General features: G+C 72.9%; 50 protein-coding genes (1 of these 50 cut by a window edge). 25 read left to right on the forward strand and 25 right to left on the reverse strand.

Translation table 11 applies throughout. The features are described from left to right. The 5 genes from AC5L35_RS05255 to AC5L35_RS05275 form a co-directional block, all read left to right on the forward strand. Positions 1–252: the final stretch of a thioesterase II family protein gene (locus tag AC5L35_RS05255; protein WP_495058392.1), read on the forward strand. 522 nt of this gene lie to the left of the window's left edge; only the last 252 of its 774 coding nucleotides appear in the window; the start codon falls outside the window, past its left edge; its stop codon occupies positions 250–252. Positions 253–314: 62 nt separating this feature from the next. Beyond that, on the forward strand, positions 315–1520 hold the full coding sequence (locus AC5L35_RS05260; protein WP_495058393.1) for a cytochrome P450: 1206 nt from the start codon (positions 315–317) through the stop codon (positions 1518–1520). A gap of 31 nt (positions 1521–1551) precedes the next feature. Further along, positions 1552–1746, forward strand: coding sequence for a ferredoxin (locus AC5L35_RS05265; RefSeq protein WP_495058394.1), 195 nt, complete (start codon positions 1552–1554; stop codon positions 1744–1746). 38 nt (positions 1747–1784) lie between these two features. Beyond that, complete coding sequence (locus AC5L35_RS05270) at positions 1785–2384, forward strand: TetR/AcrR family transcriptional regulator (RefSeq protein WP_495058395.1); 600 nt, start codon at positions 1785–1787, stop codon at positions 2382–2384. A gap of 56 nt (positions 2385–2440) precedes the next feature. Then, positions 2441–3256 (forward strand): MBL fold metallo-hydrolase, encoded by an 816-nt coding sequence (locus AC5L35_RS05275; RefSeq protein ID WP_495058396.1) that lies wholly within the window; start codon positions 2441–2443, stop codon positions 3254–3256. 151 nt (positions 3257–3407) lie between these two features. On the opposite strand, the gene AC5L35_RS05280 is transcribed toward AC5L35_RS05275, so the two are convergent. Continuing rightward, positions 3408–4022, reverse strand: coding sequence for a Fic/DOC family protein (locus AC5L35_RS05280; protein ID WP_495058397.1), 615 nt, complete (start codon positions 4020–4022; stop codon positions 3408–3410). Continuing rightward, entirely contained in the window at positions 4019–4342 is a 324-nt protein-coding gene (locus AC5L35_RS05285) for an antitoxin VbhA family protein (RefSeq protein WP_495058398.1), read from the reverse strand. Before AC5L35_RS05285 ends, AC5L35_RS05280 begins: the two co-directional genes overlap by 4 nt. 268 nt (positions 4343–4610) lie before the next feature. On the opposite strand from AC5L35_RS05285, the gene AC5L35_RS05290 reads away from it, so the two are divergent. Genes AC5L35_RS05290 through AC5L35_RS05300 form a run of 3 tightly spaced genes read left to right on the forward strand, consistent with a single transcriptional unit; the run spans position 4611 to position 7654 of the window. Next, positions 4611–5480, forward strand: coding sequence for a carbohydrate ABC transporter permease (locus tag AC5L35_RS05290; RefSeq protein WP_495058399.1), 870 nt, complete (start codon positions 4611–4613; stop codon positions 5478–5480). Between the two features lie 7 nt (positions 5481–5487). Then, positions 5488–6318: a carbohydrate ABC transporter permease gene (locus AC5L35_RS05295; protein ID WP_495058400.1), complete on the forward strand. Its 831-nt coding sequence runs from the start codon at positions 5488–5490 to the stop codon at positions 6316–6318. A gap of 19 nt (positions 6319–6337) precedes the next feature. Next, positions 6338–7654 carry an ABC transporter substrate-binding protein gene (locus AC5L35_RS05300; protein ID WP_495058401.1) on the forward strand — a complete coding sequence of 439 codons (1317 nt, stop codon included), beginning with the start codon at positions 6338–6340 and terminating at the stop codon, positions 7652–7654. 55 nt (positions 7655–7709) lie between these two features. Here AC5L35_RS05300 and AC5L35_RS05305 read toward each other — a convergent pair whose 3' ends face one another. Continuing rightward, a complete protein-coding gene (locus AC5L35_RS05305; protein WP_495058402.1) occupies positions 7710–8219 on the reverse strand; it encodes a MarR family winged helix-turn-helix transcriptional regulator in 510 nt (169 codons plus the stop codon). A gap of 278 nt (positions 8220–8497) precedes the next feature. Here AC5L35_RS05305 and AC5L35_RS05310 point away from each other — a divergent pair, with 278 nt between their 5' ends. The 4 genes from AC5L35_RS05310 to AC5L35_RS05325 all read left to right on the forward strand — a co-directional run bounded on the left by AC5L35_RS05310 (position 8498) and on the right by AC5L35_RS05325 (position 12980). Continuing rightward, positions 8498–9106, forward strand: coding sequence for a TetR/AcrR family transcriptional regulator (locus AC5L35_RS05310; RefSeq protein WP_495058403.1), 609 nt, complete (start codon positions 8498–8500; stop codon positions 9104–9106). Positions 9107–9272: 166 nt separating this feature from the next. Next, positions 9273–10895 (forward strand): AMP-binding protein, encoded by a 1623-nt coding sequence (locus AC5L35_RS05315; protein ID WP_495058404.1) that lies wholly within the window; start codon positions 9273–9275, stop codon positions 10893–10895. Positions 10896–10946: 51 nt separating this feature from the next. Further along, on the forward strand, positions 10947–11906 hold the full coding sequence (locus AC5L35_RS05320; RefSeq protein ID WP_495058405.1) for a LysR family transcriptional regulator: 960 nt from the start codon (positions 10947–10949) through the stop codon (positions 11904–11906). Positions 11907–11972: 66 nt separating this feature from the next. After that, positions 11973–12980, forward strand: coding sequence for a DUF2278 family protein (locus AC5L35_RS05325; protein ID WP_495058406.1), 1008 nt, complete (start codon positions 11973–11975; stop codon positions 12978–12980). 12 nt (positions 12981–12992) lie between these two features. Here AC5L35_RS05325 and AC5L35_RS05330 read toward each other — a convergent pair whose 3' ends face one another. Next, positions 12993–14156, reverse strand: coding sequence for an NAD(P)/FAD-dependent oxidoreductase (locus AC5L35_RS05330; protein ID WP_495058407.1), 1164 nt, complete (start codon positions 14154–14156; stop codon positions 12993–12995). 47 nt (positions 14157–14203) lie between these two features. Next, on the reverse strand, positions 14204–15481 hold the full coding sequence (locus tag AC5L35_RS05335) for a wax ester/triacylglycerol synthase domain-containing protein (protein ID WP_495058408.1): 1278 nt from the start codon (positions 15479–15481) through the stop codon (positions 14204–14206). A 134-nt stretch (positions 15482–15615) separates the two neighbouring features. Between AC5L35_RS05335 and AC5L35_RS05340 the strand changes: the two genes are divergently transcribed. Both AC5L35_RS05340 and AC5L35_RS05345 read left to right on the forward strand, forming a co-directional pair. Next, complete coding sequence (locus AC5L35_RS05340) at positions 15616–15957, forward strand: TFIIB-type zinc ribbon-containing protein (protein ID WP_169398663.1); 342 nt, start codon at positions 15616–15618, stop codon at positions 15955–15957. A 17-nt stretch (positions 15958–15974) separates the two neighbouring features. Continuing rightward, positions 15975–16616 carry an AAA family ATPase gene (locus AC5L35_RS05345; protein WP_495058409.1) on the forward strand — a complete coding sequence of 214 codons (642 nt, stop codon included), beginning with the start codon at positions 15975–15977 and terminating at the stop codon, positions 16614–16616. Here AC5L35_RS05345 and AC5L35_RS05350 read toward each other — a convergent pair. The 8 genes from AC5L35_RS05350 to AC5L35_RS05385 all read right to left on the reverse strand — a co-directional run bounded on the left by AC5L35_RS05350 (position 16613) and on the right by AC5L35_RS05385 (position 25565). Continuing rightward, positions 16613–17854, reverse strand: a complete 1242-nt coding sequence (locus tag AC5L35_RS05350) for a glycosyltransferase (RefSeq protein ID WP_495058410.1) — start codon at positions 17852–17854, stop codon at positions 16613–16615. The two genes, AC5L35_RS05345 and AC5L35_RS05350, sit on opposite strands and share 4 nt — an antisense overlap. 26 nt (positions 17855–17880) lie before the next feature. Further along, positions 17881–19497 carry an LLM class flavin-dependent oxidoreductase gene (locus AC5L35_RS05355; protein ID WP_495058411.1) on the reverse strand — a complete coding sequence of 539 codons (1617 nt, stop codon included), beginning with the start codon at positions 19495–19497 and terminating at the stop codon, positions 17881–17883. Between the two features lie 124 nt (positions 19498–19621). Further along, a complete protein-coding gene (locus AC5L35_RS05360; RefSeq protein ID WP_495058412.1) occupies positions 19622–20482 on the reverse strand; it encodes a dioxygenase family protein in 861 nt (286 codons plus the stop codon). A gap of 1 nt (position 20483) precedes the next feature. After that, positions 20484–21527 carry a 5-methyltetrahydropteroyltriglutamate--homocysteine methyltransferase gene (locus AC5L35_RS05365; protein WP_495058413.1) on the reverse strand — a complete coding sequence of 348 codons (1044 nt, stop codon included), beginning with the start codon at positions 21525–21527 and terminating at the stop codon, positions 20484–20486. A gap of 82 nt (positions 21528–21609) precedes the next feature. Continuing rightward, entirely contained in the window at positions 21610–22599 is a 990-nt protein-coding gene (locus AC5L35_RS05370; RefSeq protein WP_495058414.1) for a zinc-binding dehydrogenase, read from the reverse strand. Then, on the reverse strand, positions 22596–23411 hold the full coding sequence (locus tag AC5L35_RS05375) for a citryl-CoA lyase (RefSeq protein ID WP_495058415.1): 816 nt from the start codon (positions 23409–23411) through the stop codon (positions 22596–22598). The genes AC5L35_RS05370 and AC5L35_RS05375 overlap by 4 nt, the downstream gene beginning before the upstream one ends. After that, the gene (locus AC5L35_RS05380) at positions 23404–24627 is read right to left on the reverse strand and encodes a CaiB/BaiF CoA transferase family protein (RefSeq protein ID WP_495058416.1); all 1224 of its coding nucleotides are present in this window, start codon (positions 24625–24627) and stop codon (positions 23404–23406) included. The genes AC5L35_RS05375 and AC5L35_RS05380 overlap by 8 nt, the downstream gene beginning before the upstream one ends. A gap of 128 nt (positions 24628–24755) precedes the next feature. Then, a complete protein-coding gene (locus AC5L35_RS05385) occupies positions 24756–25565 on the reverse strand; it encodes an IclR family transcriptional regulator domain-containing protein (protein ID WP_495058417.1) in 810 nt (269 codons plus the stop codon). Between the two features lie 193 nt (positions 25566–25758). Between AC5L35_RS05385 and AC5L35_RS05390 the strand changes: the two genes are divergently transcribed. Next, positions 25759–27210, forward strand: coding sequence for an amidohydrolase family protein (locus tag AC5L35_RS05390; RefSeq protein ID WP_495058418.1), 1452 nt, complete (start codon positions 25759–25761; stop codon positions 27208–27210). A gap of 69 nt (positions 27211–27279) precedes the next feature. Then, positions 27280–27486 carry an FDXHR family putative zinc-binding protein gene (locus AC5L35_RS05395; protein WP_495058419.1) on the forward strand — a complete coding sequence of 69 codons (207 nt, stop codon included), beginning with the start codon at positions 27280–27282 and terminating at the stop codon, positions 27484–27486. A 55-nt stretch (positions 27487–27541) separates the two neighbouring features. Here the strand turns inward: AC5L35_RS05395 and AC5L35_RS05400 are convergent, their stop codons facing one another. Then, entirely contained in the window at positions 27542–29029 is a 1488-nt protein-coding gene (locus AC5L35_RS05400; protein WP_495058420.1) for a DHA2 family efflux MFS transporter permease subunit, read from the reverse strand. A 568-nt stretch (positions 29030–29597) separates the two neighbouring features. Here AC5L35_RS05400 and AC5L35_RS05405 point away from each other — a divergent pair. Further along, positions 29598–29960, forward strand: a complete 363-nt coding sequence (locus tag AC5L35_RS05405; protein ID WP_495058421.1) for a MarR family winged helix-turn-helix transcriptional regulator — start codon at positions 29598–29600, stop codon at positions 29958–29960. On the opposite strand, the gene AC5L35_RS05410 is transcribed toward AC5L35_RS05405, so the two are convergent. The 3 genes from AC5L35_RS05410 to AC5L35_RS05420 all read right to left on the reverse strand — a co-directional run bounded on the left by AC5L35_RS05410 (position 29893) and on the right by AC5L35_RS05420 (position 32975). Beyond that, on the reverse strand, positions 29893–31101 hold the full coding sequence (locus AC5L35_RS05410; protein WP_495058422.1) for a hypothetical protein: 1209 nt from the start codon (positions 31099–31101) through the stop codon (positions 29893–29895). The genes AC5L35_RS05405 and AC5L35_RS05410 overlap by 68 nt on opposite strands. A gap of 81 nt (positions 31102–31182) precedes the next feature. Next, the gene (locus AC5L35_RS05415; protein WP_495058423.1) at positions 31183–32664 is read right to left on the reverse strand and encodes a chloride channel protein; all 1482 of its coding nucleotides are present in this window, start codon (positions 32662–32664) and stop codon (positions 31183–31185) included. A 101-nt stretch (positions 32665–32765) separates the two neighbouring features. Beyond that, on the reverse strand, positions 32766–32975 hold the full coding sequence (locus AC5L35_RS05420; RefSeq protein WP_495058424.1) for a DUF8691 family protein: 210 nt from the start codon (positions 32973–32975) through the stop codon (positions 32766–32768). A 547-nt stretch (positions 32976–33522) separates the two neighbouring features. On the opposite strand from AC5L35_RS05420, the gene AC5L35_RS05425 reads away from it, so the two are divergent. The 3 genes from AC5L35_RS05425 (at position 33523) to AC5L35_RS05435 (ending at position 39118) form a co-directional block, all read left to right on the forward strand. Beyond that, positions 33523–36114 carry a helix-turn-helix transcriptional regulator gene (locus AC5L35_RS05425; RefSeq protein WP_495058425.1) on the forward strand — a complete coding sequence of 864 codons (2592 nt, stop codon included), beginning with the start codon at positions 33523–33525 and terminating at the stop codon, positions 36112–36114. After that, positions 36111–38780 (forward strand): winged helix-turn-helix domain-containing protein, encoded by a 2670-nt coding sequence (locus tag AC5L35_RS05430; protein WP_495058426.1) that lies wholly within the window; start codon positions 36111–36113, stop codon positions 38778–38780. The genes AC5L35_RS05425 and AC5L35_RS05430 overlap by 4 nt, the downstream gene beginning before the upstream one ends. Positions 38781–38881: 101 nt before the next feature. Beyond that, a complete protein-coding gene (locus AC5L35_RS05435) occupies positions 38882–39118 on the forward strand; it encodes a DUF8691 family protein (RefSeq protein WP_495058427.1) in 237 nt (78 codons plus the stop codon). 11 nt (positions 39119–39129) lie between these two features. Here the strand turns inward: AC5L35_RS05435 and AC5L35_RS05440 are convergent, their stop codons facing one another. Next, positions 39130–40308 (reverse strand): AI-2E family transporter, encoded by a 1179-nt coding sequence (locus AC5L35_RS05440; RefSeq protein ID WP_495058428.1) that lies wholly within the window; start codon positions 40306–40308, stop codon positions 39130–39132. Between the two features lie 205 nt (positions 40309–40513). Here AC5L35_RS05440 and AC5L35_RS05445 point away from each other — a divergent pair, with 205 nt between their 5' ends. The 3 genes from AC5L35_RS05445 to AC5L35_RS05455 all read left to right on the forward strand — a co-directional run bounded on the left by AC5L35_RS05445 (position 40514) and on the right by AC5L35_RS05455 (position 41828). Further along, the gene (locus AC5L35_RS05445) at positions 40514–40996 is read left to right on the forward strand and encodes a DUF7144 family membrane protein (RefSeq protein WP_495058429.1); all 483 of its coding nucleotides are present in this window, start codon (positions 40514–40516) and stop codon (positions 40994–40996) included. A gap of 67 nt (positions 40997–41063) precedes the next feature. Beyond that, positions 41064–41237, forward strand: coding sequence for a hypothetical protein (locus AC5L35_RS05450; RefSeq protein ID WP_495058430.1), 174 nt, complete (start codon positions 41064–41066; stop codon positions 41235–41237). 15 nt (positions 41238–41252) lie between these two features. Continuing rightward, positions 41253–41828: a potassium channel family protein gene (locus AC5L35_RS05455; RefSeq protein WP_495058431.1), complete on the forward strand. Its 576-nt coding sequence runs from the start codon at positions 41253–41255 to the stop codon at positions 41826–41828. Positions 41829–41840: 12 nt separating this feature from the next. On the opposite strand, the gene AC5L35_RS05460 is transcribed toward AC5L35_RS05455, so the two are convergent. The 3 genes from AC5L35_RS05460 to AC5L35_RS05470 are packed head-to-tail and all read right to left on the reverse strand — an operon-like array spanning position 41841 to position 47852. Then, entirely contained in the window at positions 41841–43097 is a 1257-nt protein-coding gene (locus tag AC5L35_RS05460; protein ID WP_495058432.1) for a cytochrome P450, read from the reverse strand. Next, the gene (locus AC5L35_RS05465) at positions 43094–44698 is read right to left on the reverse strand and encodes an FAD-dependent monooxygenase (RefSeq protein ID WP_495058433.1); all 1605 of its coding nucleotides are present in this window, start codon (positions 44696–44698) and stop codon (positions 43094–43096) included. Before AC5L35_RS05465 ends, AC5L35_RS05460 begins: the two co-directional genes overlap by 4 nt. After that, positions 44688–47852 (reverse strand): ferritin-like domain-containing protein, encoded by a 3165-nt coding sequence (locus AC5L35_RS05470; protein ID WP_495058434.1) that lies wholly within the window; start codon positions 47850–47852, stop codon positions 44688–44690. The genes AC5L35_RS05465 and AC5L35_RS05470 overlap by 11 nt, the downstream gene beginning before the upstream one ends. A gap of 540 nt (positions 47853–48392) precedes the next feature. Here AC5L35_RS05470 and AC5L35_RS05475 point away from each other — a divergent pair. Further along, on the forward strand, positions 48393–49826 hold the full coding sequence (locus tag AC5L35_RS05475; RefSeq protein ID WP_495058435.1) for a flavin monoamine oxidase family protein: 1434 nt from the start codon (positions 48393–48395) through the stop codon (positions 49824–49826). Between the two features lie 18 nt (positions 49827–49844). Here the strand turns inward: AC5L35_RS05475 and AC5L35_RS05480 are convergent, their stop codons facing one another. From AC5L35_RS05480 to AC5L35_RS05495, 4 genes are all read right to left on the reverse strand, one after another. Beyond that, positions 49845–52436 carry a LuxR C-terminal-related transcriptional regulator gene (locus tag AC5L35_RS05480; protein WP_495058436.1) on the reverse strand — a complete coding sequence of 864 codons (2592 nt, stop codon included), beginning with the start codon at positions 52434–52436 and terminating at the stop codon, positions 49845–49847. 450 nt (positions 52437–52886) lie between these two features. After that, positions 52887–53597, reverse strand: coding sequence for an anti-sigma factor (locus AC5L35_RS05485; RefSeq protein WP_495058437.1), 711 nt, complete (start codon positions 53595–53597; stop codon positions 52887–52889). Then, positions 53597–54145, reverse strand: a complete 549-nt coding sequence (locus AC5L35_RS05490; protein ID WP_495058438.1) for a sigma-70 family RNA polymerase sigma factor — start codon at positions 54143–54145, stop codon at positions 53597–53599. Before AC5L35_RS05490 ends, AC5L35_RS05485 begins: the two co-directional genes overlap by 1 nt. Positions 54146–54655: 510 nt before the next feature. Then, positions 54656–55648, reverse strand: a complete 993-nt coding sequence (locus AC5L35_RS05495; RefSeq protein ID WP_495058439.1) for a DUF1996 domain-containing protein — start codon at positions 55646–55648, stop codon at positions 54656–54658. Positions 55649–55887: 239 nt separating this feature from the next. On the opposite strand from AC5L35_RS05495, the gene AC5L35_RS05500 reads away from it, so the two are divergent. After that, positions 55888–56889 (forward strand): zinc-binding dehydrogenase, encoded by a 1002-nt coding sequence (locus AC5L35_RS05500; protein ID WP_495058440.1) that lies wholly within the window; start codon positions 55888–55890, stop codon positions 56887–56889. The last annotated feature ends 55 nt before the right edge of the window (positions 56890–56944 follow it).

Below are 56944 nucleotides of genomic sequence, written 5' to 3' on the forward strand. Positions count from 1 at the left end.
ATCAGCGAGACCTACTCCTACGTCCCCGAGCCGCCACTGCCGTGCCCGATCACCGCGTTCTCCGGGGTGTCCGACCCGCACGTCACGAGGGCGGAGGCCGCCGGGTGGGCGGAGCACACCAGCGGCGGTTTCGCGCTGCGCATGCTGCCGGGCGACCACTTCTTCCTCACCACGGCACAGGGGCAGCTGCTCGCCGAGATCTGCGATCTGCTCACCGAGCTGGGGCCCGGGCACGGGCCGGCAATCCGATAGCCCACTTCCACTTGAGTGCTAGCATCGAATCGTCCGTCAGTCAGGAGAGGGTGAGCAGGCGAATGACCGAAGCACCGGTGTTGCCCCTGCACATGCAGCGCGATCAGTTCGACCCGGTCGACGAGCTCGGCGAGACCAGGGACTCCGGGGGCATCACCATGGTGCCGTCGCTGTTCGGTGGGCCGCCCGCCTACCTCGTCACCAAGTACGAGGACGTCCGCGCCGTCCTCTCCGACGCCGAGCACTTCAGCAACGCACGCACGCGGTCCTTCGAGACGGAGGACGGCCCTCAGTTCACCGAGGCCGAGCTCAAGCAGATGCGTGCCGGGCAGATGCTCGCGTTCGACCCGCCGGAGCACACCCGCCTGCGCCGGATGCTCACGCCCGAGTTCACCGTGCGCCGCATGCGCCGGCTGGAGCCCCGGATCATCGAGATCGTCGACTCGGCCCTCGACGACATGGAGCGGGCCGGCAAGCCGGTCGACCTGGTGTCGACCTTCGCGCTGCCGATCCCGTCGCTGGTGATCTGCGAGCTGCTGGGCGTGCCCTACGCCGACCGCGCCGAGTTCCAGCAGCGCACCGGGCGGCTGCTCGACGTGTCGTTGCCGATGAAGGATCGGATCGCGGTCAGCCGCGAGAACCGCAAGTACATGGCCCGTCTCGTCGAGGGGGCCAAGGCCGCACCCGGCGAGGACATGCTCGGCATGCTCATCCGCGAGCACGGCGACGACCTGAGCAACGACGAGCTCATCGGCGTCGCCTCCCTGCTCCTGATCGCCGGGCACGAGACCACCTCGAACATGCTCGGCCTGGGCACCCTCGCCCTCCTGCGCCACCCCGACCAGCTCAAGCGGGTGCGCGACGAGCCGGATGCGGTGGGCCCCGCCGTCGAGGAGTTGCTGCGGTGGATCTCGATCGTGCACTCCGGGGTGCCGCGCACCACCACCACCGAGGTGGAGATCGCCGGCCAGACCATCCCGGCAGGGGAACTGGTGGTCCTGGCGCTCCCCGCCGCCAACCGCGACCCGTCGTTCATCGAGGACCCGGACCGGCTGGACATCGGCCGCGGCGCGCCCGGTCACGTCGCGTTCGGCCACGGTGTGCACCACTGCCTCGGCGCTCCGCTGGCCCGGATGGAGATGCACGTCGCGTTCCCGGCACTGCTGCGGCGCTTCCCGGACCTCGCACTGGCCGTACCCGACGACCAGGTCGACTTCCACACCTTCAACGCGATCTACGGGCTGCGCTCGCTTCCCGTCACGTGGTGAGCGACGCAACCGACTGAACAGGAGTGACGGAATGAAGATCGCCGCGGACCGCGGTACGTGCATCGGGGCCGGGATGTGCGTCCTCACCGCTCCCACCGTCTACGACCAGGACGACGACGGCATCGTCGAGCTCCTCGTCGAGGACGTACCGCCGCAGGACGCCGACGCGGCCCGGCAGGCCGTCGCCCTGTGCCCGTCCGGTGCGCTACGCGCGCTGGACGACTGAGGCCACGCGCCGGGCGGCGCGGTTGTTAACGTGCGCAGATGACGGCAACGCACGGGCAGGGCCTGCGCGCCGACGCTGCGCGGAACTACGAACGCATCGTCGTGGCGGCAGGCCGCGCCTTCGAGGAGGCCGGGCCGGCCGTCACGCTCGAGGAGGTGGCCCGCCGCGCCGGTGTCGGGGTGGCCACGGTCTACCGGCGCTTCCGTAACCGCGACCAGCTCGTCCGCGCCGTCTTCCGGCACCTCGTCACCGAGATCGAGCCCGCCACGGCGGTGGAGACCGACGACCCGTGGCGGGACCTCGTCTCCTCGCTCGAGGCCACCGTCGACGTGCTCGCCGGGCGGCAGGTCGTGCTCGCCCTCGCTCGCGAGACCGACGCGGTGGACGTGGAGAGCCTCCACCGCTTCGTCCACCTGATGGACCGGCCCCTGCGTCGTGCCGCCGACGCCGGTCTCGTCCGGCCGGAGCTGAAACCCCGTGACCTGGCCGCTGTCACCGTGATGGCACTGGCCACGGTGCATCCCGGCGACCCCGACGGCGCCGACCGCAGGCGCTACCTCGCTCTGCTGATCGACGGGTTGCGCCCGTCCCCCACCACGCTCCCGCCCCCGTCCACCCCGCGGGAGCGCAGCGGCTGACACGGACCAGACTGGTCCACGGGCCAGGACGGTTTCGGAGACGAGGAGGGACACCCGTGGGCTTCGTGATCTGCCGGACATGCGCGGTCGAGCACACCGAGGCGGTCGACGTCTGCCGGATCTGCGCCGACGAACGGCAGTACGTGCCCGCCGCCGGACAGCTGTGGACCACGCTGGAGGAGCTGGCGGCGGCCGGTCACCGGGTCGAGGTCACCGAGCTGGAGCCGGATCTCCACTCCCTCACGAGCGCCCCCACCGTCGGCATCGGTCAGCACTCCAAGCTGGTCCGCACCCCGGCGGGCAACCTCCTGTGGGACCCCCTCGGCTACCTCGACGACGACGCCGTGCGACGGGTGCGTGAGCTGGGCGAGGTCGTCGCGATCGTGGCGAGCCACCCGCACATGTTCGGCGTGCAGGTGGAGTGGAGCCGGGCGCTGGGCGGGCCCCCGGTGCTCGTCGCGGAGCGCGACATGGAGTGGGTCGCCCGGCCCGACCCCGCGATCCGCGCATGGTCGGGAAAGCTCGAGATCCTGCCCGGGGTGTCGCTCACCCAGCCGGGCGGCCACTTCCCCGGCAGCGCGGTCGCGCACTGGGCGGCCGGGGCCGACGGCACGGGGGTGCTGCTCAGCGGCGACACGATCATGCCCAACCCGGACCGCACGTCCGTCAGCTTCATGCGCAGCTACCCGAACCGGATCCCGCTGTCGGGTGCCGTGGTCGAGCGGGTCACCCAGCACGTCGAGAGCTTCGAGTTCGAGCGGCTCTACGGCAACTTCGGTGCCCTGATCGACGCGGACGCCCGCGCCATCGTGCGGCGCTCCGCCGACCGGCACATCGGCTGGGTCCGGGGCGACTTCGACCACCTCACCTGACGGCGCGGGGCGACTCGCGCACGCGAAGCAGGCGACTCGCGGAGCCAAAGCGGGCGACTCACGGGGCTGAAGCGGGCGACTCGCGGGGGCCCCGCGAGTCGCCCGGAAACTGCGCGCGAGTCGCCCGGGATCAGTCCGCGAGTCGCCCGTCTCACGGGAAGGGCGGTGGGGGTGGGTCCGTGACCGGGCCGTCGGGGCCGACCACCAGCTGGTCGAGCAGCTCGCGCAGGGGCGCGGTGTCCCCGCGGAACGCGGCCGCCGACGCCGCCACGTTGGCCGCCGGGTCCATCAGCACCCAGCGGGTGCGGTACCCGGCGTCGCGGGCGAGCTGGGCGACGAAGGCGCGTTGCGTGCGACCGTTGCCCTCGCGGAACGGGTGCAGGAAGTTGATCTCGGCCAGCAGCTCCGCGAGGCGGCCGACGAAGGTGCTCCGGTCCAGACCGCGCAGGTGGTGGTCGCGGGCGAGCCGGCCGAACACCTCGTCCGCGAACGGGACGAGCTGGTGCGGCAGGCAGAACAGCCCGCCCCGGCCGATCGAGACGGTGCGCAGCTCGCCCGCCCAGTCGTACACGTCGCCGAAGATCACGCGGTGGAAGGACCGCAGGTGCTCGAGGTCGTAGCGACCCGGCAGGTGACCGCGTTGCAGGTCGTAGAGCCGCGACGCCGTCAGGGCCGCCTCGGCCCGCGCCAGCTCCTCATGGTGGCCGATCCCGAGGCGGTTGCGCAGGACCCCGGTGTCCAGATCGAGGTACGGGTCCCAGCTCACTGCGGATAGCGCGCCAACACCTGCTCGCGGAGCTCATCGGTACTCATGGCGCCCGCCGCCACCGCGGTGAACATCCGCAGCACCTCGGGGCCGGGCTCGAGGCCCTCCGCCCGGACCGATGCCAGCGCCTCGGCCACGCCCTCCCGCCGCTCGGCGGCCGCGACCAGCTCCTCGTACTGCGAGACGGACATGACCACCGCCTCCGGCCTGCGGTGGGCTCCCACGAAGACGGGCCCGTTGCCCGGGCTCTGGACACGCTTGAGGGTGGCGGCGAGGCCGGCCCGGAACTCCCGGAACGACAGGACTTCCGGCGGTCGCATAGCCAGAAGGTACACGAATGCGTACGCACTCCGGGTGGAGCGGCGCCCTCCGACGGATTGCAGCAAAGCCACTTTGCTGCAATCCGCTTGCGGCAACGTGGCTTTGCTGCAACGGGGTGGGGGCTGTTCTTGACATCCGAGGTGGGACGATCTTGACTCCGGGGATCCGGCTCCGGTGACGACTCAGCTCGGGGGACCACAGTGACGGCAGGACAGGGCGGGCCGGCGGGACGGGCGCACGGGGACTCCGGCTGATCGGACCGTCGTCATGAGATCCCGCGACACCCGCACGGCCTACCTGCTGCTCGCACCGAGCCTGTTCGGCGTGGCGGCGTTCCTGGTGCTGCCGATCCTGGTCGTGGTGTGGCTGGCACTGCAGCGCTGGGACCTGATCGGTCCCCGCACGTTCGTCGGCCTCGACAACGTCGTCGCCGTGGCGCAGGACGGCCGGTTCGCCCGGTCGCTGCTGGTCACCGCCGCGTTCGTGGCGATCGTGATCCCGGCGCAGACCGTGCTGGGGCTCGTCGCGGCCCTGCTGCTCAACCGGGGCCTGCGCGGCTCGGCGGTCTTCCGCGTGCTGTACGTGCTGCCGTGGATCTGCGCGCCGCTCGCGCTCGGGGTGGTGTGGCGCTGGATCCTCGCGCCCACCGACGGCGCGCTGAACGCCCTGATCGGGCACCGCGTCGAGTGGCTGAGCGACCCGGTGCTCGCGCTGCCCTCCGTCGCGGCCGTCACGGTGTGGACGCAGGTCGGGTACGTCGCCCTGTTCTTCGTCGCCGGGCTCCGCGCGATCCCGTCGACGCTGCTGGAGGCCGCCCTGCTCGACGGCGCTGGGCCGTGGCAGACGTTCCGGCTGATCATCCTGCCGCTGCTGCGTCCCACGCTGTTCTTCGTGCTGGTCACCGGCGTGATCTCGAGCTTCCAGGTCTTCGACTCGGTCTATGCGCTCACCCCGAAGGGCGGCCCGCAGGGGGTCACCGACGTCGTGGCCGGCCGGATCTACTACGAGGCGTTCGAGTCCCGCGCCGTCGGGCAGGCGGCGGTGATGGCCGTGGTGCTGTTCGTGCTGCTGGTGGCGATCACCCTCGTGCAGCAGCGGTGGTTCGCCCGCCGCACGACCTACGACATGTCGACGTGAGCGCCTCGTGACCGTTCACCGGATCGTGCGCAACGGGGCCGCCTACCTGCTGCTCGGCATCGGGGCGGTGCTCACGCTCGCCCCGTTCCTGCTCAGCCTGATGACGGCGCTCAAGACCCCACTGCAGTTCGCCTCCCAGCCCGCGCTGAACCCGCCCGCCCCGCCCACGCTCGCGAACTTCGCCGATCTGTTCGGTGGCCGCTACGACTTCGTCTCGCCGATCGTGGTGACGGCGCAGGTGGTGGCCGTGATCCTGATCGGCCAGCTGCTCTTCTCGGTGTTCGCCGCCTACGCGTTCGCGCGGCTGCGTTTCCCCGGCCGGGACGCGCTGTTCTGGGTGTACCTGGCCACGCTGATGGTGCCTCAGGCCGTCACGATCATCCCGCTGTACGCGGTGTTCGCCGATCTCGGACTGCGCAACACGTTCTGGGCGCTGGTGCTCCCCCAGCTCTTCGGCTCGCCGTACGCGATCTTCCTGCTGCGCGAGTACTTCCGCACCATCCCTGCCGAACTGCTCGACGCCGCGAAGCTCGACGGCGCGGGCACGCTGCGCACCGTGGCGCACGTCGTGGTGCCGATCAGCAGGCCGATCCTCGCGACGCTGGCGATCATCACCGTGGTCACCCACTGGAACAGCTTCCTGTGGCCGCTGGTGATCACCACCGGGCGTCAGTGGCAGGTGCTGACGGTGGCCACCGCGAGCCTGCAGTCGCAGTACAACGGCAACTGGACGATCGTCATGGCCGCCACCACCGTCGCGATCCTGCCGCTCCTGGTGCTGTTCCTGGTTTTCCAGCGCCACGTCATCCGCTCGATCACCCTCACCGGCTTCCGCTGAACACACAGGAGTGGCACCCATGAGACTGCGCCGGTTGGCCGCTGTGGCGGCCGCACTGTTCGTTCTGGCCGCCTGCTCCCCCGCGGGCCCGGACGATCCGCCTGCCGCGGACGGCGTCACCACCGTCACCGTCCGGTTGTGGGACGAGGGGGTCGCCGACGCGTACGAGAAGTCGTTCGCGGAGTTCAGCAGGCAGAACCCGGACATCCGGGTGCAGGTGAACACCGTGGCGTTCACCGACTACTTCACGGGTCTGACCCTCGACGTCGCCAGCGGCACCGCCGACGACATCTACTGGCTCAACTCGTCCTACTTCGGCGCGCTCGCCGACGGCGGCAAGCTGATCGACGTCGGCAAGGCGCTGCCCGATGAGGTCGGCGGCTGGGTGCCTGCCGCGGTGCAGCAGTACACCCGCGGCGGGACGCTGTGGGGCGTACCGGCGCTCACCGACGGGCGCATCGTCGTCTACTACAACAAGGCGATGGTCGAGGCGGCGGGCGTCGACCCGCAGAACCTGACGTGGAACCCCACCGACCCGGCAGCCGACACGTTCCTGCCCGCCGCGAAGAAGCTCACGCGGGACGCCGCCGGGCGCACCGCCGATCAGCCCGGTTTCGATCCCGGCACCGTCACGCAGTACGGCTTCAACGCCGCGCGTGACCTGCAGGCGATCTACTACAACTTCATCGGGGAGAACGGCGGCCGGTTCCAGGCGCCCGACGACACGTTCGCGTTCACCGAGCCCCGCAGCGAGCAGGCCTTCTCCTACCTGGTCGATCTGATCAACACCCACCACGTGGCCCCGCCGGCGTCCGCCACCAACACCAACCCCGACTTCAGCCGCGACCAGTTCCTGCAAGGGAAGATGGCGCTGTTCCAGTCGGGTACCTACAACCTCAAGAACATCGACGACGGCGCCACCTTCGCCTGGGGCATCGCCCCACTGGTCGCCGGGCCGGCCGGCCGCGTCAGCGTCGTGAACAGCGTCATCGCCGCGGGCAACGCCGACAGCCCGCGCCGCGACGCGATCCTGCGGGTGCTGCGCTGGCTCGGCTCGGAGCAGGGGGCCTCGTTCGTCGGCGCGGAGGGTGCCGCCCTCCCCGCGGTGACCGCGGCCCAGCAGGGCTACAGCGACTACTGGGCCGGGCGAGAGGTCGATACCCGGTACTTCGGCGCCGCAGGGGGCACCGACACCATCCCCGCGCCATCCGGACCCAAGTTCGGCGCGGGCTCCACCGCGTTCGAGCCGATCTTCAACGACGTGTTCGCCGCCCGGGTGCCGGTGGCGGAGGGGTTGCGGGCGGCGCAGAACACCGGGAACGCCGCGCTGCGCTGACCGGGCGCGCGCAGGACCACGAGCGCTGACCCCGGCCCGCGACACGGGCCGGGGGTCAGTGCACCCCTTCGGGAGCCGGGTCGGCCAGGCTGTGCGCCGCGGCCCCCTCCATCACGGCCTGCAGCCGGGCGAGCATGTCGAGGACCTCGTGCTTCTGCTGGACGCTGAGCCGTTCGAGCCCCACGAACGAGGCGGACATCTCCTTCATCGCGGCGTCGGCGACCGCGTGCCCCGCCGGTTCGAGCCGGACGAGCAGGCCGCGCAGCTTCTCCGGATCGGGCATGCGAGCCACCAGCCCGACCTCGACGAGCCGGTCGACCTGCTTGCTGACCGCACCTGAGGTGATCAGCAACCGCCGGAACAGCTCCGTGGGGCTCACCGCGTACGGCGGACCTCCCCGACGCAACGCCAGCAACACCCTCAGGTCGCCAGGACCCAGACCGTGGTTGCGGGCGATCGCGACGACCGCGCGCTCCACGTGCTGACCCAGCCGCTGCAGGGTGACCCCGACCGTGGCCGAGGTGACATCGAGCCCGCCCAGCTCGGCGGACCAGAGCTCGGCCATCCGGCGTGGATCAGGACCGGCGGGATACAGCTGTGCTCCGGCGGCAGACATCAGGACCGCCCCCGAGATGTCCGATAGTGCGCACAGGACACCAATGTTTCGCCCCCCAGCTTCACTCAGGCATCCTATCGCCGCCTGCCGCGCCCTCCCTTTCGGATCATATGTCCGTATCCTCCGGAATTGCCGGGAGATGCCCGGAACTGTTTTCCTGGAATATCGCCCGACGGGCAGTTCTGTCGAGCGAGGCCCCTCGTGGCGGCCGCGGTTACGTTCGAGCGGTGACAACCACGCCGCAGGACCGGAGCCGGCCACCCCGCGACTCCGTTGATCTTCGCGCGGCCACGCTCGACGCCGCGGCCGCGCTGTTCGCCGCGGAGGGTCTCAGCGGGCTGATCGTCCGCCGCATCGCCGCTTCCGCCGGATGCTCCACGATGGCCGTCTACCACTACTTCGACGGCAAACAGGGGTTGCTCGAAGCGCTGTACCTCGAGGGACACCGGCGTCTGAGCGATGCTCAGCGCAGCTGGCAGTTCACCGACGACCCCGAGGCGGACGTCCGCAACACCTGCCTCGCCTACCGCGAGGTCGCGCTCGCCCACCCCGGCTACTTCCAGGTGATGTTCGGCCACCAGGTGCCCGGGTTCCCGCGGCCGTCCGGTGAGATCCGCGCCCGGGCTCGCGAGAACTACGCGCGGTTCATCTCGGTGGTACGGCGGTGGGGGGAACAGCATCCGCTCGTCACGGACGCCGAGTCCGCTGCGCACGTCCTGTGGGCCACCGGGCACGGGCTCGTGATGCTCGAACTGACCGGCAACGCCCCCCGAACCGACCTCGCCGCGCGCTATGCCGTGGGCGTCGATGCGGCGATGCGCGGCCTGCAGCAGTAATCCATGGCCTCATCCACTCCGTGCTATAACGTTTGTTATGGCGGTGGACCGAGAAGATCTCAGCAGGTCCGCCGCCGCGTAAAATGTCCCTTTCGCGGTTTTCGGGAATGGTGACCGGCGGGCGACCGGGGGGTCCGCCTGCGGTCATCGGCAACGAGGAGCTGACGTGGGTGGGAACGGGTTGTCGGCGGGGCTGTCGTACACGCGGGGCGAGGGGGACGATCCGCTGCGCGAGCTGACCGTCGGCGGAGCGCTCGACCTCGCGGCCGCCACCTGGGGACCGCGAACCGCACTCGTCGAGTTCGGCCCGGACACCGCAGGGCGCCGGTGGACGTTCGACGAGCTGCGCGAGGAGGCGCACCAGGTGGCCCGCGCGATGCTGGAGCGCTTCCGTCCGGGCGAGCACGTCGCCGTGTGGGCGGCGAACCGCCCGGAGTGGGTGCTGCTCGAGATGGGGGCCGCGTACGCGGGCCTCACCCTCGTGACGGTCAACCCCGCCTACCAGGTGGGCGAGCTGGCGCACGTGCTCGGCCAGTCCCGCTGCGACGGGGTGTTCGTACAGGACACCTACCGCGGCCGCGACCTGCTACCTGTCATCGAGGAGGCCCGCCCCGGGCTCCCCGCGCTCCGCGAGGTCGTCGCCCTCTCGGGCTGGGCCGAGTTCCTGGCGTCCGGCGACGGTTCCCGGGAGCTGCCGTCCGTCGATCCCGGTGACATCGCCCAGATCCAGTACACCTCCGGCACCACGGGCACGCCGAAGGGCGCCCAGCTCACCCACCGGGGCCTGGTCAACGTCGGCCGGTACTACGCCGTGGTGAACGGCGCGGGCCCCGACGACGTCTGGGTCAACCCGATGCCCATGTTCCACACCGCGGGCTGCGGCCTCGCCACCCTCGGGGCACTGCTGACCGGCGGCACGCACGTCCTCCCGCCCGGTTTCGACGCCGGCGTGATGCTCGACGCCTTCGCGGCCGAGCACGGCGCGATCCTGCTCAGCGTGCCGACGATGCTGATCCGGATGCTCGACGAGCAGTCGGCGCGGCCGCGGGACCTGTCGAGCTGGCGGTTGTCGACCCTCGGCGGGGCGCCGGTCCCTCCGGAGCTGGTGCGCCGGGCAGAACGGGAGCTGGAGGTGGCCGTGACCATCGGCTTCGGTCAGACCGAGGCCTCGCCGTACATCACCCACACGCGGCCCGACGACCCGAACCCGGACTGGATCACCACGGTGGGACGCGCGCTGCCCCACTGCGAGGTCCGCGTCAGCGATCCCGCCAGTGGCGCGACGGTGGCGCTCGGTGCCGTCGGGGAGGTCTGCGCGCGCGGATACGGGGTCATGACGGGCTACTTCGACGCGCCGCTGGCCACCGCCGCCGCCCTGGACGCCGACGGCTGGCTGCACACCGGCGATCTCGGCAGCATGGACGCTCTCGGCTACCTCCGCATCGAGGGCCGGCTGAAGGACATGATCATCCGCGGCGGGGAGAACATCTACCCCCGCGAGATCGAGGACCTCCTGTTCACCCACCCGCAGGTCGCCGACGTGTCGGTGGTCGGTCTGCCCGATCCCGAGATGGGCGAGATGGTGGCCGCCTTCGTGCGCCCCACCCCGGGTGCGGACCCGAGCGCCGACGAACTGGCGGCGTTCTGCAGGCGCAGTCTCGCCCCGTACAAGACACCGCGGGTGTGGCAGTTCCTGGAGACCTTCCCGCAGACCTCGTCCGGCAAGATCCAGAAGTTCGTGCTCCGGGAGCAGTACCTCGCCGACAACCTGTCGGTCGACCAGCACTGATCCCACCCCGCCTGCGGCGCCGTCGGAGGCCGCGCCTCATAGGATGGGGTTATGACCCTCCCGTCCCGGGTCGCGGATCTGGGGGCTTTCGACCTGCTGATCTCGGTGGCCGAGACAGGCAGCATCGGCCAGGCCGCCCGCCGGCACGGGATCTCCCAGCCCGCGGTGAGCGCGCGCCTGCGAGCACTGGAGGCCACACTCGGGGTGACGCTGCTCGAACGCTCACCACGAGGCGCGCGGCTCACCCCGGCGGGCTCGCTGGTGGTCGACTGGGCCCGCCCCGCGATCGACGCCGCACACGCCCTGGACGCCGGACTCGCCGCCCTGCGGGTGCAGAAGGAGTCGCGGCTGAGCGTCACGTCGAGCCTCACCGTGGCGGAGTACCTGCTGCCCGGGTGGCTGGCCGCGTTCAGGGCGCAGCACCCCACCACCAGCGTCCGGCTCACCTCCCACAACTCCACCGACACGGCCGCGGACGTCCGCAGCGGCGCCGCCGACGTCGGGTTCGTGGAGGGGCCGGACACGCCTCCCGGGCTCGACTCGCTGACCGTCGCCCACGACCGGCTCGCCCTGGTGGTCGGCACCGGTCACCCGTGGGCACGGCGCCGCGCGGTCGACCCCGAGCGGCTCGCGTCCATCCCGCTGGTCTCCCGGGAGCAGGGCTCGGGCACGCGCACCTACCTCGAGCAGCAGTTGGCCGCGGCCGGCCACGGGCCGCTCACCGCTCCCATCCTCGAGCTCTCGTCCACCACCGCCATCAAGAACGCCGTCCTCAGCGGGATCGGGCCTGCGGTGCTCAGCTCGCTGGCCGTCACCACCGAGCAGGCCGCGGGCACACTGGTCGCCGTACCGATCCGGCATTTGGACCTCCGGCGAGCGCTGCGCGCGATCTGGCCGGCCCACCAGCGGCTCGACGGGCCGGCTCGCGACCTCGTCCGCGTCGCGGCCCACCACGCGTCCCAGCCGTTCGCCGCCGGGCGACGAAGGCCACCTGCCCCTGCCGTCACCTGACGGGCATGATCGGGAGGTGCGGCCGACGCATCGGCCGGCACCGGCTCGACGGAACGGGGGACCGCGGTGCCGTTGACGTCCTACGGCGTGGTGGCGGGGCGGGTGGTGGACACGCGCCGGGAAGGCTCGTCGGACTCCCCGCACTACCAGATCCACCTCGTCGACGCCGCGGGAACGCACTACCGGGCGGCGGTGAACGTGGAGTCCGCGCAGGCTCCTTCCGAGCTGCGCTACCTCGTCGTGGACGACTTCCGGCACCCGGTTACCGAGGCGCTACCCGCTCCCGGGTCGGGCTGGACGTCGTTGCCGTCCGGTCCCGGCGGGGCGAACCTCGACTACATCCGGGGCAACCTGTTCGACCCGGCGGCCATGCGGCTGCTGCCCCCGGACGTCACCGGCCCGGACAACGACCTCGCCGACCTCCTCGACCACTACGTGCTGCGCGCCCGGGCCGACCAGCAGGCAGCCGCGTACGTGTTCGGGGAACGCTGGGGACCCGAGCCCGGCACACCCGACAAGGTGTTCGGGTTCCGGCCCGGCAACGGCGTGCACGACGTCCACATGAACCAGGGCAACAGCAGCTCGTTCGCCCGCGACGACGGGGTCTGGCAGGACGGGGGGCTGCTGCTCCACCTCGGTGCGGAGTCCCGGTGGGTGGCGATCTTCCTGGCTTTCCAGAGCCAGTCGTGGCACACCGACGACACCACCGGCCACACCCTCCCGGGCACCGAGCCACACCCCACGGTCGGGGGCGCGCCCGCCCGGATCGTCGCCGCGCTGGTGAACCCGGTGGGTCCCGCACCGGAGGCGGAGACGGTCACCCTGATCAACGCCTCCCCCGCCCCGATCGACCTCACGGGCTGGCGGCTCGCCGACCGCTCCCAGCGCACCTGTGCGGTGCCCGCCGGCATGCTCGCCGCCGGCGCCACCCTCGTGGTCGCGACCACCGACGGGGTCACCCTGGGCAACGGCGGCGGCACGATCACCCTGCTCGACGCGCAGGGTCTGAAGGTGGACGGGGTGTCCTACACGGCGGAGCAGGCCGGCGACGAGGGCTGGACCCTCGTCTTCTGACCGGGTCTCCCGTCACTGCTCGCCGGGCTGCCGCGCCGGCGCAGGCTCGAGTGCCCCGAGCCCGGCACTGAACCGGTCCGGACGGAACGGGGTGAGCAGCGCCGCCTCCTCGCCGAACACCTCGTCCGGGACGAGCCGCCGCAGGAGCGGGGCCAGGGTGATGCCGCTGTGGGTGGCCACCACGTAGAACCAGGCGTCGCGGTCGGAGAAGCCCGCGACCGTCTGCCCGTCGGCCGGCAGCACCCGCTGCCCGACCCGCAGGGCCGCCATCGGCACGCCCGCGGTGGCGGGCAGCGCCTCCGCGAGCCTGCCCAGCAGATCGGCGGCGACGGCGCCGTCGGCCGTGGCGGGCCGGCCCGGATCGGCCTGCGCGTCGAGGTCCAGCCCCTGGAGCAGCAGCCGGCCACCGCCCTCGGGGCGAACGCCGAGGCGCGACCCGGTGAGCACCCGCGACAGCCGGACCGCCACCGGCTCGGTGGTGGCCAGGAAGCCCACGGCCGCCGAGCCCGCCCCGTTCGCGTCGACCAGTGGCACGTCGATCCCGGCCCACCGGGCCACGCCGCTCGTCCACCGTCCGCTGCAGCTCACGACGACGTCGGCCGGGTGGCAGGCGCCGTCGGCGCAGGTGACCACCGTGCCCGTCGCCGTGCGGTCGACACCGACCACCGCGCTGCCGGTGAGCACCCGGACGCCCTGGTCCCTGGCCTCGCCCAGCAGCCGGGCCAGCAGCACCAGGGGCAGCGCGTGCCCCTCCTCCGGGAAGAACGCGTAGTCGGCGTCGTCGCCGGGCACCGCCAGGTCGGGTTCCAGCTCCTGGGCCTGCCTCGCGGTCAGCCACCGCGCCGGGTAGTCCCGGCCCTGTAGCCGCTCCATCCGCGCGGCGAGCGCCGAGCGGTGCCGGTCGGTGACCGCCCACTCGAGGTTGCCCGTGGGAAAGAACCACGGTGCCTGCTCCCCCGCGAACGCGTGGTGCGCACGCACCCCGGCGTGGTTGAGCGCGTGGTAGTGCCCCGGCTCCTTGTTGGCCGAGTTCACCCACGCGAAGGAGGTGCCCGTGGTGCCCGTGCCGGGCCGGGCGGCCTCCAGCACCGTGACCTCGGCCCCCCGCTCGGCCAGGCCTACAGCCACGGCCGCCCCCACCACACCGGCCCCGATCACCACGACCCGCAACGTCACTCCCCCACAGCCGTCCCGACCTCAGGACACCTGCATACCGCGCCCGGTCACCGGTCGGCGACCGCCCCGGCCGCCTCCGCCATCACCAGGGCCTCCTGCTCGATGGCCCAAGCCAGTACGTCCAGGTCGCCGATCACGCCACGGTCGGCGCACAGGCCGAAGCACAGCCGGTCGGCCACCGAGACGACGGCGGCGCGGAGCGCATGACGCTCCCCCACCTCGGCGATGGAATGGATCGCCTCCACGTCCGCACCGAGCACGCTGACCTGCTGTTTCGGGCCGGGAACGTTGGAGACGTTGAGCGCGAACGCGCGGGGGGCGGCCTGTAGCTCGGAGCACCAGCGCTGCAACCGCGGCGAGGCCCGGCCCAGCCGGTCGAGCAGCTCGGCCATCTCCTGCGCGTCGTGGCGCGACTTGCGCAACGCCGTCTCGCGACGGACCGAGACGAGCCGGGCGACCGGGTCCGGCTCGTCCAGCGGGAGGCTCACGCAGAAGTAGGAGTCGCGGTTGCCGGACGGCTCGTGCTCGTTGTGCAGGCTGACGGGCACCTTGACGCGGACCGGATGAAGGGGCCCGTGCCGGTGCACCATCCAGGTGCGCAACGCTCCCGCCATCACGGCCAGCACCGCGTCGTTCACCGTGGCGCCTGCCAGTGACCGGGCCGACGCGCGCAGCCGGGCGAGCGAGGTCATTGCGAACGCGACGCCCCGGTCGGGACCGATCGGCAGGTCGAACGGCGAGCGGCGGGTGCTGGGGAGGAACTCGCGTTCGAGGAAGCCCGCCAGGTGGTGGCGGCGCCGGGCGTCGTCGGCCGCTTGCGTGCGGGCCGCAGGCGGCGCGGGCCGGGCGCCGGCAGGCCCGTCGGCACGGCTGTCCCACAGGACGGTGCGTGCCAGTCGCATGGCCGTGGTCCCGTCGGCGAGTGCGTGGTGCAGCCGCCAGACCAGTGCCGTGCCGCCCCCGGCCAGTGGTCCGAGAAGATCCATCCGCCACAGCGGCCTTCGCCGATCCAGGTGCTGCTCGAACAGGCGGGCCACCTCGTTGCGGAGCGCGACGTCGTCGAGCGCCGCGGTCGCACGGGCTTCCGCGATGTGCTCCCGGACGTCGAACGCGGGGTCGACGTGCCACTCCGGCCGGTCCGGTGGACCGCCCAGCCGCCACGTCAGCCGGGGCGCGCCTGCCAGCCGGCGACCGACGGCGGCCTGCAGCCCGGCGGCCGTGGCCTCTCCCGGGCCGAGCCGGATGACCTTGCACGTGTGGCCGACCACGGAGGGCCCTTCCAGCGCAAGGATCGCCCGATCCTCGGCCGTCAGCGGCACCGTCATCCGCACACTGTGCCCCCCGGGGACCCTCTGAGCACTGTGGAGCCCTACCGCTGATCCACGACCGTTCGGGGCGCACGTCGGCTCCGACGTACGAGGAGGACCACTGGAGATCAGTTTGCCCGTAGGATGGCGGGGTGATTTGTCCTAAGTGTCGGAACGTCATGCATACCGTGGACCGGCGAGGCGTGCACATCGAGCAGTGCCAGGGCTGTCGGGGGATCTTCCTCGACCGCGGGGAGCTCGAGCAGATCGCCAATGCCGAGCAGAGCTACTACGGGCCGCCGGGAGCGCCGGCCGGCCGCTTCTCCGACTCCCCGCCGCCCTACGGCCGCCGCGGGCACGACGATCACGGGTACGACCCGCGCCACCAGGGCGGCCACTACCGTGACTCGCCGCCGCCGTACGGCGGCCACAAGGGCGGTCACCAGGGTGGACACAAGCGCCGCAAGGGCTTCCTCGAGGAGCTGTTCGACTGATCGGCGAACCCGTCCCTGTGGACCTGCAGATCTGTGTCGGCTGCGGCGACCGGTTCGACCGGCCGGTGGTCGCGCCCGACGGGCCGGTCCTGGTCTGTGCCCGCTGCGGTCATCGGCAGCCGTTCCGGCGGCTGCCGATGTTCGCCCTCACCGGTCCCAGCGGAGCGGGGAAGTCCACGGTCGCGCGGCTGCTCACCCCCGCGCTGGGCGACGTGGCCGTCGTGGTCGAGCAGGACGTCCTGTGGACGGGCGGCCTGCAGGACCCGGCCGACGACTTCCGGGCGTTCCGCTCCACCTGGCTGCGGATGGCCGCGATGATCCAGCAGAGCGGACGCCCGGTGGTGCTGGTCGGCACGGTCGTACCCGTCCAGCTCGAACGCCTGCCCGAGCGCGTGTTCGTCGGCGACATCCACTACCTCGCGCTGGTGGGTGCGCCCGAGGCGCTGCGCTCCCGACTGCGGAGCCGGCCGGCGTGGCGCGGCTGGGACGACGAGCGCATCGCCGAGACCCTCGAGTTCAACGACTGGTTGCGCAGCAACGGTCCCGCCCTGGAGCCACCCGTCGACCTGCTCGACACCACCACGCTCCCCTACGAGGACACGGTCCAGACGGTCGTGGAGTGGGTACGGAAGGGCTGCGCCGATCTGGGCGTGACCTAGCCCGGCGCCACGGAGCTCAGGGCGTCCAGCACCCTGTCGGCTCCATCCTCGGTCGCGATCGCCGCGGCCACCTCCCGGGCCCGCCTGGCGAACGACTCCTCGGTCGTCACGGTGCGCAGGGAGTCGGCGAGCGCGCCTGCCTCGAGCCGGTGGAACGGCAGCGCGCCCGGGCTCACACCGAGCCGGACGAGCCGCTGTGCCCAGAACGGCTGGTCCGCCGTCAGCGGGGTGGGGACGGCGGGCACCCCGGCGCGCAGCCCGGCCGCCGTGGTTCCGGCACCGCCGTGGTGGACGACGGCGGCCATCTGCGGGAAGAGCCAGTCGTGGGGTGTGTCGCCGATGACGAGGACGTCGTCGCCCGCTCCTGTGAGCCCGCCCCAGCCCTGCTGGAGCACCACCCGCAGGCCCGCGCGCCGCATGGCCGTCAGGACCAGCTTGCCGAGCCGTTCGGTATGGCGTGGCGCCATGCTGCCGACGCTGACGAACACCGGCGGCGGTCCGGCGGCGAGGAAGTTCACGAGGCGCGGCTCCGGTTCCCAGCCCGGGGTCCGTTCCGGCCACCAGTAGCCGACGACGCGGCGATAGGGAGGCCAGTCCGCGGGAGTCCGGAGCACGGTGGGGCTGATCCCGTAGAACACCGGCCAGCGCTGCTCACCGAGGCGGCGGAAGAAAGCGCCGGGGGTGGTCGGACGAAGGCCGAGGCGGGCCCGCAGGTCGTTCACCGCACCGCGGAACGGCAGCATGCCCGCGGTGCGCACCGTGCGAGCGGCCGCGCGGTTGCCCCACCGGCCGAGCGACCGGGTGGTGACCGTCCACGGTGGGAACTCGCCGGTGGGATCCAGCGGCTGCAGGTACACCCCCGCACTCGGGATGCCCTTCCCCTCGGCGACGTGCTGCCCGAGGAAGCCCATGGCCGAGAGCATCAGGAAGTCCGCGCCCTCCGTCGCGGCCTCCGTCGCCTCGGCCATCGCCCCCCAGTGCCGCGCGTACATCCGCGCGAAACGGGCCATTGCGAGCGGCGACGTCCGGAGCACCTGCTGCCCCTGCGCCGAGCCGAGCTGGTCACGGATGTCCATCGGCAGCGGACGGAAGCCCAACCCGCGCTCCCGCACCATTGCCTCGAACGGCGCGTGCGCCGCGATCGCCACCTCGTGCCCGGCGGTTTGCAGCCGCGTTCCGAGTCCGGTGTAGGGAGCGACATCACCCCACGTCCCCACCGCGACGATCACGATCCGCATCCGCGGATTCTGCCTCTGCGGCCCCGTCAGTAGAAGCCCAGCCGCGCGAGCGGCTCCACGAGCTCCCGTTCCTCGTACGACAGGTGCGACAGCAGGGAGTCGGTCAGCAGGTCGACGGCGGCGCGCAGCTCCTTCACCCCGTCCGGCCCGCTCACGAACGAGACGAGAGCGCGGTCGACCCCCTCGAGGACGCCGTGGATGACCTGGTGCTCCTGCGCGAGCCGGTCGATCACCGGCTCGAGCCGGCGGTCGGCACGGCGCAGGTGCGGGAACACGCTCCGGTCCTCCAGCGTGTGGTGCATGGTGACGATCCGGCAGTAGGACTCGCAGTACGTGCCGAGGGTCCAGTTGTTCTGGCGCATCGTCATGGTGTTGATGTGCGACCGCGCGGTGCCGGGGTCCATGGTTCCGGCCGTCACCTGCTCCAGGAGGTCGTGCACCTGCCGCAGCTCGGCGCGCAGGCCGTCGTGCACCTCGATCAGGTGCCGGCCCGCTGCCTGCTCGTGGGCCGTGTAGGTCCGGTCCGGATCGGGCGTGGGGCCGGTGGGGCGGGCCGACTCGTCCCAGACCCGGACGTCGCTGCGGCGGATGCCGTCGTCGGGAGTCGGGACGGCCTGCAACCCGGCCCGCTGCACCCTGGTGCCGATGCGGGGGGAGGCCACGACGGACGCCCGGGACCGCTCCGCGCCGGGGGCACCCGGCTGCTCCGCGGCGTCGGCGCGCCGGTCCGCGACGGCGGGTCCGGACGGCGCGGGCCGTCGGCGCTCGGCGCCGACCAGCTCCCGCACGGCCGGGGCCACCTCGGCGGCGAAGCGCCGGACGACCTCGGGGTCGTCCCCCATGACGATGTAGGCGCTCATCCCCTGCGTCAGGGTCAGCTCCGCGAGCTGCTCGGCCCAGACCGGCGCGGGTCCCTGCAGGAAGCCGGTGCCGCTGCCGCTGAAGTCACCGTCGATGTTGTAGAGCCGCCGGACGTCGGAGGGCGAACGTCCGGCGGCCACCGCGGCCTCGTCGATCGCCGCGTTCGCCGCGGGGAGGGCGTCCGGAGCGAGATAAGGGCTGCTCGGCAGCCAGCCGTCCGCTCTCCTGCCGGTGAGTGCGAGCATCCGTTCCTTGTAGGCCCCGAGCCAGATGCCCACGTCGTGTGCGGGCGCGGGACCGGGGTGGGCGCCCCACACCCGGTGGTGCGTCCCGTCGACCCGCACCGCGCCGCCGTCCACCGACCACATCGCCCGGATGATCTCGATGCCCTCCTCGAGGGCCCGGATGCTCTCCCCCGCGGTCAGCCGCGTGCCGCCGTTCGCGGCGATCGCGTCCCAGAACGCGCCCGCACCGAGGCCGAGCTCGACGCGGCCCCCGCTGAGGAGATCCAGGGAGGCCACGCTGCGCGCGAGCACCGCGGGCGGCCGGAGCGGCAGGTTCGCCACGTTCGGCGCCACGCGCAGCGTCGTGGTGCTCGCGGCGATCACCGACAGCAGGGTCCACGTGTCCAGGAACCTCGCCTGGTACGGATGGTCCTGCACGGTCACCAGGTCGAGGCCGACCTGCTCGGTGAGCCGGGCGAGCCCGACGACCCGCTCCGCCTGCTCTGCGGTGGGTGTCAGGAACGTGCCGAACAGCAGGTCGTGGCCATGGTCGGCCATGAGGTCGCCTCGAATCTCCCGGGACGTGTCGTCACCGCGTCAGGTAGCTGGCTTACAAGCAGATGATATGCCACCAAGACGAGTGGTGTTGCAGACGATTCGCTCCGGTCGTTCCGAGCCGCGATCAGCCGCTCGGCTGCAGGACGAACTGGTACTCGGCCGTCAGGAACGGGACAGCGGACTTCCCGCCGTCCGGGCTCGGGCCGGGCTCGTGCTTCGTGAAGGCGACGACGAGCTCCTGCTTCGTGCCGAACACCACGTCGCTGTCGAGGTAGGGCGCACCCTCCTGGAACAGGTGCGTGATCAGGGGCTCGTAGCCGGGGACGTTGATGAGGAAGTGGACGTGCGCAGGCCGGAAGTAGCTGATGTCGGTACGGGAGATCAGGTCGCCCACCGGCCCGTCCATGGGGATCGCGTAGCCCAGCGGCGCGATGGTGCGCACGCAGTACGAACCGTCCTCACGCGTGGTGTACTTCGCCCGCAGCCGCGCCTCGTCGACCTCGAGCTGAGCCTCGTAGGCGCCCTCGGTGTCGGCCTGCCACACGTCGAGCACGGCCTCGCCCACCGGCTTGCCGTCGAGGTCGCGGACGCTGCCGTGCACGTACAGCGGCGTGCCCGGGATGCCCTCGGACATGTCGGCGCCGTACTCCAGCTCGGGAGACCCCTCGATGTGGAACGGGCCCAGCACGGTGGCGGGGGTGGCGGCCTCGTCGAAGTCGTGGTTCATCTGGACCACCAGCATCGACAGTCCCAGCACGTCGGAGGCGAGGATGAACTCCTCGCGCTTCTCGTCGCTGATCTGCCCGGTGCGGGTGAGCCACTGGACCGCTGCCATCCACTCGGCCTCGGTGAGCCGGACCTCGCGGGCGAAGTCGTGCAGGTGCCGGACCAGCGCGGTCATGATCTCGGCGGTACGCGGGTCGTGAGCGGTGCCCCAGCGCGCCGCGGCAAGCTCGGTGATGTTGTCCTCGGTGACCAGCTGCATGTCAGCGTCCCTCCTGGATCTCGCGGCGCAGGAGCGCAGCCGCGCCCGCCATCGCGCGCATCTTGCCTGCGGCGGAGTTCCGCGGCAGGTACTTCATCCCGCAGTCCGGGGCGATCACGAGCTGCTCGGGCGGCAGGTGGCGGAACGCCCCGCGGACGCGGTCTGCCACGACCTCCGGGGTCTCGACGTCGGGCGTCGACAGGTCGATCACGCCGAGGATGACGGTCTTGTCGGCCAGGTCGGCCAGCACGCCGAGGTCGAGCCGGGACTGTGCCGTCTCGATCGAGACCTGCTGCACCGGCGAACCGGCCAGCTCGGGCAGGAACGAGTACCCCTCCGGGCGCTCGTGGATGATCGCGGCGTAGCCGAAGCAGATGTGCACCGCAGTGGTGCCGGTGACGCCGTCGAGCGCGGCGTTCAGCGCGGCGAGGCCGTACGCGCGGGCGGCGTCCGGCCGGGCCTGCATGTACGGCTCGTCGATCTGCACGACGCCGGCGCCCGCGGCGAACAGGTCCTTGATCTCCGCGTTGACGGCGGCCGCGTAGCCCATCGCGGCCGACTCCAGGTCGGGGTAGTGGTCGTTCTGCGCCTGCTGGCTCATCGTGAACGGCCCCGGCACCGTGATCTTCACCGGCCGGTCGGTGTTGGCCCGGAGGAACTCCAGGTCGCGCACCTGCACGGGGTGGGGCCGGTGGATCGGCCCGGTGATCCGCGGCACGGGGTTGGGGTGCCCGCTGCGGTCCAGCGCCGTGCCCGGGTTGTCGACGTCCACGCCGTCCAGCGCCGTGGCGAAGTGGTTGGAGTAGCTCTCGCGGCGGATCTCCCCGTCGGTCAGGAGGTCGAGCCCGGCCCGCTCCTGCGCCCTGATGGCGAGCTCGGTGGCGTCGTCCTGGGCCTGGGCGAGCAGCGCGGGCTCCACCCGCCAGAGCTCCTTCGCCCGCACCCGCGGCGGGAACCGGCCGGCGAGCTTGGCCCGGTCGATCAGCCAGTCCGGCTGGGCATAGCTGCCGACCAGCGATGTCGGGAGCAGTGGCAGAGCGGTCACGGGGCCTCCGGGGCTCGGTTCTCGGTCAGCGGTTCTCGGTGTCAGCGGTTCTCGGTGTCGACGGTTCTCGGTGTCGGCGATCTCAGGGGGTCAGGACGATCCGGCCGGTCGCCCGGCCGTCCGCCTGCCGGGCCCACGCCGACGCAGCATCGGCGAGCGGCACCAGCTCGTGCGCCACGGTGAGCCTGCCCTCGACGGCCTCGGTGACGACGCGGGTGAGGGCGTCGCGCCGTTGCTGCGCGGTCAGCTCGTTGTTGGTGTAGCCGAGCACCTCCACCAGTCTGCTCCGCAGAGTGGAGGAGTCGATGGGTGACGTCTCACTCGCCGAGCTGCCGAGGTTGACCAGCCGGCCCCCGGTGCGCAGCGTGCGCACCGCGGCGGCGGCGGGGATGCCGAACAGCGGGTCGAGGACGAGGTCGAGCGGGCCGTCGCAGGCCGCGCGCATGCGCTCGGCCAGGCTCTCGACGGTGTCGTCGGCGGCCAGCGCGACCACGGCGTCCGCGCCGAGGCGCAGCGCCTGCTCGCGCGCCCCCTTCGAGCGGGCCGCGGCCACCACGCGCCGCGCGCCGGCCGCGCGGGCCAGCTGCACACCCGCCTGCCCCACCACGCCGCCCGCGCCGAGGACGAGCACCTGCTCCCCCGCAGCCAGCCTGCCCCGCCAGGTCAGCGCCATCCACGCCGCGACGGCGGACAGGCCCAGCCCGGCCACCAGCCCGGGGTCGGCGCCGGCCGGCAGCGCCACGACGTCGGACTCGGGGACGGATGCCAGTGCGCGCATGCTGCCGTCGCCGGGGCGCATCCCGGCCGAGGTGGCGAACCACACGGCCGTGCCGGCGGGGACCGTGGCGCTCCCCTGCTCCACGACACCGACGCCCTGCACGCCGGGCACGTACGGCGTCTGCGGACGCCCGAAGTACGAGGTGCCCGACGCGCAGAGCAGGTCGAGCGGCGTGATCGGGGCCGCCCGGACGGCCACCAGCAGCTCGCCCCCGGCAGGCGCGGGGGCGTCCCGGTCGACCACCCGGGGCGGTTCGCCGGGCGTCTCGACGACGGCGGCGCGGGCCCCGCTCATGGTGTCCCGTCCGTCCACGGGTCGGGGGCGACGGACCGGTTGTTCAGGTCCACCGCCAGGAAGATGTCGTTGGCCACCGGGTGCCGCAGCTCCTCCGCGAGCTGCCCGATCAGCCCGGCGGTGCGGGCGAGCAGCGCGAACCCGCGCAGCAGCGGCAGCGGCAGCCCGAGATCGGCGAGCGCGGCGCCGCAGACGCCGGCGCCGTTGAGCGGCAGCGTCCGGCCGAGCACCTGCGGGTGCACCCGCCCGATGGCCTCGAAGAGCGCCAGGTGCGGGCCGAACTGCCCCTCCTCGCGGGCGATCTGCATCAGCCGTGGCGTGCGCGGGTCGCCCTCCTTGTGCACGTGGTGCCCGAGGCCGGGGACGAACCGCTTCGCCGCCCGCTGGGCCTGCACGGTCTCCAGCGCGATGGCGTCCCAGCCCGCGGCGTCGTCGACGTCCGGGAGCTGCGGCGCGCCGGCGAGCACGTCGTGCAGGAAGCGTCCGGTGTCCTCGGTGACCCCGAGGAACCGCGACCCGCCACCGAGCAGTCCGGCGGCGAGCGCGCCCTGGATCGAGTCGGGCGCCGACAGGTACGTCAGCCGCGTGACGATCGCCGTCGGGGTGAAGCCGTGGTCGGCCAGCGCCGCGAGCACCGCCTCGAACACGCGCACCTGACCGGGGGTCGGGCGCTCCTGCGTGGCCAGCCAGAACGCCAGCTCGCCGAACCCGACCTCGCCCATGACGTCGGCGGCGAGGTCCGTGCCCAGCAGCCGGATCGTGGTCGGGTCCGACGCGCCGAGCGCCGTCGGGTAGCTCGGCTGCTCAGCCACGTGCGTCCTCCGGTCCAGCGTCGTTCGTGACCGGGGCGCCGTTCTCCCGCGGGGCCGAGAGCCACGCGCGCAGCTCCGTGCCGTGCTCGTCCAGACCGGGGGGCGGCAGCTCGTACCGGGCGGGTGTGGCCGAGAACCGGATCGGGTGCCGGGTGGTGGGCACCGCGCGCTCACCGTCCCCGGCCTGCACCACCGGGTCGAGGCCGAACCGCTCAGCCATCGCGAACCCCCCGTCGATCGTCTGGATCGGCCCGCAGGGCACCCCGACGGCCACCAGCGCGTCGAACCACTCGGTGGCCGTCCGCTGCTTGAGCTGCTCGACCAGGATCGGGCGCAGCTCCTCGCGGTTGGCGGTGCGGTCGGCGTTGTGGACGAACCGCGGGTCGTCCGGCACGTCGGGGATCCCGAGCACCTCGCACAGCCTGCGGAACTGCCGGTCGTTGGGCGCGGCCACGATGAGGTCGTCGTCGGCGGTCGGGAGCGGCTCGTACGGGAAGACGCTCGGATGGGCGTTGCCCATGCGGTAGGGCACCACGTCGCCTGCCACGAACGCCGAGCTGTGGTTGACCAGGCCGGTGAGCGCCGAGGAGAGCAGGTTGACCTCCACGTGCTGCCCCTGCCCGGTGGCGTCGCGGTGGCGCAGCGCGGCGAGGATCCCGATCACCGCGTGGTTGCCCGCCATCACGTCGAACACCGAGATCCCGGCCCGGTACGGGGGACCGTCCGGGTCGCCGGTGAGGCTCATCAGACCCGAGATGGCCTGCACCATGAGGTCGTAGCCGGGGACGTGAGCGCCCTTCCCGGAGCCGAAGCCGCTGATCGACGCGTAGACGACCCCGGGGTTCGCCGCGCTGACGGACGCGAAGTCGAGTCCGAACTTCGCGAGGCCGCCCGGCTTGAAGTTCTCGATCACGACGTCGGCGCGGCGGGCCAGCTCCTGGGCCAGTGCGGCGTCACCCTCGTCGCGCAGGTCGAGCGCCACCGACCGCTTTCCGCGGTTCACACCGAGGTAGTAGGTGGACACGCCCTCCCGGACCGGCGGCGTCCACGTGCGGGTCTCGTCGCCCTCCGGCCCCTCGACCTTGACGACCTCCGCGCCCATGTCGGCCAGCAGCATCGTGGCGTACGGGCCGGCGAGCACCCGGGAGAAGTCGGCGACGAGCACACCGGCCAGCGGTCCTGCCCCGGCTGCGCCCGATGGCACACGGTCTGACATCGAATCGGCCTCCTGTCCGTCATGCGGACATCCGTCCGTCGTGCCCCCGATCCTTGCAGCTGCACGAGGTGAGTCAAGGCCCGGCACCCCTCCGGTGACCCAGGACGCAGCAATCAGGACGTCGCGAATCAGGACGCGGCGGGCCGGACCAGGTGCGGCACCGTGTCGAGCCGGGCGAAGTCGGCACTGATCTCCCCGGCGGTCTGCAGCAGCAGGGGCAGGTGCACGTCCAGCAGCTGGTCGACCGGGGTCTCGGCCGCATGCGTGTTGACGTTGATGCTCGCCACCACCGCACCCGTGCCGTCGCGCACCGGTGCGGCCACCGACCGGATACCCAGCGCGAGCTGCTCGTCGGTGAGCGCCCACCCCCTGGCCCGCACCTCACGCAGCTCCGCGTCGCGTCGCTCCCGGTCGGGCCGCCACCTGGGCGTGAGCCCCGAGCGGGTGGGCTGCCCGAGCACGCGCTCCAGCTCCTCGGACGGCAGCGCCGCGAGCAGCACCTTGCCCAGCGACGTCACCAGCGCCGGGAACCGGGTGCCGATCTGCACCGACAGCCCCACGATCTTCGGCACCGCGACGCGCGCGACGTAGACGATGTCCGACCCGTCCAGCTGCGCGATGGAGCTCGACTCGTTGGTGCGCGCCACCAGCCGTTCCATGTGCGGACGCGCGACGTCCCACAGACTGGTCGACCGCACGTAGGCGACGCCCAGCTCCAGCACGCGCGGGGTGAGGGCGAATCCCCCGTCACCTGCGCGGACGTAGCCCAGCTCCTCCAGCGTCAGCAGGATCCGCCGGGCCGTGGGACGGGCGAGGCCGGTGGCCGTGGCCACGTCCGTCAGAGACATCGCCGGGCGGGCAGGGCGGAAGGCCGCGATCACCTCCAGCCCCCGCGCGAGCGCCTCGATGAAATCGGGTCCAGTGCCAGCCCGGGGCATGATGCGCTCCTCCACTCGACGCGACGTCGCTACAGCGTAACGGGTGTCCGGCCTCCGGACAGGAGGACGCCCGGCCCGTCCCGCACCCGGTGATCCACGGTCCGTTGACAGTCCACACCACCTGGGCAAGAGTGGCCGGATATCAATTGCCCGCCAAGCGGACGCTCGTCCGCAGGCCCAAAGGAGTGACTGCATGAGCGAGCCGCAGGATGCCGGCGCCCGCCGGCCGGTGGTACTGCGCGGTGGGCTCGTGCTCACCCTCGACGACGCGCGCCGGGTGCTCCCCGGCGCCGACGTACTCGTCGTCGACGACCGCATCGCGGCCGTCGGACCCGACCTGGAGGTGCCCGACGGCACCACCGAGATCGACGCGCGCGGCGGGATCGTCATGCCGGGCATGATCGACACCCACCGGCACATGTGGCAGACCGCGATGCGCGGCTACGGGGCCGACTGGACCCTCACCCAGTACTTCGTCTGGTACTACCTCGAGTCCGGGAAGCACTTCCGGCCGGAGGACGTCCGCGCGGGCAACCTGCTCGCCGCGGTCGAGGCGATCGACGCCGGCGTCACCACCACCGTCGACTGGTCGCACGGGCTGCAGACCACCGGCCACGCCGAGGCCGCGGTGGACGCCCTCCGGGCGGTGCCGGGCCGGTTCGTCCTCGCCTACGGCAACATCCAGCAGGCGCCGTGGGAGTGGGCCACGTCCGCCGACTTCCAGGCCTTCGCGCGGCGTCAGATCGACGCCGCCGACGACCTGCTCGGCTTCCAGATCGCGTTCGACGTCACCGGCGACCCGGCGTTCCCCGAGAAGGCCGCCTACGAGGCGGCCCGCGACCTCGGCGTCCCCGTCACCACCCACGCCGGCGTGTGGGGCGCCACCAACGACGACGGGATCCGGCTGGCCCACGAGGCGGGCTTCCTCGACGAGTCGAGCATCTTCGTGCACGCCGCCACACTCTCGGCCGACTCCTACCACCGCATCGCCGCCACCGGCGGGTCCGTCTCGGTCTCCACGGAGAGCGAGCAGAGTGCCGGTCAGGGCTATCCCCCCACCTGGACCCTGCGCGCACACGACATCCCGGTGTCGCTGTCGATGGACACCAGCGTCTGGTGGAGCGGCGACCTGTTCTCGGCGATGCGCACCACCCTGGGGGCCGACCGGTCACGCGAGCACTTCGAGGCCCACGCCAAGGGCGAGACCGTCACCCACGTGTCGCTGCGTGCGCAGCAGGTGGTGGAGTGGGCCACCCGCGGAGGTGCCCGCGCGCTGGGCCGCGATCGCGACCTCGGCAGCCTCGAGACCGGCAAGAAGGCCGACATCGTGCTGCTCAAGAACGACCACTCCCCTGTGTCGTTCCCGCTCCTGAACCCCTACGGGCACGTCGCGTTCCAGGCCCAGCGCGGCGACGTGCACACCGTGCTGGTGGACGGGCGCGTGGTGAAGCGCGACCACCGGCTCGTCGGGATCGACCTGGCGGGGGTGCAGCGCGAGGTGGAGGCCACCGTGGAGCACCTGCGGTCGGCGCTGGGCGAGGAGGCCTGGGAGAAGGGCATGAACCCCGACGTCCCCGAGACGACCATCCTCGACAACCCCTACACCTACACCGGGTACCACAGCGCGAGCACGCACGGTCGCTGACGCGGAGACCGGATCGGGGTGCCCGTCCCGATCATCCGGTTGCCGGTGGCACGTCGTAGCCTCCCGATCATGGAGCTGCTGCGGATGGCCTGCTGTGGCTCGTCCTGGGTCGGGGTCGAGCGGGCCCACTGCTGCCGGCGCACCGGAGGATGCGGGCACGTCTTCGACACCGCCCAGCTGTGGGACGCACACCGGGCCGACTCGGGCTGTGTCGACCCGCGTTCTCTCGACCTCGTGCAGACCAAGAACGGCATCTGGCTCTGCGCCGGTAGTTGAGGCCGCACCGTGCTCCCCGGACCGCCGGCGATCGGCCGCCCGGGGAGCCGCGGGATCAGTGCGCGGCCACCACGGGCGTCGCGGCTCCGTCGACCGCCTTGCGGCCGAAGAAGAACGAGCCGGCCACCGCGAAGACGGACAGCACGGCGGCGACGACGAACGCGGTGTGCACGCCTCCCGCGGTCTGCTCGACCACGGACGCTCCCTGGCCGGCCAGGTCGGCAGCGCGCACGCTGAGCACGCTGACGAGCAGTGCGACCCCGGCCGCGCCCGCCAGCTGCTGGGTCGTGCCGAAGATGGCACTGCCGTAGGAGTACAGGTGGGGCGCCACGGCGCCCAGCCCGGCGGTGAAGAGCGGCGTGAGGGCGAAGGCCAGCCCGGCGCTGAGCAGCAGGTGGAAACCCAGGACCAGCGCCACCGGGGTGCTGACACCGAACAGGGTGGTGGACCAGAGGGCCGCGCTCGTGGCGACGGTGCCGGGGACGAGCAGTGCCCGGGCGCCGAACCGGTCGTACAGCCTGCCCACGATCGGCCCGAGCAGACCCATCAGCAGGCCGCCCGGCAGCAGCAGCAGGCCCGTGGCCAGCGGCGTGAGCATCAGCACGCTCTGCATGTAGATGGGCAGCAGGATGATGGCGCCGAGCAGCGTGGCCATCATCAGCATCATCATCACGGTGGCGACGGTGAACGTGCGGGACCGGAACGTCCGCAGATCGAGCAGTGCGCGGTCGGTGCGCTGGAGCACGATCTGGCGGGCGACGAAGGCCACCAGCCCGGCGAGACCGACGGCGAACGAGACCCAGACGAAGATCTCCGACGTGCCCCCTGCCGACTCTCCGATCGTGCTCAGCCCGTAGACGAGGCCGCCGAAGCCCAGCGCCGAGAGCACGATCGAGGGCACGTCGATCGGGGTGTGGCTCGGCTCGCCGATGTCGACCATCCGGCGCAGGCCGAGCACCAGCGCGACGAGCGCGATCGGCAGCACGAGCCAGAACATGAAGCGCCAGCCGAGGACACTGAGCACGAGCCCGGAAACGGTGGGGCCGACCGCGGGCGCGACCGAGATGACGATCGAGATGTTGCCCATCAGCGCACCCCGGCGGGCGGGCGGCACGAGCGTCATCACCGTGGTCATCAGCAGGGGGAGCATGATCGCGGTGCCACCGGCCTGGACCACGCGCCCGACGAGCAGGATCGCGAAGCCCGGCGCCAGCGCGGCGATGAGCGTGCCCGCGCTGAACAGCGACATGGCGATCCCGTACAGCAGCCGAGTGGGCACCCGGCGGATGAGGAAACCGGTGATCGGAATGACCACGGACATCGTGAGGAGGAATCCTGCGGTGAGCCACTGGCCCACGCTGGCCTCCACCTGCAGATCGGTGAGGAGGACCGGCAGCGCGACGCTCATGATCGTCTCGTTGAGGATCACGACGAACGTGGAGACGAGCAGAACGCCGATCACCGTGCGATCGCGCGCGGACAGCCTCCCGGGCGCCTCGGGCGGCGACGCCGTGGAGTCGAGCAGGTCTGAGGGGTTGTTCACGGTCTTCCTTCTGAGGAGCGGGGCGGCGCATGACCCGGGCGATCTGCCCGGATCATCTGGTTTCAATCTACGAGGTAGGACCGACAGAACGCGCCGAGATAATCGATCGCCCACGGCGAAACCGATTCACGGGTCAGCGCTCCGTGCGGCGCCCGGGACCGGACATCGGGCTCACCATGCCTCGTTCCGTCATGATCGCTCCTGAGAATGCCGCGACGGAGCGCGGATCCGCCAGGGTGAAGCGGTGTGATCCCGGCGTCCACCGGACGCCGTAACGGGCCACCCCGGCCGGCGACCGTGCGCGACCGCGGGGTGCCGGGTGCCCGGCGGGACCCCCCAAGTCCCCGCCGGACACCCCGGCTGTGCGAGCTCACCGCACCTATCCTTGCTAACCACAACGGTTGCGAAAATCAAGGGTCAGCCGGTAGTAGCCTGTTGCCCCCGATCAGGTAGCCCGGGAGGACCCATCAGCACGCCATCGCCCAAGACCGATCCGTCGTCGCCGGAGGCAGCCGGATTCCCAGGTCCGAGCCAGATCAGCTACCTCCTGGCGAGGGCGGGCGGCCAGGTGGTGCGGCACCTGAACCGCGAGCTGCAGCCCCACGGGCTCCGCAACCGCCACTACTCGGTCCTCGTCCTCGCCGCCGTGGCCGTGGGCCGGACCCAGCGCGAGCTCAGCGTCATGCTCGGGATCGACCCGAGCGGCATCGTCGCGATCGTCGACGATCTCGAGCGCGAGGGCCTCGTGCGCCGGGAGGCGAGCGTCGGGGACCGGCGCACCCGGCTCGTCGTGACGACCGATGCCGGGCGCAGCCGCCTGGCCGAGGCCGAGCCGGCGGCCCGCAGGCTCGACGAGACCCTCCTCACCGCTCTCGACGACTCCGAACGCGAGATGCTGCGCGGGCTCCTGCTGCGCCTCGTCGTCGACTGAGGCTGGTTGCCCCCGCGTGTCCGCATGACCCGCCCGCCGCCTTCCCGGTGAAGATCGCACCGGTGGAGGACACGCGCGCCCGCACCACCTCACCGTGCGCCGCCCTGCGCGGTGCAGGATGTGCGGGGAGCGCCTCCTGATGATCGGACGGCGCGGCGGCGTAGAGGAGGCGTATCCGCGTGTCGCAGCGATGGGCGGTGGTCATCGCCACGCTCGCGATCTTCGGCTGGGCCGCGGTGTCGGTCGGGATGCTGCTGCGCCGGCCCGGCTCCTCGCTGGGCAGCCGCACCAGGGTCGCCGCCGCGACGGTGACGGCGGCCGTCGGGATCGGGGCGCTCGTGGCGGCCTGGACACTCACCGGTACGCCCGCGGCCTTCCTCGCCGCTGGGCCGCCGCCTCCGTCGCAGGCTCCCTCCAGCCCACCACGCGCCGCGGCGCCAGCACCGCCGGCAGGGCCGACCGCCGAGACCGAGACGCCGGCGGCGTCCTCGGCGGCGGCAGAGCCCGCCACTCCGGTCCGGGCGAACCCCCCGTCCTCCCCGTCCTCCCCGTCCGACCGGACGCGGGAACGGGACCGCCCCGCCTCCGCGGTCGCACCGGCACCTGCCCCTCCCGAAGCCGCCGCCACCACCCCACCTGCTGCCCCGCCCCGGCCGCGCGCGGCGGCACCGGACCCGGGCCCGGTGAGGTCGGGTCTCGGGTTTCCGCGGCCACCGGCGACCACCGCCACACCGGAGGGGGACGACGCACCGCCGCCGCGCCAGCCGCGACCGTCCCCGACCAGCCGACCGGCCCCGCCGCACTGGAACTGGAACCCGCCGCGCCCGCTCCCGCCCCGCCCGCGCCCGACCACCTCCCGCCCGGCCCCACCGGCGAACACCCCCCGCCCGGCCCCACCGGCGACCACCTCCCGCCCGGCCCCACCGGCGAACACCCCCCGCCCGGCCCCACCGGCGAACACCTCCCGCCCGGCCCCACCGGCGAACACCCCCCGCCCGACCCCGACGACCCGCCCGACCCCGACGACGGACCCGACCCCGACGACGCACCCGACCCGCCCCACCCCACCGGCCCCGACGACCCGGCCGACGCGCCCGACACAGACCCCACCAACCACCCCCACCCCGACCCCCACCCGCACTTCGGAGCCGTAGTGCTGTCGTAAGCCCTTCCCCACAGCAGTACGGCTCCCAAGTGACCAGGGCGGGTTGCGGGGTGGTGGTCAGCGCTGCTGTCGCTCCTCATCCGGGTTCGGTTGGGGAGGTGGGGGTGGGTCGGTGGCGGGGGCGGCGTGCGCCGCAGGGTCGACGTCCGCCGCAGGGGCCGGGGCCGGGACACGAGCGGTGTCCGGGCTGGGAGCGGGGTCGGCAGCAGGAGCGGCAGCGGGAGCGGAGTCCGGCACGGGAGCTGTGTCCGGGGCAGGGTGTGCGGCCGCGCCCGGGCGGCCCCCTAGGGACTCGCCCAGGGCGCTGAGCGTGAGCCAGGCCGCTGCGGCGGCCAGCACCGCGCCCGGGACGGCGGCGTGGGAGCCGGTGCCGACGAGGATGGCGGCGAACAGGACCGGGGAGAACAGCAGCCGCGTCGCTGCGACCATCCCGGCGGCCGCGCCGGCCGCCACCGCGATGGTCGGTGACAGGTCGAGCAGGATCGCGGGGATCATGGCCACCGCGATGCCGAGGAAGATCGGTGGGAAGACGGGGCCGCCGCGGAAGCCGCAGCCCAGGCAGACGGCGTAGGCGATCGCCTTGGCCACCAGCAGGATCACCAGGGTCCACACCGAGGTCTGGACGGCCAGGCCGGGCAGCGAGGACTGCCCCGAGAACAGCAGGTCCTGCGAGTCCCCGCCGAGCGCACGCACCGCCAGCGCGAGCGCACCCACGCACAGGCCGCCCGCGAACAGGGGGACGGCGATCCGGCCCCGCGACCGCTCCTCGACGGCCATCGCCAGCCGGCGCGCCGCCCCGACCACGACGGCCACCACCACGCCGACGGCCACGGCGACGGCGAGGTCCAGCAACCGCGTCCCGGGGTAGGAGGGCAGGTCGGGCACGGTCAGCGCCGTGGTTCCCAGACCGCCCCAGTCCCCCAGGCCGACGAAGACGAGGTAGCCGACCGCGGCCGCGACCAGCCCGGGCAGCAGGGCCGGGATGAGCGCCGCACCCATCCCGATACCCCCCTCGATCAGGAGGAAGCTCGCCACCAGCGGGCCCCCGAACAGCGCCGAGACGGCCGAGAACGCGCCCGCGGTGGTGAGCAGCCCCGCCGGTCTGGCGTCCAGGCGGGCGAGTGCGGCCACCACCGCGCCGACGGCGCAGCCCAGGGCGATGAGGGGTGCCTCCGGGCCGAGCACGGCGCCGAAGACGAGGGTGCCGAAGGCCGCGACCGCGACGCCGGGGATCTCGCGAAGTGGCAGGGACGCGGTGCTCATCCCGCCGAGCGGCTCGTGCCCACCGTCGCCGGGCAACAGCTTCCGGGCCGCCGCCACGATCGCGGCGCCCACCAGCGGCAGCCCCAGCACGAGGTACCACGGCGGCGACGGCTGTCCGAGCGCGGCGGGCACGTCGTGCCACATCCAGTGCTGGACGGTGTGGACCAGCGCCAGGAACGCCGCCGCGAGCAGTGCGGCAGGGCCGCCGATGAGCGCTCCGAACAGGACGAGCCGCAGGTAGGCCCGAGTGCCGGCGACCGGCGCGTCCGTCGTCATCGTCGCGCCTCTCGTCGTGGGGCCGCTGGCTCGAGCAGCCACCCTGTTCGACCTCCCGGCGGCGCAGCATCGTCCGCGCGGGGTGAGCCGGCCGGTGAGCGTCAGCCCGGTGACGGCACCGGTCGCGCGGACACGACGGTGAGCCCCCAGGCCCGCAGCTGCGCCACGACGCCGTGCAGGTGGGACTCGTCGATCACCGGGCCGGAGATGACCGTCTGCGCGGGGAGCTCCTCGATCCGCATGTCGCAGAAGGCGTCCCGCGCCGCTTCCGGCAGCGGGCCGTCCACCCGGAACTCGTAGACCGTCGGCATCGTGCGGCCGCTCCCTCCGCGACACGGGCTCGACCGGTGGGCTGTGGTGATCCGTGATGTCGATCCGGTGATTCCGCAGTGTCGTTCCCGTGGGGATCCGGAGCACCACCCGGTGCGGGTGACTCCCGGCCCTCCGGTTCCGCCGCGCCACCGCCGGCCCGATCGGGGCGCGGAACCGACCCGGTGGTGTTCTTTCCGCGGATCTTCACCGACGCCGGTTCCCGTTCGCCGGAACGCCGTTTTCGGTCCGATTTGCGTAATGCTCTCACTCCATCGGCCGCACGGCGGTACCGGCAGTAGGCGGTGTGCTGCCGCAATTCGCTACTCCCACGGCCACACGGTTTCCTCCGTTCCGGGAAATCGGGGACGTCCGCATTTCGCGGGCGTTCGGCAGGGGGTGGACGGCTGGAGTCGGCACTCATAGAGTGACCGCCACCAATCGCGTCCCGGTCCTCGGCGCGCCGGCAGGAGAATGTGCCGCCGCGCGGCGGTGCGCACTTCCTCGGTTCCGTGCGCCGCCCCCGATCATGGGCGGGAGGGGGGTGAGATGGTCCACGTGCCGCGGTCGAAGACCGCGCTCACGCAGCTCCCGCCGGAGTTCGTCGCACGCCGCGCGCTCTACGAGATCCTCGACCGCGGCCTCGACCGGCCGCTGACGCTCGTGTGCGCACCGCCGGGCTTCGGCAAGACAGTCCTGCTCACGGACTGGGTCCGTCGCTGCGGGGTACCGACCGCCTGGCTCACTCTCGACGAGGAGGACGACGATCCGCACCGGCTGTGGAGCGGCGTGCTCGCCGCTCTGGAGGCCTGCCCGGGAGTGCCCGTGTCGAGTCGGTTGCGCCGGCTCGCCGTGTCCCGCACCCCCGTGCTGCCCGACTTCCTCGACGACCTCCTCGCCGGCCTCGACGCCCTGCCCGTGCCACTTCAGCTCGTCCTCGACGGCGCCCACCACCTCCGCAACCACGACGTCCTGCACGGCCTGCAGATGCTGGTACGCGCGGCCACGGCCAGCGGGCTGCGTCTCGTGCTCGCCTGCCGGGCCGACCCCGGCCTCCCGGTGGCCCGGCTGCGGCTGGAGGAGCGGCTGTGCGAGCTCCGCACCGAGCAGTTGCGGTTCTCGCCCGACGAGTCGGCGGTCCTGCTCGCGCGGTGCGGCCTGCGGCTACGCGCATCGCAGGTGGCCGTGCTCCACGCGCGTACCGGCGGCTGGGCGGCAGGCCTCCGGCTCGCCGCGCTCCCGCTGCGGCGCCACCCCGAGCCCGATGTGTTCCTCTCCGCGTTCTCCGGCGACGAGCAGCCGGTGGCCGGCTACCTGGTCGGCGAGGTGCTGTCGCAGATGTGTGAGGACGAACGCCGACTCCTCCGGCAGACGAGCATCTCCGACGTGCTCCCGGCGGCACTGGCCATCGATCTGTCCGGACGGGAGGACGCTCCGGACGTCCTCGACCGCCTCGAGCACCGCACCGGGCTCGTCGTCACCACCGGAGCGGGGCGGGCGGAGTACCGGACGGAGGACCTGCTGCGCTCCTACCTGGTCGCCGATCTGGACCGGCATTGCCCGGGCCGCGCCGCCCGGCTGCACGGTCGGGCCGCCGAGTGGTGGGCCGACCGGAACCGGCCGCTGGAAGCGCTCCGGCACGCCGTGGCCGCAGGCGAGCCCGCCCGCGTCACCCGGCTGCTGCACGGCTGCGCGGCCGACCTGGCCGCGCGCGGGGAACACGCGGCGCTGCACCTCGCGCTCGACGCGGTGAGTGACCCGGGGGCGGACCGGGGGTCCGACCCCTGGTCCGGGCTGGTCCGGGCGCTGCTGCACCTCGACCGCGGCGACCGCGCGGCCGCCCGCGTGGAGCTGCGCCGCTGCTCACCCGCGGGGTCGTACCGCGCCGCCGACCCGTCGGCCGTCGACCCGGCCGTCCTGCTCACGGCCGCGGAGCGGCTCGCCGGGATCGGCATCGCACCCACCGAGGAGGAACCTGTGCCGGAGGATCCGGCGGCCGCCGCGTGGGCGCACACCGGTCGCGGGGTCGCGCACCTCGCCACCGGTGGGATCGCGGTGGGGCGCCGGGAGCTGGAAGCCGCGCTGGAACTGGCGGCCGACCGGCACCTGCGGCACCTCGAGGTGCTCTGCCTGACCCTGCTCGGCGGCGCGGCGTGGGCCATGGGCGACCTGCGTGCCGCCGAGGACCACGCACGCGACGCGACGGCACGCGACGGCACGCCCGCGTCCTGGACGGCAGCGGCGCAGGCGGTCCGCGCGCACGCCGCTCTGCTGCGGGCCCGGCCCGCGATCGCGCTCCAGGCCGCGGCGGACGGCCTGCGCGCCGCACCGGACGGCATCGATCCGGCGGTCCGGTTCGCGCTGCACAGCGCGCACGGCGGGGGGCTCGTCGACACGGGCGACCGCACCGCCGGGCTGATGGAGCTGCAGCATGCCCGCGCCGAACTGGGCGACGGCGACGTCCCGGTCCCGCTCGCCGCGGCCGCAGCGCTCCTCGAGCACCACACGGCACTCGCGCTGGGCCACCCCATGGCCGCGGTCACGACGGCGGCCTGGCTGGGCGCCCGGGGCGCGGCGGACGGCGAGCTCGCGGTGATGCGTGCCTGGACGGACGCGTCCTGCGGCCAGGGGAGGTACCGCGCGGCGCGGGCCGCGGTCGACCCGCTACTGGGGGGATCGCTGTGTCCGGTGCTGCCGCACACGGTCGTCGAGGCATGGTTGCTGGCGGCACGGGTGGCACTCGCCGACGACGACCGGGGCGCCGTCCGCCACGCGGTACAGAGGGCACTGGCACTGGCCGAGCCGCTCGACGCGCTGCGCCCCTTCGCCCACGCGGGCCCCGGTGTCCGTGCGGTGCTGGTCGACCAGCTCGGCGGCATGGAGGACCGCACCGACTTCGCCGTGCGCGCGCTCGCCGCCGGCCGCCCGGCCACACCCCACCCGGTGGTGGAGCTGAGCGCACGCGAGCGCGAAGTGCTGGCCCGGTTGCCGTCCCTGCACAACCTCGACGAGATCGCCGACGACCTGGACGTCTCGCTCAACACCATCAAGAGCCACGTGCGCGCGATCTACGGCAAGCTCGGGGTCAGCAGCCGCCGCACCGCCGTCCTCACCGCCCACGAGCATGGTCTGCTGACATGATCGCGCGCCCTGCGCAGCGGACGGTGCCCGCGCCCGAGCTCCCGACACCCCGGCTCCCGGGGCCGGGGGCGGGCGGCGCGGTGCGGGTCCCCGGCGGGAAGACGGCGGTGCCCGAACTGCCGCCCGAGTTCGTGCCCCGCCCCGTGCTGCTCGACCGGCTCGACGAGGCCCGTGCCGCCCAGCTGGTGGTGGTGAGCGCCCCCGCCGGGTACGGCAAGACGCTCCTGCTCGCCGACTGGGTGCGCCATCGGGGCGGACCCGGCACCGCCTGGGTGTCGGTGGATGCCGACGACGACGACCCCCGGCGGCTCTGGTCTGCCGTGCTCGCCGCGCTCACCGCACTGCCCGGGGTAGGGCCGGACAGCCCCCTGCGCCACGCCACCGAGGCCACCGGTGGAACCGGCGACGTCGTCGACCGGTTGGGCGAGGCCCTCGACGTCCTCGATCCGCCGGTCCGCCTCGTCCTCGACGACCTGCAGGAGCTCACCGCGCTCCGGCCGCTGCGCGATCTCGCCCGGCTCGCCGCCCGCCGCCCCGCCGGGCTGTGCCTGGTGCTGTCGAGCCGGGTCGACCCGCCGATCGCACTCCCCCGGCTGCGGTTGGAGGGGCGCCTGCACGAGACGCGCGCCGACCGGCTGCGGTTCGACATGGACGACACGATGACGTTGCTGAGCAAGGCGGGCCTCGACCTGTCCCCCGGGCAGGTGGCGCTGCTCCACACCCGGACCGAGGGCTGGGTGGCCGGGCTCCGGCTCGCGGCGCTGGCTCTGCGGCGCTGCGAGGACCCCGAGGCATTCCTCGTGCAGTTCTCCGGCGACGAGCGCTCCATCGCCGAGTACCTCACCGGCGAGATCCTCTCCGGGCTCGCCGGCGACGCCCAGGACTTCCTGCGTGCCGTCAGCGTCTGCTCGGTGCTGCCCACCGCGCTGGCCGTCGAGCTATCGGGGCGGCCGGACGCCGGGCACGTGCTCGACGAGATGGGACACGAGACCGCCCTCGTGGAGCGTGCGGGCCCGGGTGAACACCGCGTCCACACCCTGCTCCGGTCCTACCTGCGCGCGAACCTGCACCGGCACCGGCCCGCGCTGCACCAGCATCTGCAGACGGCGGCGGCGTGCTGGTGGGCGGCGCGGGCCGAGCACCTGCACGCGCTGCGCCATGCCGAACGGGCGGGCGACGACCGGCTGCTGACGCAGCTACTGCGCCGCTCGGCGGTGCCGTTGCTGGTCGGTGGCGAGCTCGTCGCGCTCCGGCGCACGGTGGCCGCCGTGGGCGCCGCCGCCCGCAGCGCCGACCCGTGGCTCGCCCTCGTCTCGGCGATCGTCCACCTCGAGGAGCGCGCGCTGCCGGCGGCCGCGGCGGAGCTGCAGCACGCCCGGCAGGCCTGGCCGTCCACCCCCGGCCCGGAGCTCGAGGCCCTGCGCAGCAGCGCGGAGCTGCTGGCCAGGAGCCTCGGGCTCCCGATCGACGCCACGGTGCCCGCGCCGGGGAACGACGCGGTCGCACCCGAGCTGGAGGCGCTGCTGCACGTCTCCCGCGCGGCGGCCGAGCTCTCGCCCGACGGCCACGGGGATCTCGACGTCGCGCTGGTGGCGCTGGACCGGTGCGTCGAGCTGGCGGCGCAGCACGACCTCGGCCGTCTCGAGGTGCAGAGCGGCACCCTCCGGGCGGCCGTGGCAGCGTCGCGTCGCGACCACCGCGGGATGGTCGTGGCGGCCGAGATGGCGGTCGAGGCGGCGCTGCGCCACGGCCTGCACCCGTCGCGCTGGTCGGCCGACGCCGTGGCGGTGCTGGCGTACGCCGACCTGCTCGACGGCGATCCGAACGCGTCACGGAGCCGTTCCGAGTCCGCGCTGGCGGCACCGGACGCGCTCCCGCCGGAGGCCGCCTGCGCGCTGCATGCCGTGCACGGCGCGGCGCTCGCCGACCAGGGCGAACGCAGCCGGGGCGCCACCGAGCTGCGGGCAGCCCGACGGGACCTCGGCGAGGCGCCGGCGCCACCCGCGCTCTGCGCGGCGCTCGGCGTGCTCGAACACCGCACGGCGTTGCTGCAGGGCAACACCACCGCTGCCGCCGAGGTCACGGGGTGGCTCGAGCGGCACGTCGGTCGGGTGGGTGAGGTGCTGCTGCTGCAGGCGTGGACAGATGCGCTCGCCGGGCGACACGAGGCCGCCCGCGTCGCCGTCGTCCCGGTCCGGGCCGCGGCGGTGCCCGTCCTGCTCCCGGACACCCTGATCGAGGCCCACCTGGTCGAGGCCGAGGCGGCACTCGAGAGCGACGACAGTGCCGGGGGGCGGGCGGCACTCGGCACGGCCCTCGCGGTGGGCGAGTCGGTCGGCGTCGTCCGCCCGTTCGCCTTCGCCGGCCCGCGGACGCGGCGGCTTCTCGCCGACCGGGTCCGACCGGGCCCGGCCACGACGTTCGAGACCCGGCTCGCCGCGGCTCGCGACGCCGTCCGCGCCGAGCCTGCCGCGGTGCTCAGCGAGCGCGAGCTGGTGGTGCTGGCGCTGCTGCCCTCGCTGCTGAACGCGGGCGAGATCGCGGCGGAGCTCACCGTCTCCGTGAACACCGTGAAGAGCCACATCCGCTCGATCTACGCCAAGCTCTCCGTCTCCACCCGCCGGGAGGCGGTGGCACGGGCGCACGAGCGCGGTTTGCTGGCCTGACCAGCGACGGAATCACCTGGACCGGGCGAGGACGCCAACCGCGGACGGTACGACCGTGGGCGGGGCCCGGTTCCACGGATGCGGACGGAGGGAGGCCTGCTGTGCCCGGACGACGCTACGAGTTCCGCCTGGCGGGGCGGCTGTCGGAGCGGGCCAGGGACGCGTTCGCCGGGATGGACGTGGTGGAGGTACCACCGCAGACCGTGCTCACCGGCACGGTCGACGACGCCCAGATGCACTCGGTGCTCGCGCTGATCCAGTCGCTCGGGCTGCACGTGGTCTCCCTGCAGCGCCTGGCCGCCGGGTCGGCGGAGGAGCACGCCCAGGACGAGGGATGAGCAGCCGGGGCTCAGGTCGGAGCGGCCCCCGCCGCCGTCCCGCCCCCCGCGCCTGCCTCGTCCACCGGTTGTGCCGGCGCCCGCCGTCCGTCGTCGGACGCCGCGACGCGCGCCGGACGGTCGCGCAGCAGCGCGTCCGCCCAGCCGGCACCGGGATCCGCGTCGACCAGCAGCGCCTTCGCCAGCAAGGTCAGCGGGATCGCCAGCACCGCGCCGAGTGGACCGATGAGCCAGGCCCAGAACACCAGCGAGACGAAGGAGACCGTGACCGACAACCCGACGGAGTCGCCGACGAACCGCGGCTGGATCAGCGACTGGACCACGAAGTTGAGGACGCCGTAGACGACGATCACCGCGACCGCCATCCCCCAGCCGCCTTCGAGCAGCCCCAGCACGGCGGGCGGGATCAGCCCCAGCACGAACCCGACGTTGGGGATGTAGTTGGTGATGAACGACAGCACGCCCCAGGTGATCGCCAGCGGAACGCCCAGCAGGAGCAGCGCGACCGTGTCCAGCACCGCGACGATCAGCCCGAACACGGTGGTGACCACGAGGTACTTGCGGGTGCCTTCGGCGAAGCCGTTGAGCGCGGTGACGATGTGCGGGCGGTCGCCGCCGATCGCGGCGAGGCGGGCCCCGACCCCGCTCGCGTCGACCGTGAGGAACAGCACGAGCGCCAGCAGGAAGACCAGGTTGGAGGCCAGTCCGGCCGCCCCCAGCAGCACGGAGCCCAGCAGTGCTGCCACCTTCCGCCAGTCCACCGAGTCCGCGGCGGCGCGCAGCTGGTCGGGGCCGACGCCGAACCGCTGGAGGGTGCTCGTGGCCGAGGCGACGAGCCGCTGCGCCTCGTCCGCGTACTGCGGCACCAGGGTGGCCAGCCGGGCGACCGACACGACCACCACCACGAACATGACCAGCAGCACCACGTAGACCGCCAGGATGAGCACCAGCGTGCTCAGCCAACCGGGCACCCCACGACGGGTCAGCCGATCGCGCACCGGTGCCACCGCGATCACGAGAACGAGGGCCAGGAACACCGGGCCCACCAGCCACGCGATCGCCCGCACACCCGCCGCCGCGACCACGGCAGCGGCCAGCCCGAGCAGGACGATCAGGCCCCGGGGCAGGGCGGGGCGGGTGCCGGCCTCCTCGCTCGGAGCCACACCGTTCCCACGGGCCGTGTCCGTCATCCGGGTGAGGCTAGGGACGCCGAACCACCCCGGCGTCACCCGCGACGGGCGATCCACCGCCGGTTCACCCACCCGGGGTGATGCCTGCGCCGCCCACGCGCCGCCGGGAGCCCGCAGAGCCGGGACGGCTCACCCCGCACGGATGAGGGGGGATGCGTCGCAGCGAGCAACGATCCCACTACAGGAACGCGGAGGAGGAATCCCGATGTCCACATCGCCTCAGGCCACACCCGGCGACGCGACCGGCGGCACCACCACCGGCGGCACGACCGGCTACGCCGACACCCCAAAGCGCAGCGACACCCATGCGCCCTGGCGGACCGGGCTCGTCGTCTTCGCCGGCACGATCATGATCGTCGGCGGGATCTTCCAGGCCCTGGCCGGGCTGGTGGCTCTGTTCCGGAACGAGGTCTACGTCGTCGGCCTCAACTACGTCTACTCCTTCGACGTCACGACGTGGGGCTGGATCCACCTCATCATCGGCATCGTGGTCGCGCTGGCCGGTGCCGCGTTGCTCAGTGGCCAGACGTGGGGACGCGTCGTCGGCATCGCGCTCGCCGTCGTGAGCATGCTGGTGAACTTCATGTTCATCCCCTACTACCCCATCTGGTCCTTGCTGATCATCGCCCTCGACGTCTTCGTGATCTGGGCGCTGTGCACGTCCCCTCGCGAGGCCGTAAGCATCTGATGCGGAGCGACCCACCCGCCCAGGCCGGGCTCGCTCCGGCGCGCGGTCCGACCGTCGAGGAGGCGTGATGGTCGTCCACCTCCTCCTCACGGCGCTCCTGCCGCCGTCGATCATCGTGCTGGTTCTGGTGCTCGAGCGGGTCGAGGAGCGCCTCGGCCGTCCCGCACCCGGCGGCCCGGCGGCAGCACCCGAGCGGGGTGTGCCCGCGCCGGTCGAAGCTGCGGCAGCCCCCACGGACTGAGCCGCGGAGCGGGCCGTGACGGACAGGCGCGGCGAGCGTCGGCACCGGTACCGGCGCGCCGTCGCGATGAGCGCGCTCCGGTCGGTGCTGACGACGACGGTGATGGTCGTCCTGTACTACCTCGTCCCGCTGAAGCTCTCGCTCGGCCTCGGTACCTGGCTCAGGTTCGTGGCCGTGCTGCTGCTCCTCGCCGTGCTGACGGTGCGGCAGGTGCGGGCCATCCTCGGTTCCGACATCCCGCGGGTGCGGGCGGTCGAGGCCGTGGCGACCGGGCTGCCGATCCTCCTGCTGGTGTTCGCCGCGATCTACGTCGTGATCGATACGAACCGGCCCGGCAGCTTCTCCGAGGCGCTGAGCCGGACCGACGCGCTCTACTTCACCGTCACCGTCTTCGCGACCGTCGGGTTCGGCGACATCGTGCCCCTCACCGAGCTCGCCCGGGTCGTCACGATGGTGCAGATGGTGACGGGGCTGCTCGCCGTGGGGCTGGTCGTCCGGGTCGTGCTGGGTGCCGTGCAGGTGGCGGTGCGCCGGCGCAACCTGCCCGGCCCGGGGGCCACGGGGCGGCCCCCTGGCCCGCCCCGTGGCTGAACCGGGAGCCGCTCACGCGGACAGCGCCACGGTGAGCCGACTCGGACCATGGAAGATCATGTCGTCCGCGTAGGCGACGGGACCGGGCGCCGCGGTGACGTCCGGCAGTAGGTCGAGCAGTGAGCTGATCCCGATCTCCGCCTCGGCCCGCGCGATGCTCGCCCCGAGGCAGTAGTGGATGCCCATCCCGAAACCCAGGTGCTGCCCCGGTGGCCGGTGGAGGTCGAGGCGGTCGGGATCGCTCCAGCGGGCCGGGTCGCGGTTCGCGGACCCGAGCAGCGCGACGACCTTGCTCCCCGCGGGAACGCGGTGCCGGTCGACCTGCAGGTCCCGGTGGACCCATCGGCTGACCGCCTGCACCGGGGAGTCGTACCGCACCAGCTCGTCGACGGCTGCCGGCAGCAACGTGGGGTCCGACCGCAGCTCGTCGAGAGCGTCGGGGTTCGCCAGGAGGGCGAGCACGGACTTGGCCAGGAGGTTCGTCGTGGTCTCGTGACCGGCGGTCAGCAGGTGGACGCAGGTGGCGATGATCTCCGTGTCGCTCAGCGCCGCCACCTCGCGCGCCTGCGCGAGCGCCAGCAACGAGACGAGGTCGGGCCCCGGCTCCCGGCGGCGGGCGTCGAGCTGTTCGGCGAAGAACGCCGACAGCCGCTGTGCCGCCGCGTCCGCGACGTCGTGCGCGTCACCCCGGGAGGCGGCCCGGGAGCTGCTGGCCTCCTGCAGCTCGGTCGACGCGGCGCGCAGCCACTCGCGGCGTTCCGCCGGCACGCCGAGCAGCTCCGAGATGACGAGGATCGGGAGCGGCGCGGCGAACTCGGCGACGACGTCCACCACGCTCCTGCACCGCAGCTGCGCCATCAGGTCGCCCGCGATCATCGCGATGCGCGGCCGCAGGTCGACGGCGACCGCAGGCGTGAACTCCGTGGCCAGCAGGGACCGCATGCGGGTGTGGCGTGGCGGGTCCAGGAACACGAGCCAGTTGTTCACCAGGTCGCGCAGCGCCGCGAGCCGGCCGGGCACGAGCCCGTCGGCCGCGGTGCCCGGCCCCGACGGCAGAGGGCTGCGCCCGCAGTGCTTGCTGGTCAGCACGGCGGCCACGCCCGGGTAGCTGAAGATGTAGTAGGTGGCGGGGCCACCGCCCTCGGGGTCGACCCGCTGCACGGGTGCCGCCTCGCGGTACCGCCGGTACACCGGGTACGGGTCGGCGATGTCGCTGTGGCTCCACCCCCGCAACGTGAACGCGGGCAGAGCGCGGGCCGCCTCGCTCATGCCGCCCCCCGCACCCGGTCCGCGAGCCCCGTCGCGTCCGGCGGTAGCTCGTCGGCGCGCCATGCGACGTGCCCGTCCGGCCGGACGAGGACGAAGGCCCGCTCGTACAGCGCCGCCACCTCGGGCAGGGCGCAGCCCGTGGTGGTGAGGGGCACGCCCCGCTCGGCGAAGGCCCGCTCGACGGCCACGCGACGGTCGGACGCGGAGAAGCACAGCAGCCGGAACCCGTCGCCGAACAGGTCGAGGGTGGAGACCCCGGGAGCGAGCCAGGCGTGCGGGGCCCGCGACCCCGGCAGGCTGTTGGGTCCCTCCACGACCTTGTCCTGCGCGTCCTCGGCCGGGTCCGGGACGATGATCGGCGAGCTGTAGCGGAAGCCGAGGTGGACCATCGGCGCGTCGAACTCCCGGCCGACGCCGCTGCCTTCGAGCCGCTCGGCCATCGCCGCTCGGGCTCGCTCGCCCTCCGCCGTCGCGAGGTGGATGTCGGGGGGCACCTCGCGCTTCATCGTGCGCTGGAGGTTGCGGTTGGCCTCCTCCAGCCCCGCCACCGCCACCGGCCGCCGCTCGGTGCGGTAGGTGTCGAGCAACTGCGGCCCCGCCCAGCCCGAGAGCTCGGCGGCCAGCTTCCAGCCCAGGTCGGCGGCACCGCAGATGCCGGTGTTCATGCCGAAGCCGCCGGACGGGGAGAGCGTGTGCGCGGCGTCGCCGACCAGGAAGACCCGGCCGCTGCGGAACTCGTCGGCGACCCGCTGCACGAGGTGCCACCGGTCGTCGGACAGCACCTCGAACGGGGTGTCGACCGCCAGTGCCCGGCGCACCAGTCCCGCGGGCGGCCCCTCGGCCTCCGGGCTCCCCCCGATCCCGACCGTCAGGCGGTACAGCTGCGTCCCGTCGAGGGCGCGCAGCGGGAACCGCAGCGACGAGGAGAGCATCAGGTAGTAGAAGAGCGCATGGCGCGATCCCAGCTGCTCGCGCAGCCGGGGGGCGCTGAAGAGGATGTTGCGGAAGACCTGGGTGCGGTACCGGGCAGGTGCCGCGATCCCGCAGTCCTTGCGCAGGGGCGACGACGTGCCGTCGCACGCCACGAGGTACCGGGCCGCGATCGTGTCCTGCCGCCCGGTGTCCCGGTCGACCACCGTGACCGTGACGCCGTCGGGACCGTCGACGACGCCCGCCACGGCGCACCGCGTCCTGATCGGGCCGTCCGGCGCCACGCCGAGCTCGCCTGCCAGCACCGGCGTGAGCCAGTGCTGGGGGCAGATGGCGTCCGGCTCCGGGGTGTGCGCGAATGGTCGTCGGGTGGCCATGGTCGCGCGGTCCAGCCGGTACAGCTCGTGCCCACCGACCTGGGTGACCCAGACGCTGTCCAGGGAGTGGTCGGCGGGCCAGCCCGCACCCCGGACCCGGTCGGCCACCCCCCACCGCCGGAACAGCTCCATCGAGCGCGGCCCGACGGACCCGACCCGCGGGTGCGGCACCCCGAGGTCCCCCTTCTCGACCAGGACGAAGTCGACCCCGCGCGCCCGTAGCTCCAGGCCCATGGCCAACCCCACCGGGCCGCCTCCCACGACGACCACGTCGGTCTGCTGATCAGCAACCATGGCTCGTGGTGCTCCCGTCCAGGTCGCGGAACAGCCGGGCCAGTGAGGTGGCCGAGTCGGCGACGCGCTGCGGCATCGCCGGGCAGGCCGCGCACTCCCGCGCCAGCTGCTCGAAGCGCCGGGCCAGCACCCGGCGGGCCACATCCGGCCGCGGGACCGGGCCCGGTTCGGCGTCGAGCTCGAAGGACGGCCCGGCGGTCCGGCCGCGCACGCCCGACGGGAGCGTCACGAGCAGCTCGGACACCGGCCGCATCAGGCCGTTCATGACCTCGATCGCCGAGTTCATGAGAACCGAGCGCCGGAGGAGGCCGTCGGGTGACTCCGCGAAGTGCTGCACGATGAGCTGGAGCATCACCGAGTAGGCCTCGTTGAAGATCCGCATCGCCTGGCGGGCCGTCGGATCGGTCACCAGCGTCCGTGCCGGACGGTCGGCCCGCAGCGTCGGGTTGCGCACCACCGGGTAGGCCGGGCTCCACGGCCGACCGGCACCGGACTCCGCCTTGTTGCGCACCTCGATCAACAGCTCGGACATCCGGAGGAACGACGCGAAGTGCGACTCCTCCCCGCTGTCCCCCGCCCCGGGCATCCCGCCCTCGCCCTGCTCGGTGACGACGTCGATGGCGAAGAGCGCGCTGGCCAGGTCGTCGACCTCGAGCTGGTAGTCGGGATGCCGGGCGTTGACCGACCGGCGGAGGAACAGGTGGTGCTCGCCGCCTCCCCGGCCGGGCGCGACCAGGAAGAGATCCGGGACGTCCTGCAGCCCCTGGCGGATCCGCGCGTACATCTCGCTCAACGTCTCGTACCGGCCCGCGCTCGCCGCGCCGCTCGTGGCGGGCAGGTCGGGTCGCCGCACCTCCGGCGTGCCCACCGCGGGCTGCTCGATCGCGATGAACCGGCCCACGCTGCCGATGTCGAGCCCTTCGAGGCACAGGTCCAGAGGTATCGGCAGGTCGGTGCCGAGCGCACCGAAGTCCAGCGCGGGCACGCAGAAGGGCTCGCCGAGAGCCATGAGGATGTTGTTGACGAGGAGGAAATGGATCATCTCCTCGCGCGCGATCTCCACCAGCTTTCCCCGGACGCCGCCGTCGAGGGCCTCTCCTCCGTCGCCCAGGGTGACCTGCAGCTGCTCGGGGGTCCACAGACCTCGGTGGACGAACGCCTCGGCCGCCCCGTACGTCGGCACCGAGTACGCCGCGTAGAGGTACTGCAGCATCACGGCCAGCTCGACCCCCACCGCCTGGCGCAGCGCGGCCACGAGCTCGCCGCGGCCGGAGATCCGCCGGTGCACGTCTGCCGGGGCCTGCTCGATCTCCGGCACCACGGTCGAGGAGCGGCGCGCGATCAGGAACGTCCGGAGCAGCTCCGCCTTGGGTGCGGACAGGTCCCGCGTCGGCGGCATGTAGTAGGTCGTGGCCAGGTTCCGCGGATCGCTCATCTGCCAGATCAGCTGGGCGTAGTTCTCCACCTTGATCCGCTCAGCGAGGCTGAAGACCTCGTCCTTCATGAACGAGTAGAGCAGCTCGTAGTAGGCGAAGATCTCGCGGTACAGCAGGTCGAAGGTGACCTGCTCCTCCGGGATGCCGGCGAGGCGCCAGTCGTCGGGCAGGACGCGCAGCGACAACCAGCCCGCGCCGGACCAGAACCCGAGGTGGTCGTCGTTGTCGTACCCGGTGACGGCGGAACCCGGCTCGCCGGGCACGCAGGGCAGGTCGTGCGGCTCGGCGGAGAGCAGCACCCGCGCACAGCCTGCCCGCGCCCCGCGCAGCCCGAACCACCCGCGCCCGTCGCCGTCGGTATGCGTGGTGCAGGACTCGCCCCACTCGCCCGCGTCCCCCGACCGCCCGCCGCGAAGCCGCGCCATCCGCACGTCCCCGCTCCGCGCGTGCGGCCTGCTCCCCACCGGATCACGGGGGATCGCCCGGGGGTTGAAGTACTGCGTCACGTGCACCGTGTCGACAGCGGCGGGACGGCCCCGGCGGAAGGCCCGGAACGCCACCTCCACGTCCTGCTCGTCGTCAGCGGGATCCCGGGGATGGTTCACGATCACGGCGGCGTCGTCCGTCTGCACGACGATCTCCCGCTCGCGCAGCAGCACGGTCGGGGCGGCCGTTCCATCGGGGTGCCGCTCGACGACGAGCAGCGCATCGCCGTCTGCCACCTCCGGTCCGGCGCGGCCCACCACGGTCACCACCCCGGACGTCCGGTCCGCGTCGATCCCGTCCAGCACGGCCACCAGCCGGTCGGTCTCACCCGTCCGCAGTTCGAGCCTCCGCGCGCGGAGCCCGGGCCACGCCGACGGCGAACCGACCAGGTTGACGGTCACGTGCTCGTCCGCCACCTCGACGCTGATCGGGCTCGGCCAGCGGGCACCCCGCTCGGGCACGAGCAGCCGCCCGGCCGGGTAGGTCCGCAGCTCCGCCGGACGCCACGGCGCGATCGTCCCCCACACCTGCCAGCGGCTCGGCCCGCCCGGTGCAGGCTGCACGGGCGGCCCGCCCAGCACGAACTGCACGACCAGGCCGGCGCACCCGGGGGCCGCGACCGTCTCGCGCAGCCGTTCGGTGACCGGGGAGGCGGTCGCGTCAGGGAACCAGGTGAGTCCCCCGTGGTCGCTGACCACGAACTGGAACGTGCTGGTCCAGCCACCACCCGGCGCACCGGCCGAGTCGTGCCAGCGCGCCGGGTGCATCCCCTGCACGTCGCCGAGCAGCAGGTAGCCCACGTCGTGCGACCGGCCCTCGCGGCCGAAGCCGAACTGGCCGACGGCCAGTGCGGTGGTCCAGTTCGAGGCGGGATCGACATCGAATATCCGCGCCCTGTTGACCGTGGTCGCCAGATACTCGTTGTAGTGGCCCCAGAGATCGACACTGCGGCCGACGACCGGATCATGCGTGTCGATCTCACCGGTGGCCGGTTCCGCCGCCACCAGCGTGGCGGCCACCGCGAAATGGCCGTTGCCGCCGAAGGTGTCGCCCTTCGCCGCACCGAGCAGGTGGTGGTATTCCTCCGGCGGGAGATCAACAGGCGCGGGCCGCCCGTCGGGCAGCAACGCCGTGTTCGTCGCCAGATCCACCAGGCCGCTGCGTGGGCCGGTCGGGAGCTGTGTGGTGGCCGTGCCCCGGAAATGCAGGCGCGGCACGTCGAAGACACTCACGCGGTAGCTCCCCCACTTTCGCCGATCCGATTATCACGAGGCGGAGGGGGCCGGCACATCCCCTGCTGAGGCTCGCCCTTGACGGGGCCTGAGCCATCGCGGGCACAGAATCGGCGGCTCATCCCGCACGACCGGACGGTTTTCAGGTGGCTCGGCGGAGAGACAGAAGCTCTCCGCCGGCGCAATCGGTGCCGACCCCCGGCGAAAGGAGGGCAGCGGAACCGCTACGAGACCCGCATCCCACTCCACAAAAACAGACTGCTCCCCGGATAACGCCACACCGCTCACCGGGAGAGCCCATCCGGTCGTGCGGGTTGGACCCGCGACGCCCATCCACCGCTACCCGGAAACGTCCTCGGAACCGTCTACTGCACCTGTCTTCCGGGGATGTGCGGTGAACCACGGAACGCGCACGCTGGGAATGGCGCCCGACCCCGCTCGGTGGGCTCGCCACGAGGGAGCGCAATTCCCATGAGTACGTCCGCGGAAATGTCATGTGCCGAGGATCGGTCCCCAGCCGGACCGCTGGATGCGGAGCCCGTGCAGGCCACCCGGATCGTGGTGATCGGCGCAGGCGCCGCAGGCCTGGTCGCCTCCCGCGAGCTCGAGCGCCGGGGACACGACGTCACGGTGCTGGAGAGCCGCCGGACGGTCGGCGGCCGCATCCGCACGCACCGTTTCGGGAGCGCCGTGCCCGGCCCGTTGGTGGAGCTGGGCGCCATGCGGATCCCCGGCGCCCACGAACGCACCATGGCGCTCATCCGGGAACTCGGGCTCGGCAGCCGGGTCCGCCCGTTCCTGACGCTGTTCTCCGACGACCGGACCTACGTCCACACCGATCCGGGTCACGTCCGGGTGCGGGACGCCTCGCCCGTACTGGTGCGCCGGCTCCGGTCGCGCCTGCCGGCGACGGGCCACCGGGAGGACACCGTCCGGTTCGCCGCCTGGCTCGCGGCGAGCGCCACCGCCACCGCTCCCGCCGACTTCGTCCGTGCGATGTCCGACGACGTGCTCAGGGAACTGCTCGACTTCGTCGACGGGATCGACGTCCGCCCCTATCTCGGCACCCGGTGGAGCGGCGGGGTCGATCTCAACGCGTTCTTCGCCGACCACTCCCGCGCGGCGATGCAGCACGGTGGCCGGCTCCTGTCCTTCTTCGCCGACATGGCAGCCGAGACGGGCATACCCCTGTCCCGGCTCACCGGCGGGATGGACCAGATCGCGCACCGGCTCGCGGCCGATCTCCGCGGGGAGATCCTCGTCGGACACGAGGTGGTGGGCATCGACGTGCACGACCGCGGTGTCCGGCTGATCGTCCGGAACGGCGCCGAGGTCACCGTCATGGAGTGCGACGCCGTCATCTGCACGATTCCGTTCTCCGTGCTCCGCAACATCGCGCTCCGCGGTCTCCACCCGGACAAGCTCGAACTGATCCACGACATGACCTACTGGCCGGGGACCAAGATCGCGGTCCACTGCCGGGAGCCCTTCTGGCAGAGCGACGGGATCATGGGCGGCGCCTCGTTCACCGGCGGCGTGGTGCGCCAGACCTACTACCCGCCGGTGGAGCACGACCCGGTGCACGGCGCCGCCCTGCTGGCGAGCTACAGCATCGGCGCCGACGCGCAGGTGCTGGACGACATGGATCCCGCGACGCGCATCGCCGCCGTGCTCGACGAGCTCAGGGCGATCCACCCGCAGCTGTCCCGGCCCGGGATGGTGCGCGACGTCGTCACGCGGTCCTGGGGCCAGGACCCGTGGAGTCACGGTGCCGCAGCCGCCCGCTGGGGAAAGGATCCCGCGACCTGCGAGGACGAACGCCTGCTGGCTGCCCGGCCGGAGGGGCGGCTGCTCTTCGCCGGCGAGCACTGCTCGTCGTACCCGGCGTGGATCGAGGGGGCCGTCGAGTCGGCACTGGACGTCGTGCGCCACGTCCGGATGCCCGTCGCTGCCCGGGCCGCGCGGATCGGCTGACGCCGACGTCCGGCCTGGTCAGTGACCCGCCGCGTGGCGGACCAGCTCCAGCCGGGAGTGCACCTCGAGCTTGCGGAACACCTGCCGCAGGTGGAAGGCCACCGTGTGCGGGGAGAGGAACAACCGCCCGGCGATCTGCTGGTTCGTGAGGCCCTGCAGCGCTAGATCGGCCACCTGGCGCTCCTTGTCGGTGAGGCTCTCCCACCCGCTGGTCGGCCGACTGGCGTACTTCCAGTGCCGGCGCCGGATGCCCAGCCCGCGCAGCTTCTTCCGGATCCGGGCGGCGTCCCGTTCGGCACCGACATCTCCGTAGAGACCGAGCGCGGTGGTGAGCACCTCGACGACTCGCTCCTGGTCGCCGGACGGGAGCGCGCCGGCCAGGTCCTCCGACGCGGACGCGCGGCACCACGGGTCGACGTGCCGCTCGACGGCGAGCCCGAGGGCGTCCGGCCTGCGCAGCAGCACACCCCGGGCGTGCGCGGCCGAGCCGGCCAGCGTGTCGAGGTCCGGGGCCTGCGCCGCGAGGTCGGCGGCGACGGCGACCACCCGGTCGGCGAGCGGCCCCCGGGCGCGGCCGAGCGACGCGCGCACCAGCCACGCCGCGTGGGAGGGGTGCTGGAGCAGCAGGCCGGGCAGGGCGTGATCGCTCGCCGCGATGCGGTCGAGCATCTCCACCACCGTGCGCCGGTCGTCCTCCGCCTCCGCGACCCGTGCCCGGATCAGCGCCCCGAGCTGCGGCCGGGCGTACCCGCCGTCCAGCGGCAGCGCGGCCAGCAGCCCGCGCACGCTCCGGGCCGCTCCCCCCGGGTCGCCGCGCATGACGGCGCCCATCGCCAGCACCGTCCAGGCGACCGAGGTGCCCATGCCGACCCCGGCGCGCGCGGCGAAGGCGAGGGCTCCGCTCAGCTCGGCCTCCGCGGCACCGAGCCGTCCCCTGGCGAAGAGCAGGTGGCCCAGTACGACGCGGCGCACGCTCTCCCTCAGCACGGCGGGCTCGTCCGCCGACCTGTCGAGCCACTCCTCCGCCTCGTCGAACCGCCCCAGCGAGGCCAGGATCAGCACCGGAGGGTGGCAACCGTGCGCCGTCATCGGGTTCGCCACGACCTGCTGCGTCGCCTCCCGGCTGAGCCGGAGCGCCTCCGCCGCGTCGCCTCCGCGCCACGCGAGGGCGGCGAGCACCCCGAGCCGAGGTCCACGGTCGGGCGCGGCCGGCCCGTCCAGCTCCTCGGCCGAGGCACGGGCCAGATCGCCGTCCCGGCTCAGCAGTGCCCACAGCCGGGTGACCGCCGCCTCGTCGCGGGTCGCGGCGGGGCTACGCCCGTCGGCGATCACCTGGTCGGCAGCCGCCAGCGCCGCGGCCGGGTCGCCCTGCATCAGGTGGGCGATCGCCAGCCGGCTCCGCGTCTGGGCCGCCTGCGCCGGCCCGAGCGACCGCAGCGACGGGTCCGCCCCGAGCCCGACCGCGCGGGACAGGGGGCCGACCCGGCCCCACACGTCGATCGCGAGGGCGACCAGCGAGCCGAACTTGTCGTGGGTGCGCGGCACCAGCTCCAGTCCGTGCCGGATCAGCTCGGCGCCCAGGTCCGGCTGGGTGTCCCGGGCCGCCTCCGTGGCTCGGCGGAGGATCTCCACGGTGACGTCGTCGACGTCCCGGGCGCCCCGCACGAGGTGCAGCGCCCCCTCCACGAGCCGGCCCCGCTGAGCCAGGAACATCTCGGCCGCCTGCCGGTGGACGGCGGCGCGGATGGGCACCGGCAGCCCGTCGACCAGTGCCTGCCGGACCGCCTTGTGGCGGAAGAACATCTGGTCCGACTCGGCGACCAGGATCTTCGCGGCCAACGCCTCCTTGAGGATCGGGGTCAGCGAGCCGATGGTCACACCGAGCATCCGGGCCAGGTCGTCGGGAACGACCGACGAGCCGAGCACGGCAGCCACCTCCAGCACCCCGTGCGCGGCAGGCGACATCTCCTGGATCCGGCGGGTCACCAGAGTGCGGAAATGCGCGGGCACCACGTCGGTCGGCGCGGCATCGGGCCCGGGGACGTCGTCGAGGAACCCCTCGACGATCGACACGACGAACTTCGGGTTGCCGTCCGCCGACCTGATCAGCTCCTCCACGGCGACGGCGGGCTCCGCACCGAGCATCTCGGCGGCGAGTTCCCGGACGGCACCGTCGGACAACGGTCCCAGCGACATCTCACAGATCGGGACCCGGCCCCGGAGGGACCGCAGGAGCTGCTCGAGGTGGTGCGATCCGTCGCCTGCCGGCCACGACAGCAGCCACACCACCGGCTGTCCGGCGAGCCTCCGCACCACTCCGCGCAAATTCGCGAGCGCGTCCGAGTGCGCCAGGTGCAGATCGTCGAGCGCAACGAGAACGGGCCCCGTCCGCGGTGTCGTACCGATGTTGTCGGGCATGTCGGAAGCACCGGGCGCCGCGGCTCCGAGCCGTGGCTCCGGAATGGGCAGCGGGACCGACACCACGGCCAGCGGGGCGCTGTCCAGCAGTTCGTCCGCCTCCACGTCCAGTACCTCGAAACCTTCGTCCCGAGCGATTCGTTCCGCGGCATTCAGCAGGCTGGTTCTCCCGGTGCCGTGGTCACCGGTCACGGAAATGATGCAGCCGGCCCCCGTGTCAATCGTGGATCGGAGCTGGCGGGTTATTTCCGCGAGTTCGGAGTCACGTTCTTTCATCGACGGCCGGCCGGGTCTCCCGACCGGCCGCCGGGCGCGCCTGTCCCGTCGACGTTCCACGCGCGGGGTCATACGGCTCCTCGGGAACTCGAGCACTGCGAGTGCAGACGACGACGGTCGCACACGCAGCCGCTTCGCTGCACCCATCCAGAGCGTTACCCATTCGGAGAACTCTTCGGAGCGCCTATGCGCGCTGCCGTTGTACTCGGCCGACCGGGACAGAGCGAAGTGGCACCCGGGTCGGCGAATAGAGCCCGCGCGACGGGCCGGTTTCGGCGGCCGGTGCACCCAGGTGGAGAAGCGCGTCAAAGACGAACCGGCGTCGGCGGTGCGCTCGCGACGGCGAGCCCGCCTGCTCGGCCGGTGTCAGACGTTCGCTGTGACGAACTGGTGCCCGCTGGTGTTCTGCACGAGTACCTGCGTCACCGCAGCGGGGTCGAGCAGCACCGCACCGTCGAGGCTGACCCCCTGGGCCGCCGTCGACGCCGAGACGAGCCAACTCCCGGCCGTCTGACGCTGGCCGTCGCGGCCCACCACGATCAGCTGGCACGCCTGACCGGCGGGGATTCCGGTCACCGCCGCGTTGACGCGCACCCACCCGACAGCCGGCGCCATCCGCACGGTCAGCCGCGCGCCGGTGGTGGGGTCCTGTGCGCTGGCGAACCGGGTGCCCGGCACCTGCGGAGACGCGGAGGCCGGTGTGGGAGCCTCCGCGAGCACCTGCGGAACGTTCGCGGTGGTCCGGCCGACGAGCACGCCGACGCAGAGCGCGGCGGCAGCCGCGATCACCCCCGCCGCGGCGGCCCACCTCGTGCGGCGACCGGTCGTGCCGGACACGTCGGCGCGCATCTGGCGCAGGGTGCGTTGCAACAGCAGGTCCGCGTCGTCCGGGGGGCCTTCCAGGAATGCCTCGACGGGAACCGAGGCCAGCAACTCCTGGACCTCACGCAGGGAGTGCACCTCGTCCCGGCAGTCGGCGCATCCGATGAGGTGTTGTTCGACCGCTCGGGCCGAGTCGGGATCCAGGCCGCCGACGATGTAGCCGTCGATGTCGACATGGTCGTCCGACAGCCTCATCACGCCGCTCCTTCCACGCCCACCGGGCGCTTCGGGAAGTGGTCGCGCAGTGCACGCAGGGCGTAGTAGGAGCGCGACTTCACCGTGCCGCTCGGGATACCGAGCACCTCGGCGGTCTCCCCGACCGTGCGGCCGTTCAGATACATCTGCACGAGCACGTCACGGTGCTCGGTCGAAAGGTGCTCCAGCGCGTCGAGCACGACGATGCTGTCGACCACCCGGTCGGCGTGGTCGCGCTCGACCGGCACCGTGCTCTGGGTCTCGGCCACCTCGGTCGGCCGGGCGTTCCGGGCCCGCGCCCGGTCGATGATGATGTTGCGGATCACGGTGAGCAGCCACCCGCGCACCGAACCCCTGCTGTTGACCAGGCTGTCCGGGCTGCGCCACGCGCGCAGCACCGCCTCCTGCACGACGTCCTCGGCAGCGGCACGATCACCCGTCAGCCTCGTGGCGTACCCCAGCATCGCCTTACCGTGCTCGTTGAACAACGAGCGGACGAGCGCCTCGTCCGCCATGTTCCGGCGGTCACGAGCTTTCTGCCCCGCCATCCCCCCACCACCTTCCCCCACAGAACGGACCCCTCGAGTCGTGCCTGAACGGTCCACGGCGCCGACAGCCCGGCTCACCCCCACCGCGGACATCCATCGCAGACGAGGACGGACCCCCACCCGTCGTCGCCTCAGCCCCCGGTCCGGCCGGGGACCCACTTGGTGATGACGCGGTCGACCGATCGACTCCTGCGCGGCTGCCGCCGGACACCGCCCTGCCTGGCCACCCCCCCGAGCCCGGCGTCCGAAATGCGACCGATCACGAACTGCGCTGCCCGCTGCGGGCAGCAACAACACTGTGGACGGCATCATCATTTCATGACGCTGCACGGATTCTGCATGGGCGGGGGTGTGGGAGCGCATCGCCTGGAAAACGGCTCCGATCCCGAGAAGGTTCACCCGACTCGGCAGTGAGAGCGACGTCCCACTTGGTATCAGTGCATTCATGGGCGAACAGGACAAGCCGACCAAATGCCGTCCCGAACGGCCGGTATACGGCACGTGTCCGGCTCATGGCCTGCAGCGTTGTCCCGAGTTGATACAGGAAACCGCCCGGGCCATCAGTGAGTCCGGCATGACGTCGATGTAGTCGCCGTGGTCGCTGATGGGGCTGTGCCGCTCCTCGGGGAAACTGTCGATGGTGTAGTCCACTCCCGGAGGGACCGCGTAGGAGATCTCCATGTGTAGCTGGGGCACCGGGAAGGTGTCGTTCGGGCAGGAGCCCGTGGAGTCCGGGAACACCAGATGCGAGCGGTGGTCGGCACTGTCGGTGGTCCTGCCGTTCCAGCAGCTGGGCATGTCGAAGATCCGGACCACCTGCTGACCGGGCGCGCACCGCGGGTACTGCCGGGCGACGCGGTCACTGGCCCCTGAACAGGACCATTGCACGTGCTCGGTGTTCGCCCCGCCCGCCGTGAAGCCGTGCGCGTTTCCCGTGGTCGCACGCAGGAACTCGGGCATCGGCACGACCGAGCCGGTGGGGCTGCCGCGGTACTCGAGCAGCACGGAACTCGGCACGAGGATCTGCCCCTCGTTGTGGTCGGCGGCGTCGTCGAGGCGGGGCGGACCACCCGGACCCGGAACCCGCAGCACGGGCCAGTAGTACGCGGACTTGTCGCCGTCCGGGCAGGTGGTGGCCGCCGCAGCCAGGCTCTGGTCGGTGGACTGCGCATTGACCGAGACGTTGCCCACATAGTCGTGGAAATGATGGGCCCCGCCGGGGTCACCGGGATCGCCGACCAGATTGTCCGAATTGTGAATGCCTTGCGCGTCGCGTCCGCACTCGATACGCCAGGTGCCGGTCGAACCACCCGGCTGGGCCGGGGGTGGCGGCGGCGCAACGGGAACTCCTGAGATGTCGACATAGTCCGCCGCCGGAGCTCCGGAGTTCCCGGTTCCGGAGGTGGCAGGGGCGCCACAGGCGGCCACGACAACGAGGGTCAGAACCACCACCACGATCCGGCCGATCAGACCCGGCAAGGACGTTCGCGCCTCGATTCCCATCCTCCGGATTGTCGCAGAGTCACCCCGAGAGTGCCCGGCGCTCAGGTTCGTCGCCGAATTGCGCCCGATTACGACCCCGAGCCGAGCACGCCGATTTGTGGCGTCCGGTCGAAGCAGACTTGCTCTCAACCACACGCCGCCGACCCGCGGTCGGGCACCATCGAACCGACGCGCGATGATCACGACGGAGAGCGCGTCAGGCCACAACCGACGAAGAGACCGACAGGACAGGTGATCGCATGCTCGCCGGACGGCTCGACGTGAGAAACCACGAGTTCCGCATCGAGGACGTCCCCCTCCCCGAACCCGGTCCCGGCCAGGTGCGGATCGCGGTGAAGGCGGCCGGTGTCTGCCTCTCCGACGTCCATCTCATCGACGGCATGCTCAAGCCGACCCTGCTCACCGGCGACACCGTGACGCTCGGCCACGAGGTCGCCGGCGTGATCGACGCTCTCGGCCCCGGGGTGTCCGGGTGGCAGCCCGGCAGGCGGGTGCTGCTCCAGGCGGGCGAGCAGGGCCCGCAGGGCTCCGTCCTGACCAGGGGTGTCGACTACGACGGGGGCTGGGCGGAGCACGCGCTCGCCTCGGCGCACACCCTCGTCGCGATCCCCGACGACCTGCCGTTCGAGCAGGCCGCGATCATCCCGGACGCCGTCTCGACGCCGTGGGCCGCGGTGACCACGACGGCCCGCACCCGGCCGGCGCAGGCCGTGGGGGTCTGGGGCACGGGTGGTCTCGGCGCGCACGCCGTCCAGTTGCTGCGGTTGATCGGCGCCGCGCCGATCCTCGCGGTCGACCCGCTGCCCGCCGCCCGCGAGCGCGCACTCGCCTTCGGCGCCGACATCGCCCTCGACCCCGCCGACCCGGACCTCCGGGAACGCGTGCTGGAGGAGTCCGGCGGCGGCCTGGCCGTCGCGTTCGACTTCGCCGGCGTGGCGGCGGTGCCAGGGCAGGCGGTGCGCTGCCTGGCCCCCGAGGGCAGGCTCGTCCTCATCGGGCTCGGGGACCACCCGCTGGCGATCCCGAACTCCGTGCGCTTCAGCTACCTCCGCCAGCAGGTGCTGGGCCACTACGGTTCCCGGCCCGAGCACGTGGAGGAACTCGTCGTCCTCACCCGCCGCGGCCGGCTCGAGCTCTCCCGCTCGATCAGCGACGTCCTCCCCCTCGCCGACGCCGCGGAGGCCGTCGACCGGCTGCAGCACAAGAAGGACAACCCGATCCGGCTGATCCTGCGGCCCTGATCCACCGGCGACCGACGGCGCGCAGCCCGGGCCGGGATCGCGGCACCGTCACGGC

This window comes from Pseudonocardia sp. OZ21 (assembly GCF_059359135.1).

What these genes read in the sequence shown, in the direction of transcription:
- AC5L35_RS05260 (WP_495058393.1), top strand. Translation starts at nt 315, where the DNA reads ATGACCGAAGCACCGGTGTTGCCCCTGCACATGCAGCGCGATCAGTTC.
- AC5L35_RS05265 (WP_495058394.1), top strand. Translation starts at nt 1,552, where the DNA reads ATGAAGATCGCCGCGGACCGCGGTACGTGCATCGGGGCCGGGATGTGC.
- AC5L35_RS05270 (WP_495058395.1), top strand. Translation starts at nt 1,785, where the DNA reads ATGACGGCAACGCACGGGCAGGGCCTGCGCGCCGACGCTGCGCGGAAC.
- AC5L35_RS05285 (WP_495058398.1), bottom strand. Translation starts at nt 4,342, where the DNA reads ATGCGACCGCCGGAAGTCCTGTCGTTCCGGGAGTTCCGGGCCGGCCTC.
- AC5L35_RS05290 (WP_495058399.1), top strand. Translation starts at nt 4,611, where the DNA reads ATGAGATCCCGCGACACCCGCACGGCCTACCTGCTGCTCGCACCGAGC.
- AC5L35_RS05300 (WP_495058401.1), top strand. Translation starts at nt 6,338, where the DNA reads ATGAGACTGCGCCGGTTGGCCGCTGTGGCGGCCGCACTGTTCGTTCTG.
- AC5L35_RS05305 (WP_495058402.1), bottom strand. Translation starts at nt 8,219, where the DNA reads ATGGCCGAGCTCTGGTCCGCCGAGCTGGGCGGGCTCGATGTCACCTCG.
- AC5L35_RS05320 (WP_495058405.1), top strand. Translation starts at nt 10,947, where the DNA reads ATGACCCTCCCGTCCCGGGTCGCGGATCTGGGGGCTTTCGACCTGCTG.
- AC5L35_RS05335 (WP_495058408.1), bottom strand. Translation starts at nt 15,481, where the DNA reads ATGACGGTGCCGCTGACGGCCGAGGATCGGGCGATCCTTGCGCTGGAA.
- AC5L35_RS05350 (WP_495058410.1), bottom strand. Translation starts at nt 17,854, where the DNA reads ATGCGGATCGTGATCGTCGCGGTGGGGACGTGGGGTGATGTCGCTCCC.
- AC5L35_RS05355 (WP_495058411.1), bottom strand. Translation starts at nt 19,497, where the DNA reads ATGGCCGACCATGGCCACGACCTGCTGTTCGGCACGTTCCTGACACCC.
- AC5L35_RS05360 (WP_495058412.1), bottom strand. Translation starts at nt 20,482, where the DNA reads ATGCAGCTGGTCACCGAGGACAACATCACCGAGCTTGCCGCGGCGCGC.
- AC5L35_RS05370 (WP_495058414.1), bottom strand. Translation starts at nt 22,599, where the DNA reads ATGAGCGGGGCCCGCGCCGCCGTCGTCGAGACGCCCGGCGAACCGCCC.
- AC5L35_RS05380 (WP_495058416.1), bottom strand. Translation starts at nt 24,627, where the DNA reads ATGTCAGACCGTGTGCCATCGGGCGCAGCCGGGGCAGGACCGCTGGCC.
- AC5L35_RS05385 (WP_495058417.1), bottom strand. Translation starts at nt 25,565, where the DNA reads ATGCCCCGGGCTGGCACTGGACCCGATTTCATCGAGGCGCTCGCGCGG.
- AC5L35_RS05390 (WP_495058418.1), top strand. Translation starts at nt 25,759, where the DNA reads ATGAGCGAGCCGCAGGATGCCGGCGCCCGCCGGCCGGTGGTACTGCGC.
- AC5L35_RS05395 (WP_495058419.1), top strand. Translation starts at nt 27,280, where the DNA reads ATGGAGCTGCTGCGGATGGCCTGCTGTGGCTCGTCCTGGGTCGGGGTC.
- AC5L35_RS05415 (WP_495058423.1), bottom strand. Translation starts at nt 32,664, where the DNA reads ATGACGACGGACGCGCCGGTCGCCGGCACTCGGGCCTACCTGCGGCTC.
- AC5L35_RS05420 (WP_495058424.1), bottom strand. Translation starts at nt 32,975, where the DNA reads ATGCCGACGGTCTACGAGTTCCGGGTGGACGGCCCGCTGCCGGAAGCG.
- AC5L35_RS05425 (WP_495058425.1), top strand. Translation starts at nt 33,523, where the DNA reads ATGGTCCACGTGCCGCGGTCGAAGACCGCGCTCACGCAGCTCCCGCCG.
- AC5L35_RS05430 (WP_495058426.1), top strand. Translation starts at nt 36,111, where the DNA reads ATGATCGCGCGCCCTGCGCAGCGGACGGTGCCCGCGCCCGAGCTCCCG.
- AC5L35_RS05440 (WP_495058428.1), bottom strand. Translation starts at nt 40,308, where the DNA reads ATGACGGACACGGCCCGTGGGAACGGTGTGGCTCCGAGCGAGGAGGCC.
- AC5L35_RS05445 (WP_495058429.1), top strand. Translation starts at nt 40,514, where the DNA reads ATGTCCACATCGCCTCAGGCCACACCCGGCGACGCGACCGGCGGCACC.
- AC5L35_RS05450 (WP_495058430.1), top strand. Translation starts at nt 41,064, where the DNA reads ATGGTCGTCCACCTCCTCCTCACGGCGCTCCTGCCGCCGTCGATCATC.
- AC5L35_RS05460 (WP_495058432.1), bottom strand. Translation starts at nt 43,097, where the DNA reads ATGAGCGAGGCGGCCCGCGCTCTGCCCGCGTTCACGTTGCGGGGGTGG.
- AC5L35_RS05465 (WP_495058433.1), bottom strand. Translation starts at nt 44,698, where the DNA reads ATGGTTGCTGATCAGCAGACCGACGTGGTCGTCGTGGGAGGCGGCCCG.
- AC5L35_RS05485 (WP_495058437.1), bottom strand. Translation starts at nt 53,597, where the DNA reads ATGAGGCTGTCGGACGACCATGTCGACATCGACGGCTACATCGTCGGC.
- AC5L35_RS05490 (WP_495058438.1), bottom strand. Translation starts at nt 54,145, where the DNA reads ATGGCGGGGCAGAAAGCTCGTGACCGCCGGAACATGGCGGACGAGGCG.
- AC5L35_RS05495 (WP_495058439.1), bottom strand. Translation starts at nt 55,648, where the DNA reads ATGGGAATCGAGGCGCGAACGTCCTTGCCGGGTCTGATCGGCCGGATC.
- AC5L35_RS05500 (WP_495058440.1), top strand. Translation starts at nt 55,888, where the DNA reads ATGCTCGCCGGACGGCTCGACGTGAGAAACCACGAGTTCCGCATCGAG.